Genomic DNA, 57,671 nt, shown 5'->3' on the forward strand with positions numbered 1-57,671 from the left:
ACGACTCGCTCGCGGTGGCGATCGACCAGCAGGCGATCCCGCTGCCTTCCGTTTTCGCGCGGGTCTTCCCCGAGGTGCGTCAGTACGAGCGTACCGCCCGGCTCATTGCCGCGCAGCTCGGTCCCACCGCCGCGTTCCTTCCCCTGCTGGACCGGCTCGGTGCGCGGATCCACGTCATCCCCCTGCACCAGGATCTGGCGACGGCCATTGGCGATCCTTCCGTCAGGATATCCGTCACCCCGGATCAGCGACGAGGGATGGACCTCCGTGCCGGCTCCGTGGACCTGGTGGGCGCGGTGGGCATCGAGACGATCGAGCAGGGCGCGTTTCAGGGGCGTAGCCCCCTCCTGCGCGAGCTCGTTCACCTCGTGCATACGCACCTGCTCACCGATGCCCAGCGTCGGCGCGTGCTGGAGCTGTACCGCGTCGCCGTACAGGAGGGCCGCACGCTCGACGCGGAGTCCAGGGCGAACGAGCGGGAGTTCCTCGCCCGCGCAATCGAGGCTTACCTCGCTCCCGAACCCGTTCATCCACTCAGCGGGAAGGGGGGAGACTCGCGCGAAGAGCTCCAGCAGAAGGACCCGGAGGCGTATGCCTTCGTGGAGGGACTGGTCGCGGAGATGACGCGCGCGATGGAGGGCGACCCGGCCGCGCTGGCGTCGAATCGGGCTCAGCTCTACGTGGAGCTCGCCCGGCGCGCGTTGCGCGGAACGGATGGTCACGCGGACCCGGGTCGCGCCGCCGCGCTGCTGGATAGTGCGCTGGTGCACGACCCGGGATATCTGCCGGCGATGGTTGCCTACGCCGCGGTCGAGGGAGTGAGGCTCGGGCCGGCGAGCGCCGAGATCTGGCTGAGGAACGCGGAGGGCATCGATCCGGAGTATGCGCCGATCCACGTGCTGCGCTCGCGTCTGCTGGCCCGGAGCGAGCTCTCCCTGCCGGGGACGCTCGATACCCGGATCGCGCACCTGGAACGGGCCGCGACGGTCGAGCGTGAGCCGTGGCTGCGCGGCCAGATCGTGCGTGAGCTCTGGCGGCTGTACGAATCGTCGGGCCTGCTGGCCGAGGCCATCGCCACCGCGGAGGAATTTGCCCGATCCGCATCCACGGAGACCCCTCCCCTCCGGGCGCTGCGAGAAGCCGCGACCGCCGACGTCATGCGGATGCGCCTGCGGGCGGGCTATACCGAAGAGCCGCTCACCTACTTTCGACAGCGGGTGAGTGAGGAGCCACACGACCTGGATTCACGCCGGTGGTATGCGGTGGCGCTGCGCGCTGCCGGCCAACCCGAAGAGGCGCTGAAGATCCTGGCCGACGCCCACGAGCTGCTCACGGCGGCGGGAGTGGCCGACCCGCGGATCTCCGTACCTCTGGCCGAGCTTCGATTGGCGGAGGGGGACAGTGCCGGCGCGTTCGCCCTGCTCGAGCCGATTCTGGAGCCGGATGTGCCGCGGGACACCGTGGTCGACGGTTCTCTGGTTCGGTTGCTGGTCTCGTTGGGGCAGCGGACCGAGGCGCAACGCCAGCTTGCGCTCCAACCGGAGGCGGTGGAGCGCGGTGAGCGAGCGGAGCTGGCGTTTACCCGCGGCTGGATCAGTGCCTGGCGGGGAGACGACGAGATGGCGGAGCGGCTTTACCGCGAGGCGCTCGAGCTCGACCCGTACCACCGGGAAGTGAGGGTGGCGCTCTACCGCCTGCTGCGAGCGCGGGGCCGCGACGCTGAGGCGACCGCTCTGGCGGAGCAGGCCTCAATGCTGCCCCTGCCCCTGGGGCCTGCCTTCCAGGCGGCGATCGCGAATTGAGCGGCAGCGATTTCGGGAGATTTCTTCAGTGGAGCCCCGCCTCGGCGAGCAGACCGGGGAAGGCGGACACCCCCGGGGCCTCTTCGAGCGCGTGCTGCCACAGGGTCGACGGCACCATGTAGCTCGTCCCCTTCTCGCGGGCGTGCAGGAGGCCGATCAGCAGGAAGGTGACTCCGTCGCCGCCTTCTCGCCGGGCGATGAAAACCGGACTGCCACTCTGTCCGTGCTCGACGGGCAGGCTCAGGATGAAGTCGTAGTGAACCGGCCCGAGCTCGTGGCGGCGGTTCAGCTCGACGATCTCTCCCGAATCGATCATCCGCCGACCGCCGTTGGGATAGCCGGTGGTAATGACCTGCATCCCCGCCTCGACCTCGGCCGGGTCGAAGCCGATGTGACCCCCGAAGACGGGCAGTTCCCGATCGGCGCCCACCGTCCGAAGCAGCGTCATGTCGCCCCGCACGTCGCGCGCGATCTCGATCAGCGGGATGTCTTCCGGGGAGTCCTCGCCGTCTTCGGACACCGCGATGAACGTTTGCTCCGGATCCCGCGGTACGGCCCGCGTGTTGTTCCGGTTCTCCTTCAGGAAATGCCCCTCCTGCACCACGTAGTTGGTGGGGTCGGCGACGTGGTGGTTGGTGAGCACCAGGTACTCGGTGCGGCCGTTCACCTCCGTCGTGCCGATGACGATTCCCGAGCCGTGCACCGAGAGGGGGCGCTTCACCACCGAACGCAGGCCGGAGGAGGGATCGGGCACCGTGAGCTCGACCCTGGCATCCGTACGCAGGCGCACCACGCTCGCGCTGATGGCCTCGTACGCCCGGCGGACCTCCGGCTCGAGCGGATCCACCACCGCGGCAGTCTGCGGCATCGCCTTCCCCGCCAGGGCAAACTGAGCGGCTGTCAGGGCGATGGCGACTGCAATTCCGTTCACGACGAGACTCCCGATAAAGGCGCCTGCTCGGTAGACTGCACTCCTGTGACGTAAGCCACCGGGGGTGCAAGGCCCGTGCCCCCCGCGCCACCCTCCAAGCGCTTGTAGCGACGTAGTTTGAGCGCTGCCAAGGGGAGTTGCCGCAGGAGCTTGCGCTCGCGGGGGCAGGGTGGCGCCGTATCTACCTTCGGCTGGTGGGTCCGGCCGCCCTGTGGAGCACCCGCGCCGGGTGTCGCTTGCTCCCCACGCGGGCTCGAAGGATATTCCGCCCGGGTAGCTGCACGTCCTCCAGAACGCACCGATGGCGCCCTTCCGTACGGACCATCCGACTCGCCCGCATTGCCTCGCTTCCGGAGGCGCTGGGCACGCAACCGCTTGCACGATCGCGTCGTGACCGGGGGATCCTCAGGCCGGGCTTGGTGGGAGGAGTACTTCGACGAGGATTTCCTGGCGGTCTACGGCGACCTGCTTTCACCCGAGGAATCCGCCGAGGAAGCCCTGGCCGCGGTCGAGGCGCTCGGCTTGAAGCCGCCCGCCACGATCCTCGATCTCGCCTGCGGCTGGGGGCGCCACTCACTCCCCCTGGCGGAGCTCGGATACACGGTCACCGGGCTCGATCGCTCGGCCACCCTGCTGGAGCGGGCGCACGCAGCCGCGCGGGAGCGGCGGCTTTCACCGGCGTACGTACGCGGTGACCTGCGTGCGCTCCCGTTCTCGGCCTCTTTTGACGCGGTACTCTGTTTCTTCTCCTCGCTGGGGTACTCAACCGACGAACACGATCTCGCGGCACTGCGCGAGGTCCGCCGGGTGCTGCGTCCGGGTGGACGATTGCTGATCGAGACGATGCACCGGGACCTCGTGGCCCGCGAGTTCGTGGAGCGGGACTGGTGGGAGGGCCCGGACGGCTTGCCGGTGCTGGTCGAGCGGGAGTTCGACGCAGTGGCAGGGGTGAGCCGCGAATGGCTGCGGTGGAAGGACGTCGAGAAATACCACGAGATTCGCGTCCGCGCCGCGTCCGAATGGGCTGGCCTGCTCGAGGCCGCAGGGTTCGAGCCGATTGCCTGGCTCGGCGGGTGGGACCTGACCCCCTTCGATCACACCTCCGAGCGCTTGATCGTGGTGGCGGCCCCCCGGTTGCAGTGAGGGGGTGCGACTTCCAGCCTCACTAGCACAGCGAACAACGATGTCGGAGCGGAAAATTCGGGTCCTGGTCGCCAAACCCGGTCTGGATGGTCACGATCGTGGTGCCAAGGTCATCGCGAGCGCACTGCGCGACGCGGGGATGGAGGTCATCTACACCGGCCTGCACCAGACCCCGGAGATGATCGTCAACGCCGCGATCCAGGAGGACGTCGACGTCGTGGCGATGTCCATTCTCTCGGGCGCGCACATGACGCTCTTCCCGCGGGTGAAGGAGCTGCTGGAGGCCGAGGGAGCGGGCCACATCCTGATCACGGGAGGGGGGATCATCCCCGAGGGGGACATGCGGCGGCTGCAGGAGATGGGGATCGGCCGCCTGTTCGGGCCGGGCACGCCGACCAGCGAGGCGGTGCGCTACATCCGCGAGTGGTTCGCGGAGCACGGACGGGATCGCGAGGCTGTCGGTCGGTGAGCGGAGCGGAGGAGTCGGGTTCCCGCCTGGAGGCCCGTTCGCGCGCGCTGCGCGAGCTCTCCGCGCGCCTGCGCGAGGGCGGCGGCCCGCAGCGCATCGCCCGTCAGCACGCCCAGGGGAAGCTGACCGCCCGCGAGCGCGTCTCCCTCCTGCTCGACCCGCGGAGCTATTTTCAGGAGATCGGGCTGCTGGTCGCGCACGACAGCTATGACGGACAGGCGCCGGCCGCGGGCGTGGTCACCGGGATCGGAACCGTCCACGGTGGACCGGTAGTGGTGGTGGCGAACGACGCGACCGTCAAGGCGGGCTCCTGGTGGCCGGAGACGATCACCAAGATGCTGCGGGCGCAGGAGATCGCCATGCGGTCCCGCGTGCCGATCGTCTACCTCGTCGACTCCGCCGGCGTGAACCTCCCCTACCAGGAGGGCGTCTTTCCCGGCCAGTACGGCGCCGCCCGGATCTTCTACTACAACTCGATCATGCGTCGGCGTCTGCGGGTGCCGCAGATCGCCGCCGTGATGGGGCCGTGCATCGCGGGCGGGGCGTACCTGCCCGCCCTCTCCGACGTGATCCTCATGGTCGAGGGGACCTCGTTCATGGGGCTGGGCGGCCCGAACCTGGTGAAGGGCGCCACCGGGCAGACCACCGACGCGGAGACCCTGGGCGGAGCGTACACGCACACCGCCATCTCCGGCGTGGCGCACTACCGCGTGCCCGACGACCGCGCCTGCCTCTCGCGCATCCGCGATCTCATCGCCGAGCTCCCGCGCCCGGAGTCGATCCAGGGCGGCGAAAGAGCTCGTCCCCCCACCCGGCCGATCGAAGATCTCGCCCGCATCCTGCCTGACGACCATCGCCAGCCCTACGAGGTGATGGACCTGCTGGCGTGCCTGCTCGACGAGGGCAGCTTCGACGAGTTCCAGGCCGACTTCGCCCCGGAGATCCTCTGCGCGACCGCGCGCCTCTGCGGGATCCAGGTCGGGCTTCTCGCCAATCGGCGCGGGATGCTGCGGGACGCTCGCGGAGGGCCGCCCAAGCTGGGAGGCATCATCTACCCGGAGAGCGCGGAGAAGGCGTCCTACTTCATCGAGACCATGGACCGCCACGGCACGCCGCTGCTCTTTCTGCAGGACGTCTCCGGGTTCATGGTCGGCACCGAGGCGGAGCACGCGGGGATCATCCGCTCCGGTGCGCGCTTCGTGGAGGCCATGGCCACCACCCGGGTGCCGAAGATCGTGCTCACCATCAACCACGCCTCCGGCGCGGGTTACTACGCGATGGCGGGGCAGGGCTTCGACCCCGATTTCATCTTCACCTGGCCGACGGGCCGGATGGGGGTGATGGAGGGCGACTCGGCGGTCATGGCCCTCTTCAGCGAGCGCCTGGACGCCCTGCGCCGCGAGGGCAAAGAGGCCGACCCCGAGTTGCGCGCCCGCATGGAAGAGGTCCGCGCCGACTACGAGCGCCAGCTCGACGCCCTCTACGCCGGAGCCCGCGGCTGGGTCGACGCGGTGCTGCTGCCCGAAGAGACGCGCCCCGCGCTGGAGCTGGCGCTGCGCACCGCGCTAGCCAGGGGGCGGGGTCCAAATGCGGGGGGTGGGGGTGGTAATTACGAATTACGAATTACGAATTACGAATGATGGCCGGCAGCCGGCGCCGCGCATATGCGAGACTCCGTCCCGTCGGTATTTTGCGGCTGGGGATCACGACGATGATACACCTGACGCGCTTCGTAATCCGTAATTCGTAATTCGTAATTCGTATATCCGCCCCGCGCCCATATGCGTACAACTCCATTGCGTATCGCCTCCGCCCAGGGTTTCTGGGGCGATCAGCTCGACGCGCCGCGGCAGCAGGTGGAGGGTGGGCCGATCGACTACCTCATGCTGGATTACCTGGCGGAGGTGACCATGTCGATCCTGCAGAAGCAGCGGGCGCGGGATGCGTCGGCGGGGTACGCGCGGGACTTCGTGCCGCTGATCGAGGAGATCCTGCCGGCGCTGGTGGAGCAGGGGATCCGGGTGGTGGTGAACGCGGGCGGGGTGAATCCCGAGGGGTGCCGCGACGCGGTGCTGGAGCGCGTGCGTGCGGCCAGGTATTCGGGGCGGCTGCGTGTGGGCGTGGTGACGGGGGACGACCTGCTGCCGCGCCTCGAGGAGTTGATCGAGCGGGGGCACCCGCTCGCGAACATGGAGACCGGGCAGCCGCTGAGCGAGGTGCTCGACCGGGTGCAGAGTGCCAACGCCTACATCGGGGCGGGGCCGATCGTCGACGCGCTGCGGCAGGGGGCGCGGGTGGTGATCACCGGTCGCTCGACCGACACCGCGCTGACCTACGCCCCGATGATTCACGAGTTCGGCTGGAGCCCCACCGATTACGACCGCATCGCCGCCGGCATCGTCGCCGGACACATCAACGAGTGCGGGGCGCAGGCCTCCGGGGGCAACTGCTTGATCGATTGGGAGACGATCCCGGACCTGGCGCGGGTCGGCTACCCGATCATCGAGGCGCAGCCGGACGGCGTGTTCGTGGTCACCAAACACGAGGGGACCGGGGGGCGCATCAACGCGGCGGTGGTGAAGGAGCAGCTCGTCTACGAGATGGGCGATCCGCGCAGCTACATCACCCCGGACGCCGTGGCCGACTTCACCACGATTCAACTGGAAGATCTGGGGAAGGATCGCGTGCGCGTGAGTGGCGTTCGGGGCGGCCCACCCCCCGACAGCCTGAAGGTGAGCATCGCCTACTCGGCCGGCTACAAGGCGGTGGGGACGCTGGTGTACGCCTGGCCCGACGCGGTCGCCAAGGCCCAGGCCGCCGACCGCGTGCTGCGCGAGCGGCTCGACCGGCTCGGCCTGCGCTTCGACGAGATCCTGACCGAGTACGTGGGATGGAACGCCACGCACGGCCCGCTGGCGGGCGACCCGCCCCCGGACCTCCCCGAGGTGACCGTGCGCTGGGCCGTGCGAGCCCAGGATCCCGCCCCCGTAGAGCGCTTCACCAAGGAGATCGCCCCCCTGGTGCTCGCCGGCCCGCCCTCCGTCACCGGCTTCGCCGGCGGCCGCCCCCGCGTCCAGGAAGTCGTCGCCTACTGGCCCGCGCTGATCCCGCGCGCCGAGGTCGAGGGGCGGGTGAGGGTCGAGGTGGTCACGGCGTGAGATGCCGGCGGAATCGGGAGTGTGGAATTACGAATTACGAATTACTGGTTCGAGGGCGTCAACCGACGTCCTGCAATTGACGAGGATGCGATGCGGAGGTACTCATCCGACCCGCTCGCGGGCCGGCTTGCAGCTGTACGATCCGCGCCCGTTAGCTCGCGCGCGTCGTTCGTAATTCGTAATTCGTAATTCGTAATTCGTAATTCGTAATTCGTAATTCGTAATTCCCCGCTCCCTTACCGATGCGTATCACGTTCTTGGGCACCGCCGCCGCCCGGCCGACGGTGGGTCGGAATGTCAGCTCGCTCACCGTACAGCGGGAGGGGGAGTTGCTGATGTTCGATTGCGGCGAGGGGACCCAGCGCCAGATGATGCGCTTCGGCACCGGCTTCGCGCTGGACGACATCTTCTTCAGCCACCTGCACGCGGATCACTTCCTGGGGGTGATCGGGCTGCTGCGCACGCTGGGGCTGCAGGGGAGGGAGGAGCCGATGCGCCTGTGGACGCCGCGGGGCACCGAGGAGATCCTGCGGACGGCGGTGGACCTGGGCGTGGAGCGGGTGGGCTTCGAGGTGGCCATCATCGGGGTGGAGCCGGGAGAGGCGATCGACCGGGGCGCATACGAGATCGTTCCCTTCCGCTCGACGCACGGGCCGCGCTGTGTGGGTTATGCGATCCGCGAGCGCCCGCGCCTGGGCCGCTTCGACCCGGTGCGTGCGCGCGAGCTGGGGGTTCCGGAGGGGCCGCTCTGGGGGAAGCTCCACCGCGGCGAGGCGGTCGAGGTCGACGGCCGGCGCATCGACCCAAGCGAAGTCGTGGGAGCGCCCCGCCCGGGGCGCCTCGTCGTTTATACCGGCGACACCCGCCCCTCCCGCTACACCGTCGAGGCTGCCGAAGAGGCAGATCTCCTCATCCACGAAGCCACCTTCGGCGCGGACGAAGCGGAGCGGGCGCGCAGCACCGGACACTCCACCGCCCGCGAGGCCGCACGCATCGCGCGGGAGGCGCGGGTTCGCCGGCTCGTGCTCACCCATTTCTCGCCCCGCTACGCCGACGATCCTCGCGCCCTCGAGCGCGAAGCGCGGGCGGTGTTCCCGGAAGTCACAGCGGCGTACGACGGAATGGTGGTGGAGGTGCCTTTTCGGGACGGCTGAGATTCCGGTTGGGGGGTCGGGGGGGAGCCAGGAGTCAGAAGCCAGAAGCTAGAAGTTAGAAGCTAGAAGGGTGGCGGAGCGAGGCTCCCGGGATCGGGATACGACACGGAGAAAGAAACACGGAGGACGCAGAGGTAAGTCCCTGAACAACCCCCGATTTCTTCTGGAAACGCTATACAACCGGGGGATTTGGGGGAATCGGGTTTCCTCCGTGCCCTCCGTGATTACCTCCGTGTCCTCCGTGTTTCCATCTCTGGGAAGCTGGAAGCCGAAGCGCGGGTTGTTCCCTCCTGTCGCTGCGGCAAATTGGCGCGGCCGCGGCAGCCCGCCGGGTCGGGATCTCTGCCTTTTTGGCGCTCTGGAAACGGCACATCTCCTGCACAGAAACGGGCCGTCTTGCGGGGGTTGACGCCACCCGGCGCCCCCGTATCTTACCAGGCCGTGTTAGCACTCGCTCGTGATGAGTGCTAACAGCGTACGTTTCAACCATCATTCACGGAGGGGCATATCGTATGGCCACCGCGACCGATCTGAAGGTCAAGCCGCTGGCGGACCGCGTCGTCGTCAAGCCTCTGGAGGAAGCCGAGCAGATGCGTGGCGGCCTCTACATTCCCGACACGGCCAAGGAGAAGCCGCAGCAGGGCGAGATCGTCGCCGTCGGGCCGGGCAAGATGACCGACGATGGGAAGCGGATCGAGATGGAGCTGAAGGTCGGCGACCGGGTCCTGTACGGGAAGTACAGCGGCACGGAGGTCACCCTCGACGACACCCAGTACCTGATCCTGCGCGAGGCGGACGTCCTCGCCGTGATCGGCTGATTCGCTTCTCCCCAATCTACCGGTAGAGGAGGCAATTCATGGCTGCGAAGGAGCTTGTGTTCAGCGCCGACGCCCGGGCTTCGCTCAAGAAGGGCGTCGACAAGCTGGCAGAGGCAGTGAAGGTCACGCTGGGCCCCAAGGGTCGGAATGTGGTCATCGACCGGAAGTTCGGCTCCCCGCTCATCACCAAGGACGGCGTCACCGTCGCCAAGGAGGTGGAGCTCGAGGATCCGATCGAGAACATGGGCGCGCAGATGGTGAAGGAGGTCGCGACCAAGACCAGCGACCTGGCCGGTGACGGCACCACCACCGCGACCGTGCTCGCCCAGGCCATCTTCCGTGAGGGTCTGAAGAACGTCACTGCCGGCGCCAACCCGATGTCGCTGAAGCGGGGCATCGACAAGGCTGTCGACAAGGTGGTCGACTACCTCCAGGGCATGTCGGTCTCGACCGCCGGCAAGAAGGAGATCGCCCAGGTCGGTACCATCTCCGCGAACAACGACGAGGAGATCGGCAACCTCATCGCCGACGCGATGGAGAAGGTCGGCAAGGACGGCGTGATCACGGTCGAGGAGGCCAAGGGGATCGAGACCACCCTCGAGACCGTGGACGGCATGCAGTTCGACCGCGGGTACACTTCGGCTTACTTCGTCACCGATCCGGATCGGATGGAGGCGGTCCTCGAGGATGCCCTCGTCCTGATCCACGACAAGAAGATCTCGGCGATGAAGGACCTTCTCCCGGTGCTGGAGAAGGTGGCGCAGCAGGGCCGTCCGCTCCTGATCATCGCGGAGGACATCGAGGGTGAGGCGCAGGCCACCCTGGTGGTGAACAAGCTGCGTGGCACCCTGAAGGTGGTGGCGGTGAAGGCGCCGGGCTTCGGCGATCGTCGTAAGGCGATGCTGCAGGACATCGCGGTCCTGACCGGTGGCCAGGTGATCTCCGAGGAGCTCGGCTTCAAGCTGGAGAACGCCGTCCTCAGCGACCTCGGTAAGGCGAAGCGGATCGTCGTCGACAAGGACAACACCACCATCATCGACGGCGGCGGCAACCCCGAGGCGATCCAGGGCCGGATCAAGGAGATCCGCGCGGCCATCGAGAAGTCGACCAGCGACTACGACCGCGAGAAGCTGCAGGAGCGGCTCGCCAAGCTTGCCGGCGGCGTGGCGGTGATCAACGTGGGCGCCGCGACCGAGACCGAGATGAAGGAGAAGAAGGCTCGGGTCGAGGACGCGCTGCACGCGACCCGCGCCGCGGTGGAGGAGGGCATCGTGCCGGGCGGCGGCGTGGCGCTGCTGCGGGCGCAGTCGGCGCTGAAGGACTTCCGCCTCGAGGACGAGGACGAGAACATCGGTGTGCGCATCGTGGAGCGCGCGCTCGAGGAGCCGATCCGGCAGATCGTGCAGAACGCCGGTCTGGAGGGCTCCATCGTGGTCGAGAAGGTGCGCAGCAACGAGACTGCCGCCTTCGGCTTCAATGCCCGCACTGAGACGTACGAGAACCTGGTCGACGCCGGCGTCATCGACCCGACCAAGGTGACCCGTACGGCGCTCCAGAACGCCGCCTCCATCGCCGGGCTGCTGCTGACCACCGAGACCGTGGTGGTCGAGAAGCCCGAGAAGGAGAAGGCGCCGCCGATGCCGGGTGGCGGCGGCATGGACATGTACTGATCGCCGCAACACCCTTCGTGGGAAGAATGGGGCCCGGCTCGAGTGATCGAGCCGGGCCTTTTCGTTGTTGAATTGGGGGCGCCCGCCCCGCGAGACTGGCGGGTCGGCGGATGATGCGCAATGATACGGACCGGTCCGCCAACGTGACCTGGATATTGCCCGCGAGGCCGTCCCTTGTGGGCGCCCGCACGCCGGCAACAGGGGCGGGTTCGTTTGGCGCCGCGCCCCGGCGATGCCCCCCGCGAATGCCTGGGTTTCGCGCCCCGTGAGTCCGGTTGCGGTAACGCCTCGCCTGGTGGCGCCTGCGGGGGATGTGCCTCCGAAATGTCTGGGATCCCTCGCTATTTCCCGTAGGGGCGCCCCTACGGGCGATTACCAGACCTATTCACGCTCCTGACCCCTATGCGCCGATCAGCCGCTCCCCTAGCGCTATCCCTGCTCCTCTCGCTGGCGCTCGCCGCTCCCGCCCGCGCCCAGCAGCAAGACACCCTCACCCCCGTCGTCCCCCTCAAGGGCACCCTCGAGCGCATCACCGTGCACGGCAAATCCCTGGAGGGTAACCTCGCGGGCGACTCCCCCGACCGGCCGGTCACCGTGTACCTGCCGCCGAGCTACCAGAGCTCTCCCCAGCGGCGCTATCCCGTCGTCTACCTCCTGCACGGGTTCACCGACAACGACCTGCAGTGGATGGGGTGGCGCGAGCACTTCGTGAACGTGCCCGCGGCCATGGAGCGCGCCCTCGAGGCGGGCACGGCGGGGGAGATGATCCTGGTGATGCCGAACGCCTTCACCGCCTTCGAGGGGAGCTTCTACGGCAGCTCGGTCAACACCGGCGATTGGGAGACCTACGTGGCGGGGGAGCTGGTGGCCTACATCGACAGCCACTACCGCACGCTCGCGCAACGCGAGAGCCGGGGGCTGGCCGGTCACTCCATGGGCGGATACGGCACGCTGCGCATCGGCATGAAGCGCCCCGACGTGTTCTCAGCCATCTACGCGATGAGCCCGTGCTGCCTGGCACCGAATCTCAATGCCGGCGGGGGACCCAACGCCGCGCAGCTCGAGCAGATCCGCAGCGTGGAGCAGGTCCATCAGGCGAGCTTCTTCGTGAAGGCAGTGTTCGCGAGCGCCGCCGCCTGGTCGCCGGATCCCAACAAGCCCCCGCTGTACCTCGACCTTCCCACCGAGAACGGGGAGGTGCAGCCGGATGTCGTCGCCCGCTGGGTGGCCAACGCGCCGCTGGCCACAGTCCACCAGTACGTGCCGGAGCTTCGCTCCCTTAGCGCCATCGCGCTGGACGCCGGGGCGCAGGACCGCGGCATCGCCGAGACGACGCGGCAGTTCTCCGAGGTGCTGACCGAGTACGGAATCGAGCACTTCGTGGAGATCTACGACCCCGGCGATCACATCAACCGCGTCGACGAGCGGGTGGAGGAGCACGTGCTCCCGTTCTTCACCCGGCATCTGGAGGGCGCTCGGTGACCCTTGCCGGGCGGGCCGTGCGCTGACACTATATAGGAGCCTTCCTCTGCTACGGCCTCAGACCACCCTGCCTCCCTGACGCCACATGCACACTACCCTGTACGGCGGTGCGCCAGCCCATCCCACGACGCTGATCGAGCGCCTCAACACCGTGGGGCATGAGCGCGGTCTCCAGATCTTCATGGCCATCGTGCTCGCCCACTGGGCGGAGCATCTCGCCCAGGCGTTCCAGATCTACGTGCTGGGCTGGCCGCGTCCTCAAGCCGGTGGCGTGCTGGGTCTGTTCTTCCCCTGGTTGGTCAGCTCGGAAGTGCTCCACTACGGCTATGCCCTGGTCATGCTGATCGGCATCTGGGTGCTCCGCTCGGGTTTCGTGGGCCGTGCCCGCACCTGGTGGATGATCTCCTTCGGCATCCAGTTCTGGCACCACATCGAGCACGCGCTTCTGCAGGGCCAGGCACTGATCGGGGAGAACCTCTTCAACTCGCCCGTCCCGATCAGCATCGCGCAGCTCTTCATCCCGCGCGTGGAGCTCCACCTCATCTACAACACGCTGGTCTTCATCCCGATGGTCATCGGGGTCTATTACCATATGTTCCCGGCCGCGGAGGAGGCATCGCGGATGCGCTGCACCTGCGCGGTTCACCCGCACGTCGTACCCGCCTGACCACAGTGGTGAGTGTACAGGAACCGGCCTCCGGGGCACGTCCCGGGGGCCGGTTCGACCTGCTTCGCATCCCCGCCCTGGGGCGGTTTCTACGCTGGCGGTTCGCCCGGCCGGTGTTGCAGGCGATCCTCCTCGTGGCGGCCGCCGCCATCGTCTTGCACGGGTTCTTCGGCCCCCGCCTGGCGCCCCAGAACCTGGCAACGCTGCTGACCTGGATCCACTACCGTGGCATCCTGGTGCTGGTGCTGGTGGCCGCCGGCAACCTGTTCTGCATGGGCTGCCCCTTCATGCTCCCGCGCAATCTGGCGCGGCGCTTCTTCAAGCCGGTCCTCAACTGGCCGCGCTGGCTGCGGAACAAGTGGCTGGCCATCGCCCTCTTCGTGGCCATCCTGTTCGCGTACGAGCGATACGCTCTTTGGGGTGCCCCGCGCTGGACCGCCGCGCTGATCCTCGCCTACTTCGTCGCCGCGCTGCTCATCGACGGGCTCTTCCGCAACGCTTCCTTCTGCAAGTACGTCTGCCCGCTCGGGCAGTACAACTTTACCGCGTCGATGGTGTCGCCGCTGGAGGTCGCCGTGGCGGATCCCGACGTCTGCGCGACCTGCACCACGCACGACTGCATCCGGGGGCGCCGGGACCCCGCCGGTGAGATCGTTCAACGGGGGTGTGAGCTGGCGCTCTTCCAGCCGCTCAAGGTCGGCAACACGGACTGCACCTTCTGCCTGGACTGCGTGCACGCCTGTCCGTACGACAACGTCGCGATCACCACGCGCCTCCCCGGGTCGGAGCTGTGGAACGACCAGCGCCGCTCCGGCGTCGGACGGCTCTCCCAAAGAAAGGATCTCGCCGCGCTCGCCCTGCTCTTCGTCTTCGGGGGATTGATCAATGCCTTTGCGATGGTGCATCCCGCCCACGCGCTGCAGGCGTGGCTGGGGGGCATCTTCCGCCTGAGCTCGGAGTCCGCGACCCTGGGCCTCCTGTTCCTGGTGATGCTCGTTCTGGCCCCCGCGCTTCTGCTCGCTTCCGCCGCCGGGATGACGCGCGCCGCCACCCGCGCCAGTGAACCGATCCTATCCGTGATCACCCGTTTCGCGTATGCCCTGATTCCCATGGGCCTGGGGGTCTGGCTGGCGCACTACGCCTTCCACCTGCTCACCGGCCTCTGGACGGTGGTCCCCGTGACCCAGCAGGCGCTCCGTGACCTGGGCCTCACCTGGGTCGGCGAGCCGCACTGGATGCTGACCGGCCTTCCCGAGGAGTACGTCGCGCCGCTGGAGATCGGCTTCCTCGCGCTCGGCTGGGTGGCCTCGCTGGTGGTCGCTTTCCGCATCGCCGAGCGCGATCATCCCGCGCGGCCGGCGCCAGCGTTCCTGCCCTGGGCGGCGGTGGCGACGGTGGTTCTGGCGGCTGCAGTCTGGACGATGGGGCAGCCGATGGCGATGCGTGGCTCGATGATGGGGATGTGAGGTGACGAGGTCCGCCCGGAGATCGTTCTCGGCTCTGTTGCTCGGGCTGGCGCTGTTGCTCTCGCCGCGTCCGGTTCTCGCCCATGAGGGACCGCCGTTCCCCATCATCGTGGACGAGCGGGTGGGCCCTTACGTGGTTTCGGTCTGGACCGACCCGGACATCGGCATCGCGACCTTCTTTGTGGTCCTGGAGCCGGCGCACGGCGACGAATTGCCGCCGGGTACGGTGGTGCGGATCGGGGTGCAGCCGGTATCGGGCAGGCTTCCCGAGAAGGTCTATGACGCGGAACCCCAGCCGGTGCGCTACGGGGAGAGGCACTACGCCGAGGTCGAATTCGATCGGGGGGAGATGTGGCGCGTGCGGGTCCGGCTGGACGGCCCGGGCGGCGATTCGGAGCTGTTCACCGAGGTCGAAGCGACCCCCGACGGGACCATCGGACCGATCGGGCTGGTGATCTACGCTCTCCCCTTCGTCGCCATCGGCTTCATCTGGCTCAAGGCGGTCCTGCGGCGGAGGCAGGCTTAAAGCCGGTCTTTATGTTTGCGTCCGAGGCTGGTAGTTTCCTGCCCCTGACGGCAGGACCTACCAGGAGCTCGAGATGACGCAGACGGTCGATACCACGCAGCGAATCCGCATTACCCTTCCCGACGGCTCGCAACGCGAAGTACCCCGCGGAACGACGGTTCTCGAGCTGGCGGAATCGATCGGCCCGCGTCTGGCGAAGGCGGCCATCGCCGGAAAGGTCGATGGCCAGGTCGTCGACCTCTCCCGTCCCATCGAGGCCGATGCCCGGGTCGAGATCCTGACCGAGAAGAGCCCCGAGGCGCTGGACGTACTGCGTCACTCCGCGGCGCACGTGCTGGCCACGGCGGTGCGCCAGGTGCGCCCCGACGCCAAGATCGGGTTCGGGCCGCCCATCGAGGACGGCTTCTACTACGACTTCGAGGTCGACCACCCCTTCACCGAAGAGGAGCTCGCGGAGATCGAGCGCCGCATGGCGGAGGTATCCGCCGCGTCACAGCCGTTCGAGCGGCGAGTCGTGTCGGCCGAGGAAGCCCGTCAGCTCTTCGCGGACGACCCCCTGAAGCTCGAGCGCCTGGAAGAGTTCGGGGAGGACGAGGTCATCACCGTCTACCGCAACGGACCCTTCCTCGACCTCTGCCGTGGACCGCACGTACCGGAAACGGGGCGCATCCGGCACTTCAAGCTGCTGAATACGGCGTCTGCCTACTGGCGAGGGGATTCCCGTCGGCAGACGCTGCAGCGCATCTACGGAACGGCCTGGTTCACCCAGAAGGATCTCGAGGACTACCTGCATCGGTTGGAGGAGGCGAAGAAGCGTGACCATCGCCGCCTCGGCCGCGAGCTCGACCTCTTCCTCTTCCATCCCTACTCGCCCGGCGCGGCATTCTGGACGCACCGCGGCACCATCGTCTACGACGCCCTGGTGGGGTGGATGCGCGAGGTGCTGCTGGCGAACGATTACCAGTTGGTGAAGACACCCCTGCTGTACAACAAGGGGCTCTGGGAGATCTCCGGGCACTGGGGCAAGTACCGGGAGAACATGTTCCTCGTGCTGGACAACGAGACCGAGGAACACGACTTCGGCCTCAAGCCGATGAACTGCCCCTCGCACCACCTGCTCTACGCCACCCGGAAGCACTCCTACCGCGAGCTGCCGATCCGCTACGCCACGCAGGACGTGCTGCACCGCAACGAGGTCTCCGGTGCGCTGAGCGGCCTCACGCGCGTAAGGCAGTTCCAGCAGGACGACGCGCACATCTACCTGGCCGAGAACCAGATCGCCGACGAGGTGAAGCGGCTGGTCGCGCTGCTGGATTCGTTCTACGACAAGCTCGGGCTCACCTACACGGCGAAGTTCGCGACGCGGCCCGAGGTGCGGATCGGCGACGACGCCACCTGGGACCGCGCCGAGGCGGCCCTCCGGCACGCGCTGGAGGCGACCGGCCTCCCCTACGAGCTGAAGGAAGGCGACGGCGCCTTCTACGGCCCCAAGATCGACTTCGACGTCTCCGATTCCATCGGGCGGAAGTGGCAGCTCGGGACGATCCAGCTGGATTACCAGAACGCCGAGCGCTTCGACCTCACCTATACGGGAGAGGACAACCACGAACACCGGCCGGTGATCATCCACCGGGCGATCTTCGGCTCCTTCGAGCGGTTCATCGCCATCCTGGTGGAGCATTTCGCGGGTGCGTTCCCGCTCTGGCTCGCGCCGGTGCAGGTGCTGGTCCTCCCCATCTCGGACGATCAGCTCCCCAGTGCGCGGGAGCTGGAGGCGCAGCTGCGGGCCGCCGGGATCCGGGCCGAGGTCGACGCCAGGAGCGAGACGCTCAACTACAAGATCCGCGAGGCGGAGACGCAGAAGGTGCCGTACATGGGGGTGGTCGGTGGACGGGAAGCGGAGGCGGGCACGGTGGCGGTCCGCGTGCGCGGTGCCGGGCGAAAGCAGGTCATCCTCCCGCGCGACCGCTTCGTGGAGCAGCTCGCCGCGCAGATCGCGTCGAAGACGCTCGACCTCGGTGTCGAGTAGGGATGCACGCCCGTCGATGATTGGTGAGATCGTTTCCTGAAGGGCCGTGACGGAGCAACACGACGCCGACGGCGCAGGATGCGCCGTCGGTCCGTCGACCGCTCCGACACGGCCCTTGCCGTTCAGCCATCTGCCGCCCCAGCCAGCCTCGTAAGCGCCCGCCAGGGCATCTTTTGAGTACGTTGTTGCCGAACCAAACGCTCGCGGAGCCGTCCGCTCCCGCAGGGGAGTCGACCTCCACTTTCTGTCCCCCGGGGACTCGACGTCCCCTCCTCCTCCACCCGGGAAGCAGTGCTATGAGCAGATCTCGTGTGCTACGAGCACTGGTCGTGATGGCCACTGCAGGTGGCCTCATGGCGATCGGCCAGGTCGCAGAGGCCAGCCCCAGCCTGACCGCTCATCGCTGGATGCGGCAGGTGCCAGCGCAGCAGTCGCAGGGAACGATCAGCGGAATCGTCACCGATTCCACGAGCGGCGCGCCGCTCGCGAACGCGAGCGTGCAGGTAGTCGGAACCGATCAGGTAGCCGTCACGGACAATGCCGGCCGCTTTCTCATCTCCAACGTTCCCGCGGGAACCCAGACGGTACGCGTCGGGCTCATCGGGTACCAGCAGGTCGAGCGGCAGGTCGAGGTGACCAGCGGCGCCACCGTGGAGGCGAATTTCACGCTCGCGCCCGCGGCCGTCGCACTGGAAGAGCTCGTCGCCGTGGCGTATGGCACGCAGCGGCGCGGCGACCTCACCAGCGCGGTTACCGCCGTGGGTGGCGAGGAGCTGGCCGAGCGGCCCGCGCGCAACATCCAGTCGGCGCTGCAGGGACGGGCGCCCGGCGTGACCGTCTGGGACCAGGGCGGTGAGCCCGGCGCGGCCGACATGTACTTCCGCATCCGCGGCACCACGACGCTGGGCAATAATGCCCCTCTCGTGATCGTCGACGGCATCGAGCAGAACTGGTCATACATCAATCCCAATGAGATCGAGAGCATCTCGATCCTCAAAGACGCGGCTTCCACCGCGATCTACGGCTCGCGGGGGGCGAACGGCATCGTCCTCATCACCACCAAGCGCGGGCGTGAAGGTGATTTCCGCGTGAGCTACAACACCTCCTTCGATTTCCAGAATCTGGCCACGGTCCCGGAGCACATGGAGACCGAGGAGTACCTCCGCCTGCAGAACATCGCCTACCAGAACCGCGGCAGCGAGCCGCCCTATTCGGAGGAGGAGATCGCCCTCTACCTCAGCGGCGAAGATCGCCTCCGTTATCCGCTGCCGAATACCTGGTTCGAGACGGTGATCCAGGACAACGCTCCGATGCAGAACCACTCGCTGACTGTTTCCGGCGGGACGGAGCGCCTGACCTCGCTGGTGGGACTGAACTACTTCGACCAGCAGGGGATCTATCCGAACCGGGATGCACAACGGTACAGCCTGAGGCTGAACAACGACCTGCGGCTCAACGACCGCCTGAGCCTCGGCGCCGATCTGAACGTGCGCCGCAACCTGCGCCGTACCACCAACTTCGGCAGCCTGTACCACCGGATGATGCACGGGTCGCAGTTCGCGGTACCTCGCTTTCCGGATGGGACTTACGGGCTCAGCGCCCAGGGACACAATCCGCTGCTGTACTCCGACCCGGACTACTACGGTCGGACCAAGTGGCAGATCGACTACAACGTCCTGAACCTCACCGGCGACTGGGAGATCCTTCCCGGCCTCAGTCTGCAGAGCCAGTTCGGGATCGAGGCGGAGAAGCTCTCGCGCCTGCAGAACAACCCCACCTTCGAGGTTCGCGACTACTGGAACCCGTCGGTGATTCTCAAGCAGAACAACGTCAACACGCTGGAGGAGCAGCGGCAGGAATCGCTGCAGACGACCTGGAACACCACACTCACCTGGCGTACGGAGTTCGGCGACCACGGGCTGACCCTGCTCGGCGGGTATAGCGAGATCGCCTTCGACGGCAACAACCTGACGGCCGGGGGCCGCAACTTCTACAACAACGACATCCGCGCGCTGGGCCAGAGCGATCCGGAGAACCGGGATCTGGGCAGCTCCTACACCGACTGGGGGCTGCGCTCCTTCTTCGGCCGCCTGAACTACGCCTACGCCGACCGCTACCTCATCGAGGCGAACATGCGGTACGACGGCTCCAGCCGCTTCCCGCCGGGCGATCGCTACACCTTCTTCCCCTCGCTCTCGCTGGGTTGGCGCGTGTCTGACGAGCCGTTCTGGGAGCCGCTCAGCGCCACCATCAATGAGTTCAAGCCGCGCGTCTCCTGGGGCCGTGCGGGCAATCAGAACGTCGGCCTCTACAGCTATTTCGACCGACTGGCGGTGGGGAACGACTACGTGTTCAACGGCACGCCGGTGACCGGAGTGCGGCAGAACTCGATGACCTCCACCGATCTCACCTGGGAGACGACCACGCAGACCAACATCGGCCTCGACGCAGCCCTCTTCGACAACCGGCTGGAGGTGACCTTCGACTGGTTCGACAAGACCACCGAGGGAATTCTGCTGAACCTGCCGGTACCGGGGGTCCTCGGGTTGAACCCAGCCCCCACCAACGCGGGCAGCGTCAAGAACGTCGGTTGGGAGCTGGCGCTACAGCACCGGGGGGCGTGGCGGGAGGTCGATTACGGCGTCTCGCTCAACGTCTCCGACGTGAAGAACGAGATCGTCGACCTCGCCGGCACCGGACCGTACTTCAGCGGGGAGAAGAACTGGTTCGTTCGCCAGGAGGGATATCCGATCGATGCCCTCTGGGGCTACCGCACGGACGGCTACTACACCCAGGAGGACCTCGATGCGGGCTATCCGACCTGGGCGGCGGACGCGGCCCCGGGTGACATCAAGTACGTCGACCTCAATGAGGATGGGGTGATCGGGCCGGACGATCGGACCGTGCTGGGCTCCACGCAGCCGCGCTACACCTACGGTGCGGCGCTGGACCTCGGCTGGCGGAACTGGGACCTCAACCTCCACGCCCAGGGAGTCGGCAAGCAGGACATGGCCATCATGGGCGCGTATGTCGAGAACGGGAGCTGGGAGGGCTTCGCGTTGAAGATCGGCGAGGACTACTGGACTCCCGAGGATCCCGATGCGCGCTTCCCCCGTCCGCAGAAGCAGACCCAGAAGAATACCGAGCCGTCGGATCACTGGGTGATCGACGCCTCCTATTTCCGGCTCAAGAACGTGCAGCTCGGCTACACCTTGCCGCAGTCGCTCACCGATCGCGCAGGTCTGCGGCGCATGCGCCTCTATGTGGGCGGGACCAATCTCTTCACCAGATCGGACCTCACGGAGTGGGGCACGGACGCGGAGACCGTCACTGGTCGGACCGACTACTACCAGCCGGTGAAGACCTACACGATCGGGCTGAACGTAGACCTGTGAGGAGAGCGATGAATCTCAAGCTGCACAGATTTCCGGCGCTCGCGCTGGTCGCCGTGCTGGCGGCCTGCCAGGGCGACCTGCTGGATAGTCGGCCGACCGACTCCCTGAACGACGCGATCTTCTGGCAGTCGGAGAGGGACGCGGTGAACGCGGTGAACGCGCTCTACCCGTTTCTCCCCGGCCAGGGAGAGATGCAGTGGGACATGATGTCCGACATCGGCCACACCACCAACACCGCTGCCCAGACCGCCAGCGTGGAGCGCGGTACCCACAACGCGGAGATGGGGTTGATCGGCAACACCTGGGACAACGCCTACCAGGGGATCCGGGCGGCCAACTACTTCCTGGAGAACCTGCCGCGGGTGCTGGAGAACGACCCCTCGATGAGCACCGAGCTGGCCGCGCGGCTGGAGGCCGAGGCCCGCTTCATCCGGGCGTTCCTGTATGCGCGGCTGGTGATGTTGTACGGGGACGTACCGCTCGTGACCCACACGCTGACGCTGGAGGAGAGCAAGCAGGTTACGAGGGCACCGGCGGACGAGGTGTGGGACTACATCTCGAGCGAGCTCCAGGAGGTCGCCGAGGTGCTGCCCGAGAGCTATCCGAGCAGCGACATCGGCAGGATCACGAGGGGTGCCGCCCATGCGATGCGCGCCCGCGCCATGCTCTACGCCGGTCGCTGGCAGGAGGCCGCGGAAGCGGCGAAGGCCGTGATGGACATGGGGGTCTACTCCCTCCATCCCTCCTACGAGGATCTCTTCACTTACGCCGGCGAAGGGAACGCCGAGGTGATCCTGGATCGGCAGTACGCGCAGGACGTCGCGGCGAACTCCTTCTTCCAGAGCTTCGGCCCGCGCGGCATGAACGGCAGCGTGGGCATCTCGCCGACCCGCACGCTGGTCGACGCCTACGAGACGATCAACGGGCTGCCGATCGACGAGGATCCCGAGTACGATCCGCTGAACCCGTACGCGAACCGGGATCCGCGGCTGGACTACACGCTCTTCCTGCCGGCCTTCTCCGACGACGTGCCCGGCGAGCTGCTGTACAACGGCCAGGAATACGATCCGCGACCCGGCTCCGGTACGGCGGACGAGGTCGAAGTGGACTTCCAGCGGACCAAGACCGGCTTCAACACCCAGAAGTACGTCCTCCCCGAGGACATGAACGATCGCAGCAACGGCGGGACGAATTTCATCCTGATTCGTTACGCGGACGTGCTCCTCATGTACGCCGAGGCGAAGATCGAGCTGGGGGAGATCGACCAGAGCGTGTACGATGCGATCAACGCCGTCCGGCAGCGGCCGGATGTCGGACTGCCGCCCATCGAGCCGGGCAAGAGCCAGGAGGAGATGCGGGAGATCGTGCGAAGAGAGCGGACGGTCGAGCTGGCGATGGAGGGGCTGCGCTTCTTCGACATCCGGCGGTGGCGCACTGCGGACGAGGTGATGCCTGGTCCGATTCCCGGGATGCGCTACATCCGCAGCGGCGAGACCGAGGTGCGCACCCTCACCTACGGCGGCGTGGTCCGCGCCTTCAATCCGGATCGCGATTACCTGTGGCCGATTCCGCAGCAGGAGCGGGTGCTGAACCCGAATCTGACGCAGAACCCCGGGTATTGAGGTCGGTGGTCATGCCTTTCTCGGGCCGGTGGCCGATTCTCGGCACTATGGCTGTCTGGAGTGCCGCTGCGTTCGGTGAGAATCGCCACCGTCTGGATACCCGCCTGTAGGGGCGCCCCTTGTGGGCGCCCGCACGCGGATGCGGCAAATCGGTGGCGTCCGGAACCCTCAATTTTTGCGCACGGGCGGCCACAACGGCCGACCCCACAGGCGGGTATCGCGATGAGTGTTGGCGGGCTGATGCCGGTCCACGGTATGGGGAGGATGCCGTGTCCTCATCTTGACATTTCCGCTTGACGCAGGGTAGATTTCGCGCACAACCTGGTGAAGCAGGAGCCCCGAGCTCCTCACCTTTCGGCTCGCAGCAGGCGACGCCGCCGGGTCCTGCAAAGCTCGTCGTGACCGATCGGGTCCGACGAAGTGGGCGGATCCGTGTATGCGGCTCCGCCCTTTCTGTTTCCGCCTTCATCCGAGAGCCACGGCCATCAACGAGAGAACGCGCGTCAATCAGCAGATCCGGATCAGCCCAGTCCGGGTCATCGACCAGCATGGGGAGCAGATCGGAATCCTTCCGATCGAGCGAGCCCTTGAGATCGCCGAGGAGCAGGGGTTGGATCTGGTCGAGGTGGCGCCGATGGCGCGTCCGCCCGTTTGCCGGATTATGGATTACGGGAAATTCCGCTACGAGGAGCAGCGGAAGGCCCGGGAGGCGCGCAAGAAGCAGCACCAGGTTCAGATCAAGGAAGTGAAGCTCCGCCCGGGGATCGAGGAGCACGACTTCGAGTTCAAGCTCCGCCATGCCCGGCGCTTCCTCGAGGAGGGGAACAAGGTCAAGATTACGATGATGTTCCGCGGCCGGCAGATGGCCCATCCGGAGCTGGGTCGAGAGGTGCTCGACCGGGTGGTCCAGGAGGTCGCCGACGTCGGGAAGGTGGAGTCCAGCCCGACTCTGGAGGCGCGCAGCATGACCATGGTTCTCGCCCCGATCAAGGGGTGAGCCGGTCCGCGCCGCACCACACGAACACCGCCCAGGCGGTGTGCAGATCGAAAGAGATATTCTTATGCCAAAGATGAAGACGCACCGCGGCGCTGCAAAGCGCTTCAAGAAGACCGGTTCCGGCAAGGTGAAGCGCTCGCAGGCGTACACCAGCCACATTCTGACGAAGAAATCTCCGAAGCGGAAGCGGCATCTGCGGCAGAGTGCCCTCATCGACAAGGCCGACGAGAAGCGCGTGAAGCGCCTCATCCTGGCCTGAGCGGCCCGACTTCGCAAACCCTTTCGTTCGAGATAGAATCATGCCTCGCGTTAGCAACAACGTGGCGCGGCTCAAGCGCAAGCGCCGCATCCTCAAGCATGCGAAGGGCTACTTCGGCCGCCGCAAGAACCTCTACAAGACGGCCAAGGAGGCGGTCGAGCGGGGGTGGGTGTATGCCTACCGCGACCGGAAGAATCGGAAGCGCGACTTCCGCCGGCTCTGGATCATGCGGATCAACGCCGCCGCCCGGGTGCACGATCTCTCCTACTCGCGCTTCATGAACGGGCTGAAGCTCGCGGGCATCGAGATCAACCGGAAGATCCTGGCGGACCTCGCCATCCGGGATCCGAACGCCTTCGCCCGCCTGGCCGAGGCGGCCAAGGCCCGGTTGAGCTGAGGCGAATGTCGGTCATTGAAGGGCGGCGTCGGGGGGCTCCTCGACGCCGCCTTCGTCTTTTCTTCCCTCATCGCGCGCTGGCGAGGACCGGCCTGCGCTCTTGCTCGCGAGGGGAGCACCGGGAGGGGGCGGCATGAGCCGTCGTGGCCGCCGCAGCAGGGGCGAGCGGCGAGGTGTGGCGGAAGCGGGGGCGTTCGAGCTCCCTGCCGGATTCCGCGAGCGGATGGCGGGGCTCCTGGGCCCGGAGACGGAGGTCTTTCTGGAAGCGCTCTCGGCTCCGCCGAGCGGCCTGCGGGTCAACACGCTCAAGGTTCCGCCGGAACGCTTGCGGGCGATGGCTCCTTTCGAGCTGGTACCGCTAGAATACCCGCCGGAGGGCTTTCTCGTAGCCGAGGGCGAGCGCCCCGGTTCGCACCCGTACCATGCCGCGGGCCTGTACTATCTGCAGGATCCCGGTGCGATGGTCGTGGGCGCCGTTCCCGACCTGCCGGAGGGGGCGCGGGTGCTGGATCTGGCTGCGGCGCCCGGGGGAAAGTCGACCCACCTGGCGGCTCGCCTGGCGGGTCGCGGCGTGCTGGTCGCGAACGACGTGGTTCCGGCACGCGCCCGGGAGCTCGCCGGCAACCTGGAGCGCTGCGGGGTGCGCAACGCCGTCGTCACGGCCGAGAGACCGGAGCGCTTGCGGGAGCGATGGGGCGGCTGGTTCGACGTGGTGCTCGTGGACGCCCCCTGCTCGGGAGAGTCGATGTTCCACAAGAGCGCGGCCGCTCGAATGGAGTGGTCGCCGGAGGCGGTCCTCGGATGCGCGCGGCGCCAGCAGGAGCTGCTGCGCGACGCCGTGGAGCTGGTGAGGCCCGGGGGTGTGCTGGTGTACTCGACCTGCACCTTCGCTCCGGAGGAGAACGAGGGGGTGCTCGCTGCCCTGCTGGAGCGTCATCCCGAGCTCGAGCCGATCGACCCGCCCGCGATCCCCGGGGCGGAGCCCGCCCGGCCCGACTGGGTCACGCCGCCGGCGCCGCCCTCGGTAATGCGGGCGATCCGCCTCTGGCCGCACCGCGTACCCGGCGCCGGACACTTCGTGGCAATCCTCCGCCGCTCAGACGGACCGCTCGCCGACGACGCCGGCCAAGGGCACGATGCCGCATCTCCCGCCGCCCATGCGGCGCCTCCAGCCGCTCGGCCGACCTCCGCGACGCTCAAGGCCATGGCGAACTTCTTCGAGGAGGTGCTTCCCGGCCTCGACCATAGCCGGCTGGATGTTGCGCAGATTGGTGACCAGCTCCAGGCCCTTCCTCCCGTGTGCCCTGCACTGGCGCGACTGCGCGTTCTGCGGACCGGTTGGTGGCTGGGCACCGTGCGGAACGGGCGGTTCGAGCCGGCTCACAGCCTGGCCATGGCGATCGATCCGGCGCTGGCCGCGCAGCGCATCGACCTCGCCTCCGATGATCCGGTCGGCGAGGTGGAGCGCTACCTGAGGGGCGAAACTCTGCGCTCCGCCGGCGAGGACGGCTGGGTGCTGGTCTCGGTGGACGGCTTCTCACTCGGATGGGGGAAGCGCACGGGGGGCGTGGTCAAGAACCACTATCCGAAACGCCTCCGCCGACGCTGAGCCCGCCTCTGCGGGGGTAGCCAAAGGGGAGGGGTATCCGCAAATTACGCGGTTCGAAACGAACGGCGATCACGGGCGAAATCTCACGGAATGGTGAACGACCTGAAGGAGCGGCTGAGTCTCCTGGAGAGCCAAGGCGAGGCGGCGATCGAGCGCGCAGGGAGCGCGGAAGAGCTGGAGCGACTCCGGCACGAGCTGCTGGGTCGTAAGGGGCGCCTGACCGGCGTGCTGCGCGGTCTGGGGCAACTTCCGCCCGAGGAGCGGCCGGTGGTGGGTGCGGAAGCCAATCGCATCAAGGAGCGACTCACCGCGCGTTTCGATGCACGCCAGGCCGAGCTGTCCGAGGCGCCGGAGACCGCCCCTCGCGACGACCTCACGCTGCCCGGGCGAGCGCGCTGGAAGGGAGCCGCCCATCCGGTCAGCATCGTGGTCGACGAGATCTGCGAGATCTTCCGCGACCTGGGTTTCGCCCGCGTGCGGGGGCCGGAGGTCGAGACGGTCGACTACAACTTCATCAAGCTCAATACGCCCCTGGACCATCCGGCGGCGGATGAGCACGACACCTTCTACCTCTCCGATCGGGTCGTGCTGCGGACGCACACCTCGCCGGTGCAGGCCCGCATCATGGAGAGGTATCCGCCGCCCGTGCGGGTGGTCGTGCCGGGAATGGTGTATCGCCGCGATCCCTTCGACGCCTCCCACGCCCCCGCCTTCGAGCAGCTCGAGGGGTTGGCCGTCGACGAGGGGATCGACTTTCGGGACTTCCGGGCCACCATCGGTGAGTTCGCGCGGCGCTTCTTCGGCCCGAAGACGCGCACCCGGTTCCGGCCGTCGTTCTTCCCGTTCACCGAGCCCTCCGCCGAGGTCGACGTGTCCTGCCAGATCTGCGGCGGGGCGGGCTGCAGCGCCTGCAAGCGCACCGGGTGGATGGAGATCATGGGCGCCGGCATGGTCGACCCGGCCGTCTTCGAGGCCGTCGGCTACGACCCCGAGCGCTACACCGGTTACGCCTTCGGCATGGGCCCCGCGCGCATCGCCATGCAGCGCTACCGCATTCCGGACATCCGGTTGCTGTACGAGAACGACGTGAGGTTTCTGGAGCAGTTTGGGTGAGGATCCGTTGTACGTTATCCGTGTTCGTTATCGGATATCCGGTCGAAACGAGGCGTCTGGGTCTCTCTCGCCTCTGAACAAATCGCCCTTGAGCCAAACGTCGGTTCCAGACCGACAAAGCAATGGGCTGATAAACGGATAACGGATAGCTGATAACGGATAACGGATAACCCAACGCCGTACGCCGCAGCTTCTTCGCACGCTTACACATAAATGAACATCTCCTACCGCTGGCTTCGCGCGCTGGCGCCTACCATCACCGACACCCCCGAGCAGCTCGCGGAGCGGCTCGGGATGCTGGGTGCGCCCGTGGACGAGCTGACCCGGGTGGGCGCGGAGCTGGCTGACATTGTCATCGCACGCGTGGCCGACGTGCGGCCGCACCCGAACGCGGATCGCCTGCGGCTGTGCATGGTGGACGCGGGCGGTAACGGCGTGCTGCAGGTGGTCTGCGGCGCAACCAACGTGCAGGCGGGCGGCTTCTATCCCTTCGCGCCCGTCGGCGCGTCGCTCCCGGGCGGGGTGGTGATCCGCAAGGCCAAGCTGCGCGGCGAGGTCTCGGAGGGGATGCTATGCTCCGCACGCGAGCTCGGACTCGGGCGGGATCACTCGGGGATCATGGAGCTCTCGGGTGAATGGGCGCCGGGCGCCTCCTTCGTGGAGTCGCTCGGCCTCGACGACGCGCGCCTCTTGATCGATGTGACCGCGAACCGGCCGGATCTGCTGTCGCATCTCGGTGTGGCGCGTGAGCTGGCCCCCGGCGGTCAGGCAGATCTCCGGCTGGAGCCCTTCTCGTCCGGCGCGGGGGATCTGGAACTGGTGGAGACCGGTCACGAGGGGGAGACCGGCGGCGTGAGGATCTCCATCGAGGATGCCGCTCGCTGCCCCCGCTATACCTCCGCCGTGATTCGCGGCGTGCGGGTGGGCCCCTCCCCCGAGTGGCTGGCTACGCGCCTGCGGACGATCGGCCTCCGTCCGATCAACAACATCGTGGACGCGACCAACTTCGTCCTCCACGAGCTGGGTCAGCCACTCCACGCCTTCGATCTCGAGCGCCTCGGCGGGCGCGTGGTCGTGCGCCAGGCGAGGGCGGGGGAGAGGCTGCGCACGCTCGACGGGGTGGAGCGGGAGCTGGACGAGGGAATGTTGGTGATCGCGGACGCGGAGCGGCCGGTGGCGCTGGCCGGGGTGATGGGTGGTGAGGACACCGAGGTCACCGACGCCACCTCCGACGTACTCCTGGAGTGCGCCCTTTTCGATCCCAGGGCGGTGCGTCGTACGGCGCGCGGCCTGGGGATGTCGACCGACGCCTCCTATCGCTTCGAGCGCGGGGTGGACCCCGAGCTGCAGCCGCTGGCGCTGCGGCGAGTCGTGGATCTCATCCTTTCCGTGGCCGGGGGCGAGGTCGTGCGCCCCGGGGTCGACGTCCATCCCGGTCGCGTGGAACGGACCGTCGTCGAGCTGCGTCCTGCCCGTGCGGAGCGGGTCCTTGGCGTTCCGGTACCCCCCGAGGACGTCTCGCGTCTGCTCGAGCCGATCGGGTTTGCGGTTGCGAACGGTGGAGAGAAGCTGCGTGTTACTGTCCCTGGCGCGCGGCCGGACGTCACTCGCGAGATCGACGTGATCGAGGAGCTGGCGCGACGGCGCGGCTATGATTCTTTCGATGAGCGGCTGCTCCCGCTGCGGCCGAGCAATGCGCCTCCGGATGGCCTGAACACGGTGGCCACGGCGGTGCACCAGCTCTTCCGCCGCTGGGGCTTCCTCGAGGCCCGCACCGCCGGGTTCGCCCCCGCGCGCGAGGACCGGGTTCCGCTGCTGAACCCGCTATCCAGCGAGGAGAGCCACCTGCGCAACGACCTGCTCTCGGGACTTCTGCGGCGACTGGAGCACAACTGGGCGCACGGCGTTCGCGACGTGCGACTGTACGAGATCGGCACCGTCTTCCTCCCGGGTGAGGGCGAGATGCCCCGCGAAGAGATCCGGGTCGCCGCCGTCGCCACCGGCGCCCGGCAGCCGCAGCACTGGAGCGGCACGCGAGAGGCGTGGGACCGGTGGGATCTCAAGGCGCTCTTCGTGGAGCTGGCCGAGGTGCTGCGTCTCGGCACGGTGAGCGGCGGAGAAGGAGCCCCCGACGCGGGGTTGCTGGTCGCCTCCGAGGTCTTCAGCGCCGGTGGCGGTGCCGCCGAAGCTGGCCGCGTCCGCGACGACGTGATGGATGCGCCGCTGTGGGCCGAGCCCGTCTGGGCAATCGAGGCGCGCCTACCCGAGATTCTCGCGCCTCAGGAGGTCCGCTATCGCCCGCTTCCAGAGCATCCGGCGGTGGAGCGTGACCTGGCGCTGGTCGGCGACCGCGGCCTCCCGGCCGAAGCGGTCGAGCAGGTCATCCGCGAAGCGGCGGGAGAGTTGCTGGAGACGGTGAGGCCATTCGATCTGTACGAAGGGAAGGGAATTCCGGAGGGGGAGCGCAGCATCGCCTGGCGCCTCCGCTTCCGTCATCCCGAGCGGACCTTGACCGACCCGGAAGTGGATCGCGCGATCGAGGCGGTGCTCGGGGCACTGCATCAACGACTGAATGTCCGTCGGCGCTGAGGGAACCGGCCGGGCCGAGTTGCCGCCCGAGTGGGAGCGCTTGGAGCGCGTGGCCGAGGCCGCGGCCGCCGAGGTCGTCTTCTGGCGTCGTCGGACGGCCGAGGCAGAGGAGGAGATCGCCCGCCTGCGTAAGGCGCTCGAGGAGCTGGCGGCGCTTCAGGGCGACGGCCCGGCGGGCGACCGTGAGCAGATCGTTCGCCTGAAAGCCGAGAACGCGGCGTTGCAGAGTCGGATGCTGCAGGCGCGCAAGCGCGTGAACGCCTTGTTGAAGCGGCTGACGGCGCTGGAGCTGGATTGATGGCTGGATCGAAGTCTCTGAAGACGAGCGTCACCGTCGAGATCGCGGGAGAGAAGCACGTCCTGCGCTCCGACGCACCCGTCGAATACACCCATTCCGTCGCCGCGCACGTGGACGGAACGATCCGTTCGCTGGGGAGGGCGGATGGCCTCGAGCCGCATCGGACCGCTATTCTCGCGGCGATGGTGATCACCGACGAGCTCTTCCGCACCAGAGAGGAGCTGCGTGCCCTCCGCGAAGAAATCGAGCGGCGTGCCGCGCTACTGGCCGACCGCCTCGAGAGGGCGACATCGCCGGGGGACGGGCCTCCCAGCGCGGAACCCAACCCCGGCGAGATCGCGTAAACTTTAGTAGGCGCCGGTATCGCCCCGTCTCAATCCCCCGCCGTCTGGCGCGCGACCCGTAGGTTCAATTCCTCTGAAGGCTTGCGCGCTGTCGAGCCGATCCCGTATTGTTGCTACAGGAGTCCCCTTTTCCTTCCCGCACTGGTTCCACCGCGGCGATCGCAATTCCGGTTTCTCGCCGAAACATAGACGGGGAACGGAAGGGCGACTAATCCATCAACTTCCTGATCGTCATTCGGGCACTGCCCGGGTCGAGATACATCGTATGGAAATTCTTCTGTCGGCCGCCGTTGCGGCGATCGTCGGCATCGGCGTGGGCTATGTAGCCGGACGCTCGCTGCTGCTCGCCCGCCTCCGGCGCGAACGCGCGACGGCTGAGGAGGAGGCGGAACGAATCCGGTCTCAGGCGATCGTCGAGGCCGAGAATCTTCGCAAGGCAGAGGTCCTTGCGGGCAAGGAGGAAGCCTTCCGCGCCAAAGAGGAGTGGGAGCGGGAGGAGGCTCGCCGGCGAGAGGATCTGGAGCGTACCGAGCGGCGCCTGGACGAGCGCGCGGAGACGCTCGAGCGCAAGCTCCAGATGCTGGACGAGAAGATCCAGGCGCAGGACGAGCGGGCCACCAAGCTGGCGCAGCGTGAGAAGTCGGTCGAACAGCGCGAAGAAGAGCTGGAGACCCGCATTGCGGAGGTGCGGAAGCGGCTGGAATCCCTTGCCGGGCTGAGCGCGGACGAGGCGCGACGCCAGCTCGTGCAGGAGATGGAGGAGGCGGCGCGGTCGGAGGCGGCCCAGCGCATTCGCGAGATCAAGGAGGAAGCCAAGCGCGACGCGGATCGCGAGGCGAAGAAGATCATCTCGCTGGCCATCCAGCGCATCGCCGCCGATCACACGGCGGAGACCACGGTGTCGGTCGTGGCGCTGCCTTCGGACGAGATGAAGGGGCGCATCATCGGTCGTGAGGGGCGGAACATCCGCGCCTTCGAGCAGGCGACCGGGATCGACGTGATCATCGACGACACTCCCGAGGCCGTCGTGCTTTCGGGATTCGACCCGGTGCGCCGCGAGGTGGCGCGCATCGCCCTGGAGAAGCTGGTCGCCGACGGGCGGATCCATCCGGGGCGCATCGAGGACGTGGTCGCGAAGGCCAGGAAGGAAGTGGAGACCTCCATGCGCGAGGCGGCGGAGGAGGTGCTCTACGAGCTGGGTCTGCACGGTATCCATCCCGAGATCGTCAAGGTCCTCGGGCGGCTGAAGTTCCGCACCTCGTACGGCCAGAATCAGCTGCTACACGCGAAAGAGGTGGCGCTGCTGGCCGGCAACATGGCCGCGGAGATGGGCTTCGACGTGCAGATGGCCAAGCGCATGGGGCTGCTGCACGACATCGGCAAGGGCCTCACCCACGAGCACGAGGGGACCCACGTGGAGCTCGGGTGGAACCTGTGCAAGAAGCACGGGGAATCCGAGCAGGTCCTCAACGCCATCAAGGCGCACCACGACGAGGAGCCGCACCTCTTCCCCGAGACGTTCCTGGTCACGGCCGCGGACGCGATTTCCGGCTCGCGGCCGGGGGCCCGCCGCGAGAACTTCGAAACCTACGTGAAGCGACTCGAGCGCCTGGAGGAGATCGCGACCTCCTTCCCGGGCGTGGAGCGCTGCTTTGCCATTCAGGCCGGTCGGGAGCTGCGCATCATGGTCACCCCCGACGAGGTCTCCGACGAGGACATGGCCCGCCTCAGCGACGAGACCGCGCGACGCATCGAGGCGGAGCTGCAGTACCCCGGTCAGATCAAGGTGGTGGTGATCCGGGAAACGAGAGCGGTGGATTTTGCGAGGTAGCGCGTGCGCGAAGCTGCGCTTCGCGCGGTTATCCGTTACCGATTATCCGCTATCCGTTCAGTTGTGACTTGGCGGCTTTCAGCTGGGGGAGAGCGGCGAGGTTCAGGGATGAGGCCGGGCTTTGACGGAGTGGGTCTCGTGCAGGACTGGCGCTGCGGCGGGTGGAGTGACTATCGTCGAGGCTGAAAGCCAGCGGTCGAAATACGGATAACTGATAACGGACAACGGATAGCCGCCGGCCCGGAGGGCCGGCCGACCACCCATGCGCATCCTCTTCGTCGCCGACGTGATCGGCTCGCCCGGCCGGCGGGCGGTGAAGGGGCTGTTACGCCTGGTTCGATCGCGCTACCGGGTCGATGTCGTGATCCTCAACGGTGAGAACGCCGCGGGCGGCTTCGGGATCACTCCCGAAATCGCCCGCGAGTTCTTCGCGCTGGGTGTGGAGGTGATCACGACCGGCAACCACGTCTGGGACAAGAAGGAGATCCACGAGTACCTGGACCAGGAGCCGCGCCTCCTGAGGCCGGCGAACTATCCGCCGGGGAATCCCGGGCGCGGGGTGGTCATCGTTCCGGTCGGGGCGCGCCGCCTGGCAGTGATGAATCTGCAGGGGCGCGTCTTCATGCCCGCGATCGACGATCCGTACCAGGTGGTGGACCGGTTGCTCGCTGAGGTGGAGGGGAAGGCGGACGTGGTGGTCGTCGATTTCCACGCCGAGGCCACCTCGGAGAAGCAGGCGTTCGGGCGGTACCTCGACGGCCGGGTGGCGGCGGTGGTGGGGACCCACACCCACGTGCAGACCGCCGATGAACGGATTCTCGCCGGGGGCACCGCCTTCATCACCGACATCGGGCTGACCGGGGGGCTGGACGGCGTGATCGGAATGAAGACGGAGATCTCCATCGCCCGTCAGCGCCTCCAGACGCGCGGCGAGCGGATGCAACCCGCCGACGGCGACCTCCACCTGCAGGGTGCCCTCGTGGAAGTCGACCCCGCTACCCGCCGCGCCCGCTCGATCCAGCGCCTGAGCATCCCCTACGCGGTGGTGCTGGAGGGAGCATTTCAGGGCGGGAAATTTTGAATTTTGGATTTTGAATTTTGAGTTATGCCAAATTGCTAGTTACGAATCACGGCCGGCCCCCTGCTGTTATGCTGTTCTGAGAGGCGACCTTCACTTTCGGTAAACAGCGAAGCCGAGCATCGGGCGCCAATTCAAAATTCAAAATCCAAAATTCAAAATTACAATCAGAAATCGTCAGAGTGATGGCCAAGCTGATAGATGGCCTCCGCATGAGCGCGGAGATACGTGCGGAGCTGGCGGAAAAGGTGGAGGATCTGCGTCGTGACGGGATCGTGCCGGGACTCACCGTCGTGCTGGTGGGGAACGATCCGGCGAGCGAGGTCTACGTTCGCAACAAGACCCGGGCGTGTGAGCAGCTCGGCATGAACGCACGCACCATCCACCTGCCCGAAGACGTCGGTCGGGAGGAGCTCTTCGGCGTGATCGACGGGCTGAACGCCGATCCGACGGTCCACGGGATCCTGGTGCAGCTCCCGATTCCGCCTCATCTCCCCTACAAGTCGGTGCTGGAGCACATCGATCCCGACAAGGACGTCGACGGGTTCCACCCCCTCAACAACGGGCGGGCGTTCGTCGGCGATCCGCGCGGCTTCGTTCCCGCCACGCCCGCGGGGATCATGGAGATGCTGCGCCGGGAGGAGATCCCCACGCACGGCCGCCATGTCGTCATCGTGGGCCGCAGCCTCATCGTCAGCAAGCCGCTGATGTCGCTGCTCATGGCGCCCGGGCCGAACGCGACGGTGACGCTGACCCACAAGTACACCACCAACCTCGCGGCCCACACCCGCATGGCCGACATCCTGGTGGTGGCGGTGGGGAAGCCGGGGCTGATCACCGCCGACATGGTGAAGCCCGGTGTGGTGGTGATCGATGTGGGCACCAGTCGCGTCCCCGACGACTCGGAGCGGGGATATCGGATCGCGGGAGACGTGGACTTCGAGAGCGTCTCGAAGGTGGCTTCCGCCATCACTCCGGTGCCGGGGGGCGTGGGCCCGATGACCATCACGATGCTGCTCGCCAACACCGTGGAGGCGGCCCGACGCACCCGCGATGGCATCCCCGGCGCCCCGGACGACGGGCTCCTCCGCGAGTGACGCGGAGCAGGCTCATGGCTCCCTCCGAGCTCACGGCCTGGCTCGAGCAGGAGAAGGAAGCGGTCGACAAGGAGCTGGATGCGATCGCCGAGCGCGCTCGTACGATGGTGTCGCCTTCGCTCGCCGACGCCGTCGAGTACGCCCTGTCGACGCGTGGAAAGCGGATCCGCCCGATCCTGTGCCTGGCGGCGTATCGAGCGGTAGGCGGGAAGGAGTGCGCCGCAATCTATCGGCTCGCCGCCGCCCTCGAGATCGTCCACACGTATTCGCTGGTGCACGACGATCTCCCCTGCATGGACGACGACGACCTGCGGCGGGGTCGGCCGACCGTACATCGGGTCTTCGGGGTGCCGCAGGCGACGCTGGCGGGGGCCGCGCTGCTCCCGCTGGCGGTGCGCGTCCTCGAGGAAGGGGCGATGGGTCTGGGGCTGTCGAGCGAGGTGCGCCGCGCGCTCGTGACCGAGCTCTGTCGTGCCGCCGGTGCCGCCGGAATGGTCGGTGGCCAGCTGCGGGACCTGGAAGCGGAACGGATGGAGGTGGATGCCCGGGGGCTGGAAGAGATCCACCGGGCCAAGACAGGCGCCCTGCTCACCGCCTCCCTCCGCCTCGGCGGGATCGCCGCGGACTGCAGCCCGGGCGACCTGGAGCGCCTGACCGCCTACGGCGAAGCGTTGGGGCTTGCCTTCCAGATCACCGACGACATTCTGGACGTAGTGGGTGATCAGGGCGCCCTGGGCAAGGCTGCCGGGCGCGACGAGCGGCTGCGCAAGGCCTCGTATCCCGCCCTCTTCGGTGTGACCGGCGCCCGGGCGCTGGCGCGCGCCCGCGCGGACGACGCCAAAGCCGCGCTCGAGGGGATCGCCTCCGCCGAGCTGATCGCCCTGGCGGACTATGTCGTGGAGAGGGAGAAGTAAGGTCGCACCTTCGGTGGCTCGTGGTGTAATCCTTGCCGCCACCGGTACGCAACTCAGCAGGAGATAGAACTCAGTGTCCGTTCTCGGCCAGATTCGCTCGCCCGCCGACCTTCGTGCGCTGCCGGCTGATCAGCTGCGGCCGCTCGCCGACGAGGTTCGCGAGCGCATCCTGGATGTAGTCTCGAGCCACAAGGGAGCGCACTTCGGGTCCAACCTGGGAACGGTCGAGCTGAGTATCGCCCTCCATCGTGTCTTCGACACCCCCCGTGACCAGCTCATCTGGGACGTGGGGCACCAGGCCTATCCCCACAAGATCCTCACCGGTCGCAACGAGCAGCTCCCCACTATCCGTCGCAAGGGCGGACTCTCGGGCTTCCTGCGCCGCGACGAGTCGCCGTACGACGTCTTCGGCGCGGGGCACGCGGCCACCTCCATCTCGGCGGCCTGTGGCATCGCCGCCGCACGCGACCTCAAAGGAGAGGATTTCGAGGTCATCGCCGTGATCGGCGATGGGTCCATGAGCTGCGGCCTTGCCTTCGAGGCCCTCAACAACGTTGGCGCCACCGATCGAGACCTGATCGTCGTGCTCAACGACAACCAGATGTCGATCTCGCCGAACGTGGGGGCGATGCACCGCGCCCTCACCAACATGCGCACCAGCCCGTTCTACAACCGGGTGCGCGAGGAGGTGAAGCGGGTGATCCACGCCGCGCCTCGTTTCGGGTCGCTGGGCGGACTGGTCGAGCAGTTCGCGGTGCGCATGGACGACGCGGTGAAGGGGATGTTCGTTCCCGGCATGCTCTTCGAGGAGCTCGGCCTGCGCTACGTCGGTCCGGTGGACGGGCACAACCTCGACAGCCTGATCGAGGTACTGCGCGACGTGAAGCGCATGGAGGGACCGCGGATCGTCCACGTGCTCACGACCAAGGGGAAGGGGTTTGCGCCCGCGGAAGAGGACCAGGTCAAGTGGCACGCCTGCGGTGGCTTCGACAAGCGGACGGGGGCGCCGATCCGCAAGCCCTCCGGGAAGACGCTGCCGCGTTATCAGCAGGTATTCGGCGAAGCGCTCACCGAGCTGGGGAAGAAGCACCCCCACGTGGTCGCCATCACCGCCGCGATGGCCACCGGGACCAGCACCGACATCTTCCAGGCTGCCCACCCGGACCGTTTCTATGACGTCGGGATCGCCGAGGGCCACGCGGTCACCTTCGCGGCCGGGCTGGCTACGCAGGGGATCAAGCCGGTAGTGGCGATCTACTCCACCTTCCTCCAGCGCGCCTACGACTCGATCGTGCACGACGTCGCGCTGCAGGATCTGCCGGTGCTCTTCTGCATGGACCGCGCGGGTCTCGCGGGTGACGACGGCCCGACGCACCACGGTTGCCTCGACATCGCGTACCTTCTGGCCGTTCCCGGGATGACGATCACCGCGCCCATGGACGGGGAGGAGATGGTGGGGCTGTTGCGCCTGGGTGTGGAGTGGCGGGAGGGGCCTTTCTCGATCCGCTGGCCGCGCGACGCCGTTCCCGCCGAGGTCCGGCCGGAGAGCGAGATCCCCCACGTTCCTTACGGGACCTGGAGAGTGCTGCGCGAGGGAGCCGACGTGGTACTGCTGGCCACCGGCACGATGGTCCTCCCCTCGCTCGAGGCGGCCGAGTCGTTGGCCCGGCAAGGGATCGAGGCCACGGTGGTGAACTGCCGCTTCATCAAGCCGCTGGACGAGGCGTGCCTCGCGCGCCTCTTCCCCGCGCACACCCGCGTGGTGACGGTCGAGGAGGGCACGGTGGTGAATGGGTTTGGCGCCTACGTCCGCAGCTACATCGGCGAGCGCTGGCCGTCGGTACGCGGGACCTCGCTGGGTCTGCCCGATCGCTTCGTCAGCCACGGCGAGCGAGGCGAGCTGCTGGTGGAGGTGGGCCTCACGGCGGAGGGGATTGCGGAGCGCGTGCGGGAATTCACGGGCACGGCCCGCGCTCCCTCCCTGCGCGAAACGGCTTGACTCCCGTGTCGGAAGGGACCTTCGTTCCACCCCGACTGATCGGGGTGGTCGGGCACCCGCGCTACGCATCGCTGCACGCGACCTTCGAGCGCGTCATGCGCTTCGCGGAAAGCCGGGGCCTGGAGCTCGCCTTCGAGCCCGAGCTGGTGGACGACGGCTACGACACCTCCCTTCACCTCAAGCCCGAACAGCTCCCCCACCTCGATCTCCTGCTGACGCTCGGCGGTGACGGCACCCTGCTGCGCGGGGCGCGCATGGTCGCGCCCTACGGCGTGCCTGTTCTCGGGGTGAATCTCGGGCATCTGGGTTTCCTCACCTCGTTCGGTCCCTCGGAGCTGGAGCAGGGTCTGGAGAAGGCGATCTCCGGGGAGACCGTGGTGGACGAGCGAATGGTGCTGGAGATCCGCGCCGAGAGTGCGGATGGCGTGGTGCACTCCACCTCTCTCGCGCTCAACGACGCGGTGCTGCACCGGGGCGGGATGGCGCGCATGATCCGGATGGCCGTCTACGCCCACGACGAGGAGGTAGGGACCTACAGCGCCGACGGGATCATCGTCGCGACTCCCACCGGGTCGACGGCATACTCGCTCTCGGCTGGGGGACCGATCGTCTCCCCCATCGTCGATTGCATCATCGCCACCCCGATCTGCCCCCACACGCTGGCGGTGCGGCCGCTCGTCCTCTCGGCCGCGGAGACCGTCACCGTCGAGGTGCTCTCCCCGACCGAGGAGCTCATCCTGACCGTCGATGGGCAGGAAAGTGCCAACCTGGTCCCCGGGGATCGTCTGGTGGCAAAGCGTACCAGGCCGCCGCTGAAGCTCGTGCGGGTGCCCGGCCAGACCTTCTTCTCCACCCTACGCCGCAAGCTGCGCTGGGGTGACCTCCAGGAGCGCGATCAGGATCAATCGAATCGGTAGGACCGATCCCGCCTCCGCTCGGCTCGCCCCAGCCCTTTTCCGCGCCCCAAAAACCGGCACGCTTCTTTCCCTTCGAGCCTGCAGCGCAACTCCGCCCGTCCAAGCCGTTTCGCGGGCGGACGGGATGGAGAAAATCCAGTCCCGGAGCGGCTTTCCAGACCTGAGATCGCTCCGCTCCGGGACTCGCGGAAGGAGTTATCATGGTCAATTTCGATCGTCTGACTGTCAAATCGGCAGAAGCCCTTCAGCAAGCGGCTGATTCGGCTCGCCGCGCCGGGAACCCGGCGGTAGAGGACGTGCACCTGCTCGACGCCCTTCTCGCGCAGGAGGAGGGCATCGTCGTCCCGGTGATCCAGAAGGTGGGCGTGAACGTCACGCGCCTGCGCGACGCCGTACGTCAGGCGCTGGATCGCCTGCCCAGGCAGAGCGGAGGCGCGGCGCAGCCCACCATCTCCCGCGAGCTCAACGAGATCCTGGATCAGGCCGAGAAGGAAGCCCGGGATCTCAAGGATGAATACATCTCCACCGAGCACCTCCTGCTCGGCCTGACCTCAAAGAAGAGCACGACCGCCCGGGATCTTCTCGCGGCGCAGGGAGCCAGTCGCGAGGCCGTGCTCGAGGCGCTGAGGCAGGTGCGTGGCTCACACCGGGTCACGGACCAGACCCCGGAGACCAAGTACCAGGCTCTGCAGCGCTTTTCGACCGACCTCACCGAACGCGCCCGGCTCGGCAAGCTGGATCCCGTCATCGGGCGAGACGAAGAGATCCGGCGGGTGATCCAGGTGCTCTCCCGCCGGACCAAGAACAACCCGGTGCTGATCGGTGAGCCCGGGGTGGGGAAGACGGCCATTGTGGAGGGGCTGGCGCAGCGCATCGTGAGCGGTGACGTCCCTGAGGGGCTGCGCGACAAGACGGTGATCTCGCTGGACATCGGGGCGATGCTCGCGGGGGCCAAATACCGCGGTGAGTTCGAGGAGCGGCTCAAGGCCGTGCTCAAGGAGATCACCGACGCGGAAGGCAAGTTCATCGTCTTCATCGACGAGCTGCACACCATCGTCGGCGCGGGCCGGACGGAGGGCTCGCCTGACGCGGGGAACATGCTGAAGCCCGCGCTGGCGCGGGGGGAGCTGCGCGTCGTGGGCGCCACCACCCTGGACGAGTACCGTCAGCACGTCGAGAAGGACGCCGCGCTCGAGCGCCGCTTCCAGCCGGTATTCGTGGGAGAGCCCAGCGTGGAGGACACGGTGGCGATCCTGCGCGGTCTGAAGGAGCGCTACGAGGTGCACCACGGCGTGCGGATCACCGACGGGGCGATCGTCGCCGCGGCGACCCTGTCGGACCGCTACATCGGCGACCGCTTCCTGCCGGACAAAGCGATCGACCTGATCGACGAGGCGGCCAGCCGCATGCGCATCGAGATCGACTCGATGCCCCAGGAGATCGACGAGGTGGAGCGGCGGATCACCCAGCTCGAGATCGAGCGGCAGGCGCTCCAGAAGGAGACCGATCCGGAAACGCGCGAGCGGCTGCAGCGCCTGGAGTCCGAGATGGCCGAGCTGAAGGAGCGCAGCTCCGGCATGAAGGCGCAATGGCAGGCGGAGAAGGACGCGCTGAGCAGCATCCGCGAGATGAAGGAGAAGCTGGACGCGCTCCGCACCGAGGTCGAGCAGGCGACGAGGGTCGGCGACCTGAACCGAGCCGCCGAGATCCAGTACGGTGAGATGCCCGAGCTGCAGCGGCGGATTGCGGAGGGCGAGGAGCGGCTGCGCGAGCTCCAGCGGGAGAGCCGCTACCTCAAGGAGGAGGTGACCGCCGACGATATTGCAGAGGTGGTCGCCCGCTGGACCGGCATTCCGGTCGCGCGCATGCTGCAATCGGATCGGGAGCGGCTCGCCCGACTCGACGAGCACCTGGCGGAACGCGTCATCGGCCAGCCGGAAGCCACCCAGGCTGTCGCCAACGCGGTACGGCGCTCCCGGGCCGGCCTGCAGGACCCGAATCGACCGATCGGCTCCTTCATCTTCCTCGGGCCGACCGGCGTGGGGAAGACCGAAACGGCGCGTGCACTCGCGGAGTTCCTCTTCGACGACGAAGAGGCGATGGTCCGCATCGACATGTCGGAGTACATGGAGCGCCACGCCGTCGCGCGGCTCATTGGAGCCCCCCCGGGGTATGTGGGGTATGAAGAAGGTGGACAGCTGACCGAGGCGGTGCGTCGACGCCCCTACTCGGTGATCCTGTTCGACGAGATCGAGAAGGCGCACCCGGACGTCTTCAACATCCTGCTGCAGATCCTGGACGACGGCCGCCTGACCGATTCACAGGGGCGGGTGGTCAACTTCCGGAACACGGTCATCATCATGACCTCGAACGCCGGGAGCCCGTTCATCCTGGAACAGGCTGGCAGAATGCACGATCCGGACGTGCGCGCGGAGGTGGAAGCAGCGGTGATGCAGGAACTGCGTCGCACCTTCCGCCCCGAGTTCCTGAACCGCATCGACGAAATCATCGTCTTCCGTCCGCTGAGTCAGGAAGACCTGATGGAGATCGTGGAGCTGCAACTGGCGCGCGTGGAGAAGCTCCTGGCCGAGCGGAAGCTCTCGCTGACGATCACGACAGAAGCGAAGCGCCTTCTGGCCGAGGAGGGGTACGATGTCTCGTACGGGGCGCGACCGCTGAAGCGAACGATCCAGCGGCTGATCATGAACCCGCTCGCGATCCGGGTGCTCGAGGGCGAGTTCGACGACGGCGACCGGATCCTGATCGATCGTGTGAACGGCTCCAACCAGCTCTCGTTCGAAAAGGTGGAGGAGCCTGCCGGGGCGGGAGCCGGATGAGCCGGCGTCGGGTTGACACCGTGGGTGGGACAGGTCTAGCATACCCCGGCCCGGCATATGGCGGGCCCCCACCCACCCCTCGCCTTCGGATTCGGTGAACGACGTGCAGCGACTCTTCTCGGCACTGACGCTCGTGTTCACGCTGGTGCTGGCGGCCGCGTGCAGCTCGGGATTGCGCCCTCCCGCAGGCGGGGTCGGGGCACCTGCGCCGGCGGCCGCGGTGGAGCGCTTCCTGCAACTCGCGGGGGAGGATCAGTACCTGGAGATGGGGTGGTTCTTCGGCACCGCCGAGGGTCCGATTCTGGAGCGTGATCCGCCTTCCGAGGTGGAGAAGCGCATGTATGCGCTCGCCATGGTGCTGCGGAACGGGGGCTACGTAGTGGGCCCCGGTGCGACCGTGCCGGGTCGGGTGGGTGCGGCGCAGCGCTTCACTGTCCGGCTACAGAAGGAACAGAGGCAGGTCGAGGTGCCGGTGATCGTCGTGCGCGGTCCCGGTGAGCGGTGGCTCGTGGAGCAGATCGACGTCCAGGCGATTACCGGCACTCGCTGAGGGCTAGCAGGTATTACTCCGGGGCTTCGACCAGCTCGACGAGGACGCCGTTCAGCGAGCGGGGGTGAAGGAAGGCGATGCGGCGGCCATGGGAACCCTTTCGCGGGCTCTCGTCGACAAGGGCGAAGCCCTCGGCGCGAAGGTCCTCCAGCGCCGCCTCGAGATCCGGGACGCGGAAGGCAAGGTGGTGAATCCCCTGGCCGCGTCGCTCGAGGAACTGCGCCACCGGGGTGTTGGGGCGTGTGGGGGTGATGAGCTCGACGCGCGAGCTCCCTGATCCGAGGAAGACGACTTCCACGTACTGGTCGTCGACTACCTCGCGGTCGGAGGATGAAACGCCGAGCAGGCCTTCCCAGAGAGGGATGGCCTCGTCGAGCGAAGCGACGGCGATGCCAACGTGGTCGAGAGTGCGTTCCATCGGGACCCTTGGTGCAGGTAGTCGGTTCGGCTTTCGAGGTTCAAGCCCCGTCGGTATGCAGGGGCCGTAGATATCTACAGGAGAAGACACATGGCGGAGAACGGCAAGACGGTTACCATCACGGACGAGAACTTCGCGACCGAGATCGAGGGCGCGGAAGGGCTGGCGCTGGTTGACTTCTGGGCGGCCTGGTGCGGCCCGTGCCGGATGGTGGCCCCGATTGTCGAGCAGCTTGCTTCCGACTACGAGGGGAAGCTGAAGGTCGGCAAGCTCGACGTGGACGCCAACATTCGCACCGCCTCGCGGTTCAACGTGCGCTCCATCCCCAGCATCCTGTTCTTCAAGGATGGCAAGCTGGTGGACACGGTCGTGGGCGCGGTGCCGAGGCCGGTGCTGGAGCGTAAGCTGCAGCAGCATCTGTAAGACGAGGCTGTCGGCTGTCGGTAGCCGGGCTTGCAGCGATGGGCCCCCGGGATGTTCCCGGGGGTCCATTTGCGTATCTTCCGGGGCCAGGCGGACGAGGTGACGCCCCGCGCGCCACAAGGGCCGCCCCTACGGGCCGATTCCGTGCCGTGTGCAGGGAGTGGCCGAGATTGCCGGGCTGATAGCCCATAGCCGATAGCCTTCCGTGCCTTCCCTCTACATCGTCTCCACGCCGATCGGCAACCTGGGCGACATCACGCAGCGCGCCATCGAGGTGCTGCGTTCGGTGGACGTCATTCTGGCGGAGGATACGCGCCGCACGGGGATGCTGCTGCGACACCTCGGCATCGAGGGGAGGCTGATCTCGGCCCACGAGCACAACGAGTCCGCGCGGGCGCGGCTGGTGGCCGAGCTGCTCGCGGAGGGGAAGGACGTGGCGCTGGTCTCGGACGCGGGAACCCCGCTCCTCTCCGACCCGGGAGCGCGCCTCGTGCGCAGCGCGATCGAGGCGGGGTTCGACGTGGTGCCCGTCCCGGGCGCCTCGGCGCTGCTCACCGCGCTGGTGGCCTCGGGCATCTCGGCGGATCGCTTCACCTTCTACGGCTTCCTTCCGCGCAGGGGCGGGGCGCGCGACGCCCTTCTCCGGGAGATCGCCCGCTCCCGGTACACGAGCGTGCTCTACGAGGCACCGCAACGGGTTGCTCAGCTCCTCGAGGACCTGCGTGTACACGCCGGCGAACAACGGCAGGTGGTCCTCGCGCGGGAGCTGACCAAGCTCCACGAAGAGTTTCTCCGCGCGCCACTGGGAGAGGCTTTGTGGCGCGTCCGCGAGATCGAGCCGCGGGGGGAGTACGTGGTGATCGTGGAGGGCGCGGCCGAGGATCCGGAGGCGGCAGCGGGCGAGGCCGAAGCCGCCCGCACCCTGGCCCGGGCGCTTCTCTCCGCGGGAGTCTCGCCCAGCACCGCGGCGCGAGAGCTACGCGAGCGGCTGAACATCCCCCGTAACGAGGCCTACCAGCTGGTGCAGGAGATCGCCTCCGGCTCGGCGTCGGATGCCTGACCCGTCCGGCTGGCTCCTTCCAGCTCAAGCGCCTAGATTGGACTCACTTACATGAGCTTCCCGCGCGGCTGAGCGATGACCGTAGACAAGGCAATTTTTCAGGACGAACGCGGGCGAGGTTGGCTCGTGGAGATTCTCTATGGCCATCCCGCCCCCACGGAGCGGGGGATCTTCGCCGCGCGCTTTCTCTGCCCAGAAGACCCCAGCGAGCCTGTGCGGGTCGGCTACATCTTTCAGGCGATGCTCGACCCGCCGCACGAGGAGGCGCTGCGCGAGGCGCTCGCCGAGGCGGAGCCGGCCCGAGCGATCGGATGAGCACGAACTCCGCGGCGCTGATCGCCGACCGTGAGCTCACCCTGAGCCCGGTTGCCGCGGAGCGGATCCGGCGGGAGGTCGCGCGCGCCCATGGCAACGAGGTCTCGTTTCTCGCGCGCGTTGGGGACGACGGGGAACTGTTGGAGCCGCGGGTGGTCGCCCGCGGCAACAGCACGGCCGTGCTGGCAGCGGTGCGAAATCCGGATCCAGGTGGCGTGCTGGTGCACAACCACCCATCCGGGGTGCTCGAGCCCTCGCACGCCGACCTGGCGGTGGCGCAGCGCCTCTGGGAGATGGGGCTCGGCTTTGCGATCACTAACAACGAGGCGAGCAGTCTGTACGTCGTGCTCGCCCCGCCCGAGGAGGGCCCGGCGCGCCGGCCGATCGACCTGGACAGCCTGGAGCGGGACCTGGCGCCGGAGGGACCGATCGCCCGCACGCACGCGGCCTACGAGGATCGTCCGCAGCAGCGCGAGCTGAGCCGGCTGGTGGGCACGCTGTACAACGAGGGTGGGATCGGGATCGCCGAGGCGGGTACTGGAACAGGCAAATCGATCGCCTACCTGCTCCCGGCAATCCGCTGGGGCCTGCTCAACAAGGAGCGGACCGTCGTCTCCACCAACACGATCAACCTGCAGGAACAGCTCGTCCGCAAGGATCTCCCGTTTCTTCGTTCCGCCCTGGGGGAGGACTTCCGCTTCACCCTGGTGAAGGGGCGCTCCAACTACATATCGATCCGGCGGGCACGGCTGGCGTGGGAGAGCGCGCCCTCTCTGCTCCCCGACGATCGGCAGCAGGAGCTGCAGACGATCATGGAGTGGCTGGAGGAGACGCAGGACGGCTCGCTGTCCGACCTGCCGTTCCGGCCATCGGCTGAGGTGTGGGACGAGGTTGCCTCCGAGGCGGACGTCTGCTTGCGCACCCGCTGCCCGCATTTCGAGCAGTGTTTCTATCAGCGAGCGCGCCGCGAAGCGGCCACCGCGGACGTTCTGGTGGTGAACCACCACCTGCTCTTCTCCGACATCGGGGTCCGGCAAGCACAGGGGAATTACGACGCGCCCGCTGTCCTCCCTCGATACGGGCGCCTGATCCTGGACGAGGCGCACAACCTGGAGGACGTCGCCACCCGGCACCTGGGTGCGCTCGTCTCCCGTCGTAGCCTTTTCCGAGTGCTTAGCCGGCTGGAGCACCGCGGCCGCGGAGTGTTTCCCGCGCTGGCCAAGGCGATCACCAGCGGCCGGTGGGACCTGCTGGCGCAGGACGCGGCGGACCTGCTGGCCGAGAAGCTGTTCCCGGCGGTGGAGGGTGCGCGCAACGCGGCTGGCCAGGTGTTCGACCACCTCGAGGAAGTGTTGGGCCAACAGGGTGACGGGGTGCTGCGCATCGACGAACGGTTCAACAGGCATCCGGTCTGGTCAGTGGGCCTCAAGGAGGCCCTGGACAATCTGTTGGTGCACCTGCACACCCTCTTGCAGGGGATGGATCTCCTGCGCGAGCGCATCGTGGTGGACGAGGAGGCGCGCCACGCCCTGGAGGCTCAGCTGCTCGAGCTGCGGGGGGCGGCGAATCGTCTCGATGCCGCCACCTTCGCGCTGCGATCGACGCTGAAGCCGGCAGAGGGAGGGCTCGAGATGGTACGCTGGATGGAGCTGCGCCGCGGTGCGCGGGGCAGGGAGTCGAACATCAGCCTGGCCGCCGCTCCACTCGACCTGTCCGGTATGCTGCGGGAAGCGCTCTTCGACCGTCTGCCCACCATCGTCATGACCTCCGCGACCCTGGCGACCCGACGTGATTTCGGGTTCCTGCGCGAGCGACTGGGGTTGACGGAGGAGCATCCGCTGCGAGAGGCGATCTTCCCCTCGCCCTTCGATTTCGAGCACCAGGCGATGCTGGCGGTGCCGACCGACCTGCCTGTTCCCGGTGGAGAGGTGGATCCGCGTCACGGGGAAGCGACGGTGCGCGCGACCATCGAGCTCGCGAAGATCACCGGCGGAGGGCTGTTCGTGCTGTTCACCTCGTACCGGGCGCTGCGCGAAGCCGCCGGGGGCTTGCGTCAGCGAGGGAGCGATCGGGAGTGGCCACTCTTCGTGCAGGGGGAGGCGCCACGGGCCCAGCTCGTCCAGCGCTTCGTCGATTCGGGTAACGGGATCCTGCTGGGCACCAGCTCGTTCTGGGAGGGAGTGGATGTGCCGGGACGCCCCTTGCGGGGTCTGGTGATCCCCCGCCTCCCCTTCAAGGTGCCCTCCGAGCCGATCACCGCGGCCCGCGTCGAGGCGATCGAGGCGCGCGGCGGCAACGCATTCACCAGCTATATGCTGCCCCATGCGGCGATCCGCCTGAAGCAGGGCCTCGGCCGACTCATCCGCTCGCGCTCCGACTACGGCGTGGTGCTCCTCCTGGACGCGCGCATCGTCAAGAAGGCCTACGGAGCCTACCTGCTCGAATCCCTCCCCCCCGCGCGCACGGTGGTCGGACCGTGGAGGGAGGTGAGGGGGGAGATGGAGGCGTTCTATCGGAATTTTGAATTTTGAATTCTTGATTTTGAATTACGAATTACGAATTACGAATTACTTGCACATGCTCGTCATCCGAGCGAAGCGAAGGATCCCGATCGATGCCAAGGCCCGCGAGGGATCCTTCGCTACGCTCAGGACGACAGAGGGGCTAATGATGGCTGCCAGCAACGAACAAAGTAATTCGTAATTCGTGATTCGTAATTCGCAGTTCGAGGCCCAACATTGGAATATCGAAATTCTGTGAAGATCGTCTGCGTTGGCCGCAACTATTTGGCGCATGCCCGGGAGCTCGGAAACGAGATGCCCGAGCGGCCGCTGATCTTTCTCAAGCCGCCGTCGGCGGTGATCGGCAGCGGTGAAACGATCCTCCTGCCGACGGAGTCCAACCGGGTGGAGCACGAGGCGGAGATCGCGGTGATCATCGGGCGGCGCTGCTCACGGGTGCGAGCGGAGGATGCGCTCGCCTACGTGGGGCAGTATGCTCCGTTGAACGACGTAACCGCACGCGACCTGCAGCGCATGGACGGGCAGTGGACGCGGGCCAAGGGATTCGACACCTTCTGTCCGATCGGGCCGGCCGCGCCCGCTGACGGGATGGATCCGTCCGCGCTGGAGGTAATCGGGCGGGTCAACGGCGAGGTGCGCCAGCGCGGTCGCGCTTCGCAGATGGCCTTTCCCATCCCGGTGCTGATCGAGTACATCTCGGGGATCATGACGCTCGAGCCGGGCGACGTGATCGCCACCGGCACGCCCGCGGGCGTGGGGCCGCTGGAACCCGGGGACACGGTGGAGGTCGAGATCCCCGGAATCGGTATTCTCTCGAACCCGGTGCGCGCACGATGAGCCGTGGTAGAGACCGCCTCCTCGCCGCAACGGTCGTCGCGCTGGTCGCGGCGGACTGGCTGAGCAAGATCTGGGTCACCCGGCAACTCGCGCTGGGCGAGAGCCGTTCGCTGGTGGAGGGCTGGCTCTACGTGGTGCACCGCCGGAACCCGGGGGTGGCCTTCAGCATCTTCGCCGACCTGCCGGAGGGCTGGCGTCTCCCGATCCTGGTGGGCCTGAGTCTGGTGGGTGTCGTGGTGTTCGCCCGCCTGGTGCTGTCCAGTGGGGATATGATCATCCGGGCAGCGGCGACCGTCGTGCTCGCGGGTGCGCTGGGGAATCTTGGCGACCGGCTGCTCAACGGCTCGGTTACCGATTTCATGCTGGTTCGCTACTTTCCCTTCGTCTTCAACCTCGCCGACGCGGCCATCACGGTAGGGGGAATTCTGCTCGCCGTCCGCCTGGTCCTGATGGACGAGGCATTGGAGCCGTCGCCGGCGACGCGCACCCCCTGAACCAGAACGGTCGCAACGTGCCGTCTTCCGCCAGCAGATTCGAGCGTCTTCCGCCGTACCCGATGGCCGATCTCCCCGCGATCAAGCGGGAGATGCGAGCCCGCGGCGCGGACCTGATCGATCTGGGTGTGGGAGACGCCGACCTTCCGCCTCCGCCGGCCGCAGTCGAGGCGCTGCAGCGCGCGGTGGAGGACCCCGCCAACTCGCGGTATTCCTTTCAGCTCGGACTGACCGCATTCCGGGAGGAGATCACCGCGTTCATGCGGTCGCGCTTCGGGGTCGAGATCGATCCCGTCCGCGAGCTGGTCCCCCTCATTGGATCGAAAGAGGGGATCTTTCACCTCCCCTTTGCGCTCCTGGACGCTGGTGACGTGGCGATCATCCCCGACCCGGGGTACCAGGCGTACGTCGGGGGCACCGTGCTCGCCGGTGGGGTGCCGCACCTCGTGCCCCTGCGGCCGGAGCACGGGTTCCTGATTCCGCTCGAGGAGATTCCGTCGGAGATCGCGCGCCGGGCGAAGCTCCTCTACCTGAACTATCCGAACAACCCGACTACGGCGATCGCCCCGCGCGAGTACCTGCACGACGTCGTCGCCTTCTGCCACGAACACGACATCCTGCTGGCGTACGACAACGCCTACTCGGAGGTCGCCTTCGACGGGTACGTGCCGCCGTCGATCCTGGAGGTGGAGGGGGCCCGCGAGATTGCGGTCGAATTCCACTCGCTGTCCAAGACCTACAACATGACAGGTTGGCGGGTGGGATGGGCGGCGGGCGCGGAGCGATGGATCGCCGCGTTGACGCGCATCAAGACCTACGCCGATACAGGGCTGCCGTACACGATACAGCACGCGGCGGTGGCAGCTCTGAAGTCGCGAGCCGCGTGGCTACCCGGGAACCTCGAGGTCTTTCGGCGGCGGCGGGACGTGGCGGTCGAGGCGCTGCGGCGAGCCGGCCTGGACATCGAGGTACCCGTCGCCACCATGTACCTCTGGGTTGCCGTCCCCGGCGGGGAACCGTCCGGAGATTTCGCCCGACGACTCCTTCGCGAGGAGGCGGTCGCCGTGCTTCCCGGTGCGGCCCTGGGCCAGGGGGGTGAGGGCTTCTTCCGCATCGCTCTCACCCTCAGCGAGGAACGCTTACGCGAGGCAGTGGAACGCATCTCGCGCGCTCTCGCCACTGGCGGCGCTTCGCATCGTCCATAGCGTCGTCGGATCGCTGTCGCAGCGTCCGACAGCGGTCCTGTGGTCACGGAACCCCGGTATCCTGGTCGAGTAGAACCGTGGTATGACCCCCATCGGCCTGGCACCGCCCCCCCACGACATCGAGCAGGACGACTCCGCCCGAGTGGAGCCGGGCATGCCAGTATGGTCGGCCGTCCGCCGGGCTTCTCGCGACAGCTTTCGCCCGGAGCTCGCCGCGGGGCTGTGGATCTCGTTAGCGGTCCACTTCTTCGCGCTGATCGCTCTGCTGCTGTTCTCGTGGTTCGGCCCGCGGCCGACGCCCGTCCGCGCGCCGGCGGAGGAGACCATCCAGTTCATCGATCTGATCCCGCCCTCGGAGTTCCCCCAGGCGCCGGAGGAGCAAGCTACGGAGACGGGGCAGACGACCGAGCCGGAGGAAGAGGCCGAAATTGGAGCGGTCTCGTTCCCCGCTGCGCCTACCGGCGACGGGGCACCGGCCCCCGGGACCGGCGCGGAGGGTGCGCCCGAGACCGGCGAAGAGGGTGGAATTCCCGTCGCTCCGGGCGGTGCGCCGGGGGCAACCGGCCGTGGCAGCGTGGCGGAACGGCTGCGTCCCGGCTTCAGTGACGCCCGCCTGTACGCCGATCCCGAGCTGGCGCGGCTCCGCGAGGCAGGGCCGTCGAAGGCACAGCAGTACCAGGAGCACCTCCAGCGGCGCATCGAGGCGCTGAACGACAGCCTCTACGGTCGCAGCGGTCCGAAGACCGACTGGACGGTAAAGGATGGCTCCGGTAAGCGTTGGGGCGTGTCGGAGGAAGGCATTCACCTCGGGCCGATTACCATTCCTCGCGCGCTGGTGCCCGTACCGTCCGCCACCGGCACGAACCAGGACATCGAGCAGGCGCGGGAGGAGCGGCGTCAGAAGGAGGAAATCGACCGCCAGGAGGCCGAGCGGGAGCGGCGCAGGGCGCTGGAAGAGCACAACGCCGCGATCGGTGAAAACGCCGGGGGCGACGGTCCGGGAGACACCGAAACCGACGACTGACAAGGCCGACCCTGGAACGCGAATTGCACCCTCGACAGCCGGAGAATGGGTTGTCGGGGGTGTCTTTTTTACCAGCGTCGCCAGAGGACCAGATGCGGTTGTTTCATGAGCCCGAGCCGGACTATGGACGCGACGCGTTGACCTTCGCGCTGGGTGCAGCCGGGGGGCTCGCGCTCGGCCTCCTGCTCGTGCGCAGTCTTCCGACTCCGCAGCGGTCCGGCGACATCGGACGGGGTCTCCGGGAGAGAGCGCGGGCGGTGGCGGGCCGGTTTCGCCCTGCCCGTTTGCGGCGGCGCGGCCCGGAGCAGCGCGAGCTGGCCGCCCTGGAGGATCGGGTTCTCGAGGCCTTTTTCGCCGACCCGGTCCTGAGCGAGCGCGGGATCGACGTGGGGGCAATCAGCCCGGGGATCGTGGAGCTCTCGGGCTCCGTGTGGACGGAGGAGGAGGCAGAGGCCGCGGTGCGCCTGGCCAGCCGGGTCTCCGGGGTGCGGACGGTAGTCAACCGCATGGACGTCGAGGAAGAGGAGGAGAGGCGGCGCAGGCGAGTCGAGGACGATTCACAGACCTCCATTCAGCACGGCATCGCGCGGGTCGGAGGTATGGGGGTTCGGCGACAGGGTCTGGAAACCGAACCGGCTCGTCCCGATGAATCCCGCGACATCGCGCTGAACGCGCTCAACCGCGCCGACCGCGAGCAGCGCGAGGACGAGGATCTGACATCTTCCGCAACGGGCGAGGGGGACCAGCCCTGGCGGCAACGCTTCGCTGAAGACGAGGTCGCCCCCCAGGATCCGCATGGCAAGCACGCGCCGGTGACGCTGGATGCGCCACAGCAGGCTCTGAATTCGAGCTCGCGGGTGGGCGAGGCGCCCAAGCCGGGGGAGCACCTGGCGCTCGAGCAGGCGGACGTACCTGCCAAGCCGCACGGACGAAATTCGGTGTCCGAGGGGAACGAGCCCGCGGAGTAGGTGGTATCGATCCACCGGTGAGCGAAGCGCGCGGCGGTTGCTTCCGCCGCGCGCTTCGTGATTGCGGGAGGACCAGGATCCCTGGGGGGATCCTTTCCATCACGGGCCGACATGGCGAACGAGTCACTGAAAGAGCGCCTCCGCGAGGACCTCAACGCCTCGCGTCGAGCGCGCGAGAAGCTACGCACGCTGGTACTGACCACCTTCCTCTCCGAAATCCGCAACCGCGAGATCGAGCTGGGGAAGGAGGCGGACGATGCCGAGGTCGAACGTCTGCTCGCGTCCGCCATCAAGCGGAGGCGCGAGGCCGCGGAGCAGATGCGACAGGGGGGAAGGGAGGAGCTGGCAGCGCGCGAGGAGGAGGAGGCGGAGATTCTGCGCGCATACCTTCCTCCGCAACTCGACGAGGCCGAGGTGCGCGGCTACGTGCGCGAAGCGATTGCCGCCGGCGCGGCCGACCTCGGCTCTGTGATGAAGTCGGTGATGCCGCGCGTGAAGGGACGCTTCGAGGGGAAGGAGCTGAACCGCATCGCGAGAGAGGAGCTGGGAACGACGGCCGACTGACGTCGGCCGTCAGCTCTCACAAGCGCGAATCCAGCGCATCGAGGACCAGCTCGCGGGCCTGGTGACGCTGCTCGTACCAGCGGGTGCGGAGCAGCGTCTCCCGGTCGAGGTCGGCGTCCTCTAGCCAGTCGAGAAGGGTTTCCTGGTCCATCCCGTCGTAGCCCAGCACCGGCTCTTCCTCGAGATCCTCCTCTTCAGGAGCTTCAAAAGGGCGTGGGAAGCCAGCGGGCATCAACCATCCCCCCCGTGCCGAATCCCTGAACGCGATGAGGATGACCCCCACCGCGGCCCCCGCGAGTAACGCTTTCCAGACGCTCATCGTTGTTCCATTCGAGGTGCACACGCCCGCCTTCGGCCAGGCGCAAGAGGTCTGCCAATCGGTGTTCGCTTCAGTTGGCGTCCGATCCGGACGCTCCCGGCTCTTCGCTGGCGACCGAGAGCTGGCGCGCGAGCATGCGTGAGAGCACACGCGGAGCTCCGTTCACCTGCAGGGAGATGGGGCCGTCGAAAGGCGCAGCTTCGATGACCTGCACCCGCGCCCCCGGGTAGAGGTCGAGCGAGCCGAGGTAGCGAAGCTGCTCCGGCTCATGGACGCGGACCTCGACGATGCGCACCGTATCCCCGGCGGCCAGGTCCGCGAGGGTGGGGTATTCGTCCTGGGCGAGCTCTCCCTGGGCCGTAGGGATGGCCGAGCCGTGAGGGTCACGTTCCGGCTCGCCCAGCAACCGGGCCAGGCGCTCGATCAGCTCATCGCTGGCAGCGTGCTCGAGGCGCTCCGCCTCGTCGTGCACGCGGTCCCACTCGTAGCCGAGCTTTTCCGTCAAGAACAGCTCCAGCACCCGGTGCCGGCGGATGATTCGCAGGCTCGCCAGCTCGCCTGCGGGTGTCAGCCGCACGCCGTAATATGGCTCGTGGCGGAGCAAGCCGTTTTCCGCCAACCGCTTCACCATGGCGGTGACGGCCGCCGCGGAGAGCCCGAGGCGCTCGGCGATCCGCGAAGTGGAGACCGGAGCTTCGGTCTGCTGCAGCGTCCAGATCGCCTTGAGATAGTCCTCGACGACGGGTGTGTACATCCGCTGGAGCCAGGGTTCTTCGGATATCTCGTTGTTGGAAGGCTGCGCTTCCGTCCTTTCGCCGTCAAGGGGAGAAGCCGGCGTGCCGGGGTAGTATGCCGGGGTAGTATATTGACTGCCGAACCCGGGCGGAGGATTCGCACGCTCGCGTATCCGAACATGTCGGCACGGCCATCGCCGACAGCGGGCAGGGGCGGCAGAGTCCGCGTGGCCAATCAGCAGGTGGGAATGAACTCGCACGCACTGGAAGTACTGGGATACCGGGAAGCGCTGTCGATCGTCGGGCGGATGGCCTCCTCCGCTCTCGGCCGCGCCGCCGTGGAGGGGCTGTCTCCCTCGACCGATCCCGGGTGGATCGCCGACGAGTTGGCTTTGGTGACCGAGATGTCGGGGCTGCTCCGGCGCGACGATGGCTGGGGCCTTCCCGCCATCCCCGACCTGCACGACGCGATCCGTCGCCTGCGTGTGGATGGCTCGGTGCTGGAGGGCGAGGAGCTCCGCGCGGCCTCCGTTCTTCTCTCTTCCAGCCACACCGTTCGCCGGAGCCTGCTGGGGCAACGCGAGCAGCTCCCCCGTCTGGCGGCCGAGGCGGAGCCGCTGGCCGACCTTCCCTCGGTGGTCGCCGCAATCGATCGGGCGATCGACGAGAACGGCGAAGTCAAGGACGACGCCTCTCCCGAGCTGGCACGGCTGCGCCGCGCGATCGGGGGTGCCCGCGCTCGCATCGTGGCGCGGCTGAACGCCTATGTCGCCTCGCTGCCGGAGGCGTACCGGGTCCCGGATACCGCGGTGACGATTCGTGAGGGGCGCTACGTGATCGCCATCCGGCGCGAGGGGCGTGCGGAGGTGGGCGGCATCGTACACGACGAATCGGGTACCGGGGCGACCCTCTTCGTCGAGCCGCCGGCGGCGATCGAGATGATGAACGAGCTCCGCGAGATGGAGGCCGAGGCGGCCCGGGAGGTCCGCCGCATCCTGCGCGAGCTCACGGCGTCGCTGCGTCCACACCAGGAGGCGTTGAGTGCGAGCCTGAGCGCGCTCGTGCGCCTCGATACGGTGCTGGCGAGGGCCCGCTACGCCGCCAGCGTCGTCGGTGTCGCTCCGCAGATGGAGGCGGACCGGCCGGCGCCGTACGAAGTGGTGAACGGGCGGCATCCCCTTCTGCTTGCCCGCTCCAGCGAGGTAGTCCCCTTCGACCTGCGCATGGATCCCTCCGAGCGGACGCTGGTCATATCGGGGCCGAACACCGGCGGTAAGACCGTTCTGTTGAAGGCGATCGGCCTTATCTCACTGCTGGCGCAGAGCGGCGTGATCCCGCCGGTATCCGCCGGTACGCGCCTGCCGATCTTCCGCTCGGTCTACGCCGACATCGGCGACGAGCAATCCATCGAGGCCTCGCTCTCGACCTTCTCCGCACATCTCAAGAACCTGCGTGAGACCATTCAGGACGCCGACGCGGATTCGCTGGTCCTGATCGACGAGATCGGGAGCGGCACTGACCCCGTCGAAGGCGCGGCGCTGGCCCGCGCGATTCTGCAGACGCTCACCCGCAGGGGGGCCTTCACGGTGGCGACCACGCACCTGGGCGACCTGAAGCTGATCGCCACCGAGGACGAGCGTGTGGTGAACGCCTCGCTGCAATTCGACGCCGAGCGCCTGGAGCCGACCTATCGCCTGCTCAAGGGGGTCCCGGGGCGATCCTACGGCCTGGCGATCGCGCGCAGACTCGGCATGCCCGCGCAGATCCTGGAGGAGGCAGAGGCGGCGCTTCCCCGGGGTGAGCGCGACGTCGCCCGCCTGCTGCTGGAGCTCGAAGCCAAGGAACAGAGGGCGGAAGAAGCCGCGGCGCGGCTGGAGCGGGAGCTGGCGGAGGTGCGCGCGCGCGGCGAGGCGCTGGAGCAACGCGAGCGCCAGCTGCGCGAGAGGGAGAAGGACGCCGAGCGGAGAGCCCGGCAGCAGGCGCGCGATCTCCTGTTGCACGCCCGGCGCGAGGTGGAGCAGGCAATCGCCGAGGTGCGTGCCGCCGCGGACGAGGCGAAGCTGGAGGAGGCGGCGCGTGCCGCGCGTCGCCGGGTGGAGGAGGCCGCCCGGGCGCAGAGGGAACGGGTGCCGCGGGAGCGACCGCGCAAGCGGGCGCCGGAGGCGGAGAGCACGGCCACCGGACCGCTCGAGATCGGACTGCGCGTCCGCATCCTCTCACTGGGGAAGGTGGGCACCGTGGTGGAGCTGCGAGACGGCAAGGCGATGGTCGAGACCGGCGGGCTGCGCATGCTGCTCCCGCGCGAGGACCTGTCTCCGCTGCCGCCGGGGGATCAGCAGGTCGCCGAGAAGGCCCGTCGGAGCCCGGCCGGCGGGGGCTACATCGACATGACTAGCGAGGCGAGCGCGGAGGTGGACCTGCGTGGATTGCGGGTGGACGAGCTCGAGCTGGCCCTCGGCCGCGCGCTCGACGCCGCGCTGATGTCCGGCCTGCCTTCCTTCCGGGTGATCCACGGCAAGGGAATGGGGGCGCTGCGGGCGCGCGTGCAGGAGCTGCTCCGTGCCGATCCACGGGTCGTGCGCTTCCGGCCCGGGGATCGCTTCGAAGGAGGAACCGGGGTGACCGTGGCGGAGTTCGAGTGATGCCGATCTCCGACGCCCTCCTGGAAGAGGTCCGACAGCGTGCCGACCTGGTGGAGATCGTCAGCGAGCACACCACGCTGAAGCGCTCCGGACGGACCTTCCGCGGACCGTGCCCCCTCCACGGCGGAGAAGGGCCGAACTTCTCCGTCGATCCCAGTCGCAACGTCTTCAAGTGCTTCACCTGCGGCGAGAGCGGGGACGTCTTCTCGTTCCCCATGAAGATGCTCGGCCTGGGTTTCCTCGAAGCCGTGCGCTTCGTGGCGGAGCGCGCCGGCATCGAGATCCCCGAGGATGAACCTGGAGAGCCGCGGGAAGATCCGAACGCCCCCCTGTACGAGGCCAATGCGTTTGCGGCCGAGTGGTTCCAGCGGCAGCTGCGGGAACCGGCGGGAGAGCGGGCGCGGGCCTACCTGGAAGGCCGGGGGATCGACGAGGCGGCGGTAGAGCGCTTCGGCCTCGGATGGGCGCCCGAGAGCTGGAACGCGCTCAGCGAAGCCGCGCGTCGGCAAGGAATTGCGAGCGACGTGTTGCTGGCGGTGGGGCTCGCGAAGTCCCCCGCGAGCGGGCGCGATCCCTACGACGCCTTCCGCGGTCGGTTGATCTTCCCGATCGAAGACCTGGGCGGTCGGGTGGTGGGATTCGGGGGGAGGGTGATCGGGCAGGTGGAGGAGCACATTCCCAAGTACCTCAACTCCCCTGAATCTCCCATCTACCACAAGGGCGAGCTGCTGTACGGCCTGTCGTGGAGTCGGGGCGCGATCCGCCGCGCGGAGAACGCATTGGTGGTCGAAGGCTACATGGATTACGTGAGCCTGGCGGCCCGGGGCGTGGAGAACGTCGTGGCGCCACTGGGAACCGCGATGACCCCCCACCAGGCGCAGCTCCTGGCGCGGTACAGCAAACGGGTCACGCTCCTGTACGACAGCGACACCGCCGGCCTCAAGGCGACCTTCCGCGCGGGCGACGAGCTGCTGCGCGCGGGCGTGGAGGTCCTGGTCGCGACCCTTCCCGAGGGCGAAGACCCCGACTCGCTGGTCCGCGGCCAGGGCGTGAAGGCGCTGCAGGGCTACCTGCGCGACGCGGTCGACGTTCTCGAGCGCAAAATCCAGATCCTCGAGCGCCGCGACCTCTTTCGCTCCATCGCCGGGGTGCGGCGGGCGGTCGATGCGCTGCTTCCCACCGTCCGCGCGGCCGCCGACGAGGTGCTCCGGGGCGTCTACATCACCCGCATCGCCGAGCGTGCCGGGGTGCCCCGGGAGACGATCGAGCGGGAGGTGGCGCAGGCGGAGGAGCGCGAGGCAATTCGGGCGGAGACGCGCCGGAGGTATGAGCTCGCGCAGCAGCGCCGACGCGAGGACGTTCCGATCCGGCTTCCCGCTACGGACACTAACTCCGAGCGGATCGTCCTGCTGCTCCTGCTGCGGGACGAGAGCCTGCTGGAGCGCGCGGCGCGCGACCTGAGCCCCGAGGACTTCAGCGACCCTCGCTATCGGGAGATCTACAGCGAGCTCCTTCATCTGCCTCATCATCGCGATCCGGAGGGGAGCTGGATCGAGGCGTTGCCTCCCGAGCTGATCCCGCTGGTGGAGGAGCTACGGGGAGATCCCGAAGCCGCGTCGCTGACGCCGTCGGACGAATTCTATTCGGCCAGCATCCGCAAGATCCTGCTGCGATCGTACGAAAAGCGGCTGGCGGAGATCCAGAGGGAGGTCAGCATGGCCACGGGGGAGGACCAGATGCGCCTGCTGCTGGAGCAGATCGAGGTGCGGCAGAAGATCCGTGAGCAGGAGCTCACGGAGGCACGGAAGAGCGGTATGCTGCGGGCCGCGCTCCCGGAAGAGAGGACGGGTCGGGGATGACGGTCGAGCCGGGGCTGTGTGGAAGATGCGCGAACGTAAGGGTGGTGGAGACACGTACCGGGAGCCGGTTCTACCTGTGCGAGCTCTCCCGCACCCGGCCGGAGTTTCCGCGCTATCCCCGCCTGCCAGTTCTGAGCTGCCGCGGCTTCGTACCCGATGCCTCCGTTACCTCGTCCAACCCGGCACCGCCCTTCGCGTGACCGGGCGATCACCACTCCGGCCGCGCCGGCACGGCCGCTTGATCTTCCGCCGCCCCGGCTTAGCTTCCGCGCCATGCAGATTCACGTAGCCCGCCGCGTTTCGCGGCCGCTCGATCGACGCTGGGTGATCGCCCCGGCGCCCCCTCTCGAGGCGGTCGAATCGCTCTCCCGCAACCTGTCGTTGCCCCCGGTGCTCTGCCGCGTGCTGGCCGCGCGCGGCATCCACGACGTGGAAGCGGCGCGCGAATACCTCCGGCCGCGGCTACACCACATCCACGACCCCACGCTGCTGGCGGGCATGGGGGACGCGGTGGCGCGGCTGGCCCGCGCGGTACGGTCCGGCGAGACGATCCTCGTCCACGGCGACTACGACGTGGACGGAATCTGCGCGACGGCGGTGTACGTGCGCGCGCTGCGGATGATGGGCGGGCGGGCGGAGGCGTTCGTCCCGCACCGGCTCAACGACGGCTACGACCTGACCCACGCGGGGGTGGGCGCCGCGCAGGCGGTAGGGGCGGGGCTGATCCTTACCGGCGACTGCGGCATCGTGGCCCATCAGGCGATCGAGTTGGCGGCGCGCTCCGGGATCGACGTGGTGGTCACCGATCACCATACACCGGGCCCCACCCTGCCCGACGCGATCGCGGTGGTGAACCCGAACCGGCCGGATTGTAGCTATCCGGACAAGGGGCTCGCCGGCGCAGGGGTCGCCTACAAGGTCTGCTGCGCCCTGGCCGCGGAGCTGGGTTTTCCGGTGGAGCGGCTCGTCTGTTTCCTCGACCTCGTGGCCATCGCCACGATCGCGGATCTGGCGCCGCTCACTATGGAGAACCGGGCGCTTGTGCGCTGGGGGCTCAGCATCCTTCCCGACACGCCGAACCCTGGACTGCGGGCCCTCCTGGTCACCACCGGGCTCGCGGGACGGG

Annotated in this window: 48 protein-coding genes (1 of these 48 running past the window's edge); 44 read left to right on the forward strand and 4 right to left on the reverse strand. The window is 67.8% G+C overall.

What is annotated here, in order from left to right:
- A partial coding sequence (locus tag VF167_12685; GenBank protein ID HEX6926268.1) for a hypothetical protein occupies positions 1–1,802 on the forward strand: 1,802 nt, incomplete at its 5' end.
- A 25-nt stretch (positions 1,803–1,827) separates the two neighbouring features.
- On the opposite strand, the gene VF167_12690 is transcribed toward VF167_12685, so the two are convergent.
- Complete coding sequence (locus tag VF167_12690) at positions 1,828–2,733, reverse strand: serine protease (GenBank protein HEX6926269.1); 906 nt, start codon at positions 2,731–2,733, stop codon at positions 1,828–1,830.
- Positions 2,734–3,108: 375 nt separating this feature from the next.
- Here VF167_12690 and VF167_12695 point away from each other — a divergent pair, with 375 nt between their 5' ends.
- From VF167_12695 to VF167_12840, 30 genes are all read left to right on the forward strand, one after another.
- Complete coding sequence (locus tag VF167_12695; GenBank protein HEX6926270.1) at positions 3,109–3,876, forward strand: class I SAM-dependent methyltransferase; 768 nt, start codon at positions 3,109–3,111, stop codon at positions 3,874–3,876.
- Positions 3,877–3,916: 40 nt separating this feature from the next.
- Positions 3,917–4,345, forward strand: coding sequence for a cobalamin B12-binding domain-containing protein (locus tag VF167_12700; protein HEX6926271.1), 429 nt, complete (start codon positions 3,917–3,919; stop codon positions 4,343–4,345).
- Positions 4,342–5,985 (forward strand): acyl-CoA carboxylase subunit beta, encoded by a 1,644-nt coding sequence (locus VF167_12705; GenBank protein ID HEX6926272.1) that lies wholly within the window; start codon positions 4,342–4,344, stop codon positions 5,983–5,985. The genes VF167_12700 and VF167_12705 overlap by 4 nt, the downstream gene beginning before the upstream one ends.
- A 141-nt stretch (positions 5,986–6,126) precedes the next feature.
- Entirely contained in the window at positions 6,127–7,503 is a 1,377-nt protein-coding gene (locus VF167_12710; GenBank protein ID HEX6926273.1) for an acyclic terpene utilization AtuA family protein, read from the forward strand.
- 242 nt (positions 7,504–7,745) lie between these two features.
- The gene (locus tag VF167_12715) at positions 7,746–8,657 is read left to right on the forward strand and encodes a ribonuclease Z (GenBank protein ID HEX6926274.1); all 912 of its coding nucleotides are present in this window, start codon (positions 7,746–7,748) and stop codon (positions 8,655–8,657) included.
- Positions 8,658–9,169: 512 nt separating this feature from the next.
- Positions 9,170–9,475, forward strand: a complete 306-nt coding sequence (groES, locus tag VF167_12720) for a co-chaperone GroES (GenBank protein ID HEX6926275.1) — start codon at positions 9,170–9,172, stop codon at positions 9,473–9,475.
- Between the two features lie 38 nt (positions 9,476–9,513).
- A complete protein-coding gene (groL, locus tag VF167_12725) occupies positions 9,514–11,145 on the forward strand; it encodes a chaperonin GroEL (protein ID HEX6926276.1) in 1,632 nt (543 codons plus the stop codon).
- 402 nt (positions 11,146–11,547) lie between these two features.
- On the forward strand, positions 11,548–12,627 hold the full coding sequence (locus VF167_12730) for an alpha/beta fold hydrolase (GenBank protein HEX6926277.1): 1,080 nt from the start codon (positions 11,548–11,550) through the stop codon (positions 12,625–12,627).
- An 85-nt stretch (positions 12,628–12,712) separates the two neighbouring features.
- Entirely contained in the window at positions 12,713–13,294 is a 582-nt protein-coding gene (locus VF167_12735) for a hypothetical protein (GenBank protein ID HEX6926278.1), read from the forward strand.
- Between the two features lie 8 nt (positions 13,295–13,302).
- The gene (locus VF167_12740) at positions 13,303–14,760 is read left to right on the forward strand and encodes a hypothetical protein (GenBank protein ID HEX6926279.1); all 1,458 of its coding nucleotides are present in this window, start codon (positions 13,303–13,305) and stop codon (positions 14,758–14,760) included.
- A 1-nt stretch (position 14,761) separates the two neighbouring features.
- Positions 14,762–15,286, forward strand: coding sequence for a hypothetical protein (locus VF167_12745; protein ID HEX6926280.1), 525 nt, complete (start codon positions 14,762–14,764; stop codon positions 15,284–15,286).
- A 73-nt stretch (positions 15,287–15,359) separates the two neighbouring features.
- Complete coding sequence (thrS, locus tag VF167_12750; protein HEX6926281.1) at positions 15,360–17,315, forward strand: threonine--tRNA ligase; 1,956 nt, start codon at positions 15,360–15,362, stop codon at positions 17,313–17,315.
- A 296-nt stretch (positions 17,316–17,611) separates the two neighbouring features.
- Positions 17,612–20,710: a TonB-dependent receptor gene (locus tag VF167_12755; GenBank protein ID HEX6926282.1), complete on the forward strand. Its 3,099-nt coding sequence runs from the start codon at positions 17,612–17,614 to the stop codon at positions 20,708–20,710.
- Positions 20,711–20,718: 8 nt separating this feature from the next.
- Positions 20,719–22,332: a RagB/SusD family nutrient uptake outer membrane protein gene (locus VF167_12760; protein HEX6926283.1), complete on the forward strand. Its 1,614-nt coding sequence runs from the start codon at positions 20,719–20,721 to the stop codon at positions 22,330–22,332.
- 436 nt (positions 22,333–22,768) lie between these two features.
- A complete protein-coding gene (gene infC / locus VF167_12765; GenBank protein ID HEX6926284.1) occupies positions 22,769–23,329 on the forward strand; it encodes a translation initiation factor IF-3 in 561 nt (186 codons plus the stop codon).
- Positions 23,330–23,393: 64 nt separating this feature from the next.
- The gene (gene rpmI, locus VF167_12770; GenBank protein HEX6926285.1) at positions 23,394–23,588 is read left to right on the forward strand and encodes a 50S ribosomal protein L35; all 195 of its coding nucleotides are present in this window, start codon (positions 23,394–23,396) and stop codon (positions 23,586–23,588) included.
- A 40-nt stretch (positions 23,589–23,628) separates the two neighbouring features.
- Positions 23,629–23,985: a 50S ribosomal protein L20 gene (gene rplT / locus VF167_12775; GenBank protein HEX6926286.1), complete on the forward strand. Its 357-nt coding sequence runs from the start codon at positions 23,629–23,631 to the stop codon at positions 23,983–23,985.
- A 133-nt stretch (positions 23,986–24,118) separates the two neighbouring features.
- Positions 24,119–25,594 (forward strand): RsmB/NOP family class I SAM-dependent RNA methyltransferase, encoded by a 1,476-nt coding sequence (locus VF167_12780; GenBank protein HEX6926287.1) that lies wholly within the window; start codon positions 24,119–24,121, stop codon positions 25,592–25,594.
- A gap of 90 nt (positions 25,595–25,684) precedes the next feature.
- On the forward strand, positions 25,685–26,707 hold the full coding sequence (gene pheS, locus VF167_12785) for a phenylalanine--tRNA ligase subunit alpha (GenBank protein HEX6926288.1): 1,023 nt from the start codon (positions 25,685–25,687) through the stop codon (positions 26,705–26,707).
- 213 nt (positions 26,708–26,920) lie between these two features.
- Positions 26,921–29,296: a phenylalanine--tRNA ligase subunit beta gene (pheT, locus tag VF167_12790; GenBank protein ID HEX6926289.1), complete on the forward strand. Its 2,376-nt coding sequence runs from the start codon at positions 26,921–26,923 to the stop codon at positions 29,294–29,296.
- The gene (locus VF167_12795; protein HEX6926290.1) at positions 29,280–29,594 is read left to right on the forward strand and encodes a hypothetical protein; all 315 of its coding nucleotides are present in this window, start codon (positions 29,280–29,282) and stop codon (positions 29,592–29,594) included. Before pheT ends, VF167_12795 begins: the two co-directional genes overlap by 17 nt.
- Positions 29,594–29,938: a cell division protein ZapA gene (locus VF167_12800; GenBank protein ID HEX6926291.1), complete on the forward strand. Its 345-nt coding sequence runs from the start codon at positions 29,594–29,596 to the stop codon at positions 29,936–29,938. Before VF167_12795 ends, VF167_12800 begins: the two co-directional genes overlap by 1 nt.
- A 265-nt stretch (positions 29,939–30,203) precedes the next feature.
- Complete coding sequence (rny, locus tag VF167_12805; GenBank protein ID HEX6926292.1) at positions 30,204–31,769, forward strand: ribonuclease Y; 1,566 nt, start codon at positions 30,204–30,206, stop codon at positions 31,767–31,769.
- A gap of 262 nt (positions 31,770–32,031) precedes the next feature.
- The gene (locus VF167_12810) at positions 32,032–32,850 is read left to right on the forward strand and encodes a TIGR00282 family metallophosphoesterase (GenBank protein HEX6926293.1); all 819 of its coding nucleotides are present in this window, start codon (positions 32,032–32,034) and stop codon (positions 32,848–32,850) included.
- Positions 32,851–33,032: 182 nt separating this feature from the next.
- A complete protein-coding gene (gene folD / locus VF167_12815) occupies positions 33,033–33,944 on the forward strand; it encodes a bifunctional methylenetetrahydrofolate dehydrogenase/methenyltetrahydrofolate cyclohydrolase FolD (protein HEX6926294.1) in 912 nt (303 codons plus the stop codon).
- Between the two features lie 14 nt (positions 33,945–33,958).
- Positions 33,959–34,858 (forward strand): farnesyl diphosphate synthase, encoded by a 900-nt coding sequence (locus VF167_12820; GenBank protein ID HEX6926295.1) that lies wholly within the window; start codon positions 33,959–33,961, stop codon positions 34,856–34,858.
- Between the two features lie 73 nt (positions 34,859–34,931).
- Positions 34,932–36,857 carry a 1-deoxy-D-xylulose-5-phosphate synthase gene (gene dxs / locus VF167_12825; GenBank protein HEX6926296.1) on the forward strand — a complete coding sequence of 642 codons (1,926 nt, stop codon included), beginning with the start codon at positions 34,932–34,934 and terminating at the stop codon, positions 36,855–36,857.
- Between the two features lie 5 nt (positions 36,858–36,862).
- Positions 36,863–37,774, forward strand: coding sequence for an NAD(+)/NADH kinase (locus VF167_12830; GenBank protein ID HEX6926297.1), 912 nt, complete (start codon positions 36,863–36,865; stop codon positions 37,772–37,774).
- Between the two features lie 200 nt (positions 37,775–37,974).
- Positions 37,975–40,611, forward strand: a complete 2,637-nt coding sequence (gene clpB / locus VF167_12835; protein HEX6926298.1) for an ATP-dependent chaperone ClpB — start codon at positions 37,975–37,977, stop codon at positions 40,609–40,611.
- Positions 40,612–40,705: 94 nt separating this feature from the next.
- Positions 40,706–41,161 (forward strand): hypothetical protein, encoded by a 456-nt coding sequence (locus tag VF167_12840; protein ID HEX6926299.1) that lies wholly within the window; start codon positions 40,706–40,708, stop codon positions 41,159–41,161.
- Between the two features lie 13 nt (positions 41,162–41,174).
- Here the strand turns inward: VF167_12840 and mce are convergent, their stop codons facing one another.
- Positions 41,175–41,579: a methylmalonyl-CoA epimerase gene (gene mce, locus VF167_12845; GenBank protein HEX6926300.1), complete on the reverse strand. Its 405-nt coding sequence runs from the start codon at positions 41,577–41,579 to the stop codon at positions 41,175–41,177.
- 90 nt (positions 41,580–41,669) lie between these two features.
- On the opposite strand from mce, the gene trxA reads away from it, so the two are divergent.
- The 10 genes from trxA (at position 41,670) to VF167_12895 (ending at position 50,991) form a co-directional block, all read left to right on the forward strand.
- Positions 41,670–42,002 (forward strand): thioredoxin, encoded by a 333-nt coding sequence (gene trxA, locus VF167_12850; protein HEX6926301.1) that lies wholly within the window; start codon positions 41,670–41,672, stop codon positions 42,000–42,002.
- A 205-nt stretch (positions 42,003–42,207) separates the two neighbouring features.
- Positions 42,208–43,062: a 16S rRNA (cytidine(1402)-2'-O)-methyltransferase gene (gene rsmI / locus VF167_12855; GenBank protein HEX6926302.1), complete on the forward strand. Its 855-nt coding sequence runs from the start codon at positions 42,208–42,210 to the stop codon at positions 43,060–43,062.
- Between the two features lie 75 nt (positions 43,063–43,137).
- Entirely contained in the window at positions 43,138–43,377 is a 240-nt protein-coding gene (locus VF167_12860) for a hypothetical protein (GenBank protein HEX6926303.1), read from the forward strand.
- The gene (locus VF167_12865; protein HEX6926304.1) at positions 43,374–45,908 is read left to right on the forward strand and encodes a helicase C-terminal domain-containing protein; all 2,535 of its coding nucleotides are present in this window, start codon (positions 43,374–43,376) and stop codon (positions 45,906–45,908) included. Before VF167_12860 ends, VF167_12865 begins: the two co-directional genes overlap by 4 nt.
- A gap of 225 nt (positions 45,909–46,133) precedes the next feature.
- A complete protein-coding gene (locus tag VF167_12870; protein HEX6926305.1) occupies positions 46,134–46,736 on the forward strand; it encodes a fumarylacetoacetate hydrolase family protein in 603 nt (200 codons plus the stop codon).
- Positions 46,733–47,230, forward strand: coding sequence for a signal peptidase II (lspA, locus tag VF167_12875; protein ID HEX6926306.1), 498 nt, complete (start codon positions 46,733–46,735; stop codon positions 47,228–47,230). Before VF167_12870 ends, lspA begins: the two co-directional genes overlap by 4 nt.
- A 62-nt stretch (positions 47,231–47,292) precedes the next feature.
- On the forward strand, positions 47,293–48,435 hold the full coding sequence (locus VF167_12880) for an aminotransferase class I/II-fold pyridoxal phosphate-dependent enzyme (protein HEX6926307.1): 1,143 nt from the start codon (positions 47,293–47,295) through the stop codon (positions 48,433–48,435).
- A gap of 82 nt (positions 48,436–48,517) precedes the next feature.
- Positions 48,518–49,459 (forward strand): hypothetical protein, encoded by a 942-nt coding sequence (locus VF167_12885; GenBank protein ID HEX6926308.1) that lies wholly within the window; start codon positions 48,518–48,520, stop codon positions 49,457–49,459.
- 92 nt (positions 49,460–49,551) lie between these two features.
- Positions 49,552–50,427: a BON domain-containing protein gene (locus VF167_12890; protein ID HEX6926309.1), complete on the forward strand. Its 876-nt coding sequence runs from the start codon at positions 49,552–49,554 to the stop codon at positions 50,425–50,427.
- A gap of 111 nt (positions 50,428–50,538) precedes the next feature.
- A complete protein-coding gene (locus tag VF167_12895; GenBank protein ID HEX6926310.1) occupies positions 50,539–50,991 on the forward strand; it encodes a GatB/YqeY domain-containing protein in 453 nt (150 codons plus the stop codon).
- Between the two features lie 16 nt (positions 50,992–51,007).
- Here the strand turns inward: VF167_12895 and VF167_12900 are convergent, their stop codons facing one another.
- Together VF167_12900 and VF167_12905 are read right to left on the reverse strand one after the other, a co-directional pair.
- On the reverse strand, positions 51,008–51,310 hold the full coding sequence (locus tag VF167_12900; protein ID HEX6926311.1) for a hypothetical protein: 303 nt from the start codon (positions 51,308–51,310) through the stop codon (positions 51,008–51,010).
- Between the two features lie 70 nt (positions 51,311–51,380).
- Entirely contained in the window at positions 51,381–52,064 is a 684-nt protein-coding gene (locus VF167_12905) for a metal-dependent transcriptional regulator (protein ID HEX6926312.1), read from the reverse strand.
- 228 nt (positions 52,065–52,292) lie between these two features.
- Between VF167_12905 and VF167_12910 the strand changes: the two genes are divergently transcribed.
- The 3 genes from VF167_12910 to recJ form a co-directional block, all read left to right on the forward strand.
- Complete coding sequence (locus VF167_12910; GenBank protein HEX6926313.1) at positions 52,293–54,686, forward strand: endonuclease MutS2; 2,394 nt, start codon at positions 52,293–52,295, stop codon at positions 54,684–54,686.
- The gene (gene dnaG, locus VF167_12915; GenBank protein ID HEX6926314.1) at positions 54,686–56,545 is read left to right on the forward strand and encodes a DNA primase; all 1,860 of its coding nucleotides are present in this window, start codon (positions 54,686–54,688) and stop codon (positions 56,543–56,545) included. Before VF167_12910 ends, dnaG begins: the two co-directional genes overlap by 1 nt.
- Positions 56,546–56,818: 273 nt before the next feature.
- On the forward strand, positions 56,819–57,671 hold the 5' end (the start) of the coding sequence (gene recJ, locus VF167_12920) for a single-stranded-DNA-specific exonuclease RecJ (protein ID HEX6926315.1). 893 nt of this gene lie beyond the right edge of the window; the window shows 853 of its 1,746 coding nt (coding positions 1–853); its start codon is at positions 56,819–56,821; its stop codon lies beyond the right edge, outside the window.

The organism is Longimicrobiaceae bacterium (assembly GCA_036375715.1).
Taxonomy (GTDB): domain Bacteria; phylum Gemmatimonadota; class Gemmatimonadetes; order Longimicrobiales; family Longimicrobiaceae; genus DASVBS01.

What these genes read in the sequence shown, in the direction of transcription:
- VF167_12700 (HEX6926271.1), top strand. Translation starts at nt 3,917, where the DNA reads ATGTCGGAGCGGAAAATTCGGGTCCTGGTCGCCAAACCCGGTCTGGAT.
- VF167_12710 (HEX6926273.1), top strand. Translation starts at nt 6,127, where the DNA reads ATGCGTACAACTCCATTGCGTATCGCCTCCGCCCAGGGTTTCTGGGGC.
- VF167_12715 (HEX6926274.1), top strand. Translation starts at nt 7,746, where the DNA reads ATGCGTATCACGTTCTTGGGCACCGCCGCCGCCCGGCCGACGGTGGGT.
- groES (HEX6926275.1), top strand. Translation starts at nt 9,170, where the DNA reads ATGGCCACCGCGACCGATCTGAAGGTCAAGCCGCTGGCGGACCGCGTC.
- groL (HEX6926276.1), top strand. Translation starts at nt 9,514, where the DNA reads ATGGCTGCGAAGGAGCTTGTGTTCAGCGCCGACGCCCGGGCTTCGCTC.
- VF167_12730 (HEX6926277.1), top strand. Translation starts at nt 11,548, where the DNA reads ATGCGCCGATCAGCCGCTCCCCTAGCGCTATCCCTGCTCCTCTCGCTG.
- VF167_12735 (HEX6926278.1), top strand. Translation starts at nt 12,713, where the DNA reads ATGCACACTACCCTGTACGGCGGTGCGCCAGCCCATCCCACGACGCTG.
- thrS (HEX6926281.1), top strand. Translation starts at nt 15,360, where the DNA reads ATGACGCAGACGGTCGATACCACGCAGCGAATCCGCATTACCCTTCCC.
- VF167_12755 (HEX6926282.1), top strand. Translation starts at nt 17,612, where the DNA reads ATGAGCAGATCTCGTGTGCTACGAGCACTGGTCGTGATGGCCACTGCA.
- VF167_12760 (HEX6926283.1), top strand. Translation starts at nt 20,719, where the DNA reads ATGAATCTCAAGCTGCACAGATTTCCGGCGCTCGCGCTGGTCGCCGTG.
- infC (HEX6926284.1), top strand. Translation starts at nt 22,769, where the DNA reads ATGCGGCTCCGCCCTTTCTGTTTCCGCCTTCATCCGAGAGCCACGGCC.
- rpmI (HEX6926285.1), top strand. Translation starts at nt 23,394, where the DNA reads ATGCCAAAGATGAAGACGCACCGCGGCGCTGCAAAGCGCTTCAAGAAG.
- rplT (HEX6926286.1), top strand. Translation starts at nt 23,629, where the DNA reads ATGCCTCGCGTTAGCAACAACGTGGCGCGGCTCAAGCGCAAGCGCCGC.
- VF167_12780 (HEX6926287.1), top strand. Translation starts at nt 24,119, where the DNA reads ATGAGCCGTCGTGGCCGCCGCAGCAGGGGCGAGCGGCGAGGTGTGGCG.
- pheS (HEX6926288.1), top strand. Translation starts at nt 25,685, where the DNA reads ATGGTGAACGACCTGAAGGAGCGGCTGAGTCTCCTGGAGAGCCAAGGC.
- pheT (HEX6926289.1), top strand. Translation starts at nt 26,921, where the DNA reads ATGAACATCTCCTACCGCTGGCTTCGCGCGCTGGCGCCTACCATCACC.
- VF167_12795 (HEX6926290.1), top strand. Translation starts at nt 29,280, where the DNA reads ATGTCCGTCGGCGCTGAGGGAACCGGCCGGGCCGAGTTGCCGCCCGAG.
- VF167_12800 (HEX6926291.1), top strand. Translation starts at nt 29,594, where the DNA reads ATGGCTGGATCGAAGTCTCTGAAGACGAGCGTCACCGTCGAGATCGCG.
- rny (HEX6926292.1), top strand. Translation starts at nt 30,204, where the DNA reads ATGGAAATTCTTCTGTCGGCCGCCGTTGCGGCGATCGTCGGCATCGGC.
- VF167_12810 (HEX6926293.1), top strand. Translation starts at nt 32,032, where the DNA reads ATGCGCATCCTCTTCGTCGCCGACGTGATCGGCTCGCCCGGCCGGCGG.
- folD (HEX6926294.1), top strand. Translation starts at nt 33,033, where the DNA reads ATGGCCAAGCTGATAGATGGCCTCCGCATGAGCGCGGAGATACGTGCG.
- VF167_12820 (HEX6926295.1), top strand. Translation starts at nt 33,959, where the DNA reads ATGGCTCCCTCCGAGCTCACGGCCTGGCTCGAGCAGGAGAAGGAAGCG.
- clpB (HEX6926298.1), top strand. Translation starts at nt 37,975, where the DNA reads ATGGTCAATTTCGATCGTCTGACTGTCAAATCGGCAGAAGCCCTTCAG.
- mce (HEX6926300.1), bottom strand. Translation starts at nt 41,579, where the DNA reads ATGGAACGCACTCTCGACCACGTTGGCATCGCCGTCGCTTCGCTCGAC.
- trxA (HEX6926301.1), top strand. Translation starts at nt 41,670, where the DNA reads ATGGCGGAGAACGGCAAGACGGTTACCATCACGGACGAGAACTTCGCG.
- VF167_12860 (HEX6926303.1), top strand. Translation starts at nt 43,138, where the DNA reads ATGACCGTAGACAAGGCAATTTTTCAGGACGAACGCGGGCGAGGTTGG.
- VF167_12865 (HEX6926304.1), top strand. Translation starts at nt 43,374, where the DNA reads ATGAGCACGAACTCCGCGGCGCTGATCGCCGACCGTGAGCTCACCCTG.
- lspA (HEX6926306.1), top strand. Translation starts at nt 46,733, where the DNA reads ATGAGCCGTGGTAGAGACCGCCTCCTCGCCGCAACGGTCGTCGCGCTG.
- VF167_12880 (HEX6926307.1), top strand. Translation starts at nt 47,293, where the DNA reads ATGGCCGATCTCCCCGCGATCAAGCGGGAGATGCGAGCCCGCGGCGCG.
- VF167_12885 (HEX6926308.1), top strand. Translation starts at nt 48,518, where the DNA reads ATGACCCCCATCGGCCTGGCACCGCCCCCCCACGACATCGAGCAGGAC.
- VF167_12890 (HEX6926309.1), top strand. Translation starts at nt 49,552, where the DNA reads ATGCGGTTGTTTCATGAGCCCGAGCCGGACTATGGACGCGACGCGTTG.
- VF167_12895 (HEX6926310.1), top strand. Translation starts at nt 50,539, where the DNA reads ATGGCGAACGAGTCACTGAAAGAGCGCCTCCGCGAGGACCTCAACGCC.
- VF167_12900 (HEX6926311.1), bottom strand. Translation starts at nt 51,310, where the DNA reads ATGAGCGTCTGGAAAGCGTTACTCGCGGGGGCCGCGGTGGGGGTCATC.
- VF167_12905 (HEX6926312.1), bottom strand. Translation starts at nt 52,064, where the DNA reads ATGTACACACCCGTCGTCGAGGACTATCTCAAGGCGATCTGGACGCTG.
- VF167_12910 (HEX6926313.1), top strand. Translation starts at nt 52,293, where the DNA reads ATGAACTCGCACGCACTGGAAGTACTGGGATACCGGGAAGCGCTGTCG.
- dnaG (HEX6926314.1), top strand. Translation starts at nt 54,686, where the DNA reads ATGCCGATCTCCGACGCCCTCCTGGAAGAGGTCCGACAGCGTGCCGAC.